The following is a 56931-nucleotide window of genomic DNA, read 5'->3' on the forward strand; positions in this document are numbered from 1 at the left end:
CAGAAGATCCGCGTCGGCAACGAACGCCACGACACCGTCGAGCAAAACAGCTACACAGAATTCAAGGCAGAAGAACACCACACCGTCTACGAAGACCGCAAAGTCGAAGCCCGCGCCAACGACCACCTGACCGTGGGCGTCAACCAGCACATCAAGATCGGCACCGGCCAGTTCATTGATGCCGGCCAGGAGATTCATCTTGATAGTGGCACCAAAATCGTAATGGAAGCCGGTAGCGAACTGACCCTGATTGGCGGCGGCAGCTTCATCAAGATCGACGCCAGTGGCGTTACACTGAGCGGCCCGGTGATAGACATGAACTCCGGCGGCAGTCCAGTTAGCGGGACGGGAGCTGCAGCGGCACTGCCAGTGCCACCCAAGCCAGCAGATACCGCACCGGTCGGGCAACTCCTGGGCAATGCACCGCTAAATAAACCCGCCACGAGAAATACCAGCGAAAAAGGTAAAGAGGCCCTCATCGTCGATGTGTGGGGCGATCCCGAATCAGGCAGCCAATTGCAATTGCTGGGGCCAGAGGACAAGGCATGAGTGAGTTCAAGGACAAGTCCATTAACGAAGGAACGCGTAAGAAGGTCGACTACGAGAATGATCAAAAATACCGGCTGGTGCTTAACGTAGAACGTATCGACGGCGGGCACCTGCAGATTCCCGTCATGGTGGACGCGAAAACCACTGAAGAACTGGACAGGTTCCAGAAAAATATTGTGCTTGCAGTCACACCTCTGGCCCGCCTGCCCGGCCACGACAAGCTCAATGAAACGCTGCAGGGCGGCGTGCCGCGGGTGGGTCGCGTCTATGTGTTCCAAAACAACAAGGTTTGGCGTGAACTCGTTACTGATGGTAAAGGGCAGTTGGCCGAAGTCGACCTGGTCCACTGGCGAAAAGTGGCGGATCAAAAAGGCAACGCCGATAAACGTGAGCCAGTAGGCGTCAATCAGCAGTTGATCCTGGTACCGATGATGCTCGACGGCCGCTTTTTGGGTCGACAATTCAGCATGGCTTTTAGTGAAGTTTCCTGGACGTGGGAATACATCACCTGGCTGGAAGAAGACCCGAGCCGAATAAGGGCCCGCAGCCAAAATATGGCCTCCGCCTGGGCAGCAACAGCGGGTGAGACGACGATCTGGAAACCCACATCAATTCACCCCGCGACACCGATCGCAAAACTGACCAAAGGCCTGCGTTCACGCGACTTCAGCATTGAAGCGGCTATGGAAGATCCTGCACAGTTCACGCCGGACTTCGCAGCCTTCAAACCCGATGCGCTAATCGTGAAGCTGCAAAAGCGCAAAGAAGAGCTCGCTCAAAAAATAAAACACGCGCCACCGCCGGCTCTACCGACCCTGGAGGCTGGAGAGGATTTGCTGACCCAAAACGGACTGCGTGGTTACCCGCATCTGATTGGGATGATTCTCGACGATCCGCTATACGAAGTGCGCCACGCGACGACGCAAATTCGCGAATGTGTTGATTATCTGCAGACTCTGAATGCTCTTGTTCCCCATCAGCAACATGGACAATATGCTCAGGTTTTGTACAGCACGCTCGAAGGGCCATTGGCCGACTTAAAAGACAAGGTCGATTTGCCCAAATTGCAGAGTGTCGTATTTGAAGAGGAGCGAAAAAAATGTCGAGAGCAATTGGCCGCAAGACTGGCTCGCCTTATTGAAATAACTGACAGAAAAGTGCACACAGTCCTTCTTGACTGGTGCTATAGAAATGATGAGGGCCTCTTAGAGCCTTACAGTTTAATGACCGAAATACTTGAGGCGCTCAATCAGTTACCTGATCGTTGCGATGCAATGTATACCGGTGAAGGATACAAAGAGATTACTGCGTCCGCAAATCGCATTTGCGAGGCCATATTGAAAGGTGAGCACCCGCTTGGCTCACTGTTATTAGCAAAAAACCAGGAACAGCTTCCAGAGACGATAAAACGAATTATCAAACTTCGAAAAACAGCCCAAGCGCCCGACCCAGCATTGACCGGGCTGAGTACTTTGATCCTGACATCCACGTTGACCGGAGCAGTGGATCAGCCAAGTGCGGGGAAGGGTTTCGTTTATTTTCTCGCTGACTTATTCGATAACTTTGGCGCAAGTGTAGTCGCGCAAATTGGCCGACTATCTCAAAACGCCTCAAAAATCCAGCTTGATCGTATATTCACGCCCGCATTTTCTACACTCTCAGTGCTACTGCCAAAAGTAGCAACTATAAAACTGATGCAACAAGGCCAAGCGCTCGCACAGGATTATGTTGTTATTGGTGTACAAGGCGCTGGTTTGCGCGGTGGAATCACTGAAGTCGAACGTCAGGCACTAACCAGAAAAAGTTATCGCTATGCGACGTTGCATAATCAATCAGGTGGAATCTTAGGTAGCACAAGTCCACGAATCGGCGCCTCCTCACGACCAAGCCTGCGTAACTTAACCGTAATTGCAATACCCAAGGATCACCCGGACCTGGCAAGTTACAGCGCCTTTCGCGTACAAATGAGTTCAGCTACGCAAGCTTTAGAGAAAAACAAAACAATACCAACACTCATGGTTGCGTTTGCAACATATAATATTTGGGCACAGATAAAAGCCTATAAAGACCTCAACAGTAGTGATGAGACCCTTCGAGGAAGCGCAGGGATAGCCAGCGCAACACTGGATTTATCTGCAGCACTGGGAAGCCACAGCAAGCTACTACTCGGTTCAACGATGGAGCAAAAGTTAACCAAGCCGCGATTTGACATAGCGAAAATCTCCACAAACTGGGCAAAGAATCTAAAAAACCAGACGGGCAGTTCAAAACTACCATTACTTCGTTCGGTAGGCGGTATCGCAACCCTTGGAGGTGCGGTACTGGGCGGATGGGACAGTTACCGATCCTTCAGTCAGGGCGATACTGATGCCGCCGCAGCGTATGGAGTTGTTGCAGTTGGCAGCGGCTTGTGGGGCGCTTATGGATTAGGTCTGGTTGTAAATCCATACATCTTGCTCGCTGGCGTGTTAATGACTGTCGGCGGCACAATTGCTGCGAATATATTCACTGACAGCGATACTGAAATAATCGTAAAAAAAGGCCCTTTTGGGATTCAATTTGCCGAGGCAGGAATGTTGGACAGCCTCATTGGCAAGAGTGATATTTTTACCCATTTAAAAGACCAGAAAATAGCTTATCAGCAACTTCTGGGCATCATCGGGAGACCCCAGATATTTGTTGAGCGCTTATCGCAATGGCGCAAAAAGGCGCCAGCGGCTCATCGAATCGCATTACAAAACGCAGATAACAATCGGTCAAAAAAGCCTGACTCGGCACTGGAATGCGTGCTTCCTGAAAAGCAACTGCTGAATGACAATGACTGGGCTGTAGTTTTGAGCTCGCCTCTACTCGCAATGTTTGAAAATGATAAAAAGTTCCGATTGATCGTACAAGAATTCCAAAGCAAATTAGAGAAGTCTGGATTATTAGCGGTCAAACGGTATCACCGTGTACCGGCGACGAATCCAAAGATCTCTGCCTTACCACTCGATGCGACCAGTGTACTGTACATTCTGTCACCTAGCCTTCCCGTCGTGCACCTTAATCCACTGCAACGCTATAGCTTCGACATGACGGAGGGGCTTAAAATCAGCGCGCAATTTGAACTCAGCGTTAACGAAACAGAAGATATTTTAGTGCTGCCTCAACCTAGCCCAAAAAAATGGAAAGCATTTACTTCTAAAGATCGCCAAACACCTTCGGATAAAATTCCAGCCGAGGACGCACCAGCTTATTGGCAGATTGAGATAATCGAGTCTAAAGTATGATTACAGAAAGAGATACGACTTATACGATTGGAGCATATCGAAGCGATAGCAAAAAACCTTTGCCACCACCTCGCTGGCCGGAAGATGCAAACCGGACCGGAATGTTTAACACTCATCTCGCATTTGGCAATTACGCCAATTTAGAACCGGAGGTGGAAGTCAGCTCTCAACTTGAAGCGATCAGACTCTCTGACTCGGATAAAAAAATCGATAACGTTATAGAATCCTATTGCAGTCATGAACGCTGGAAGTTTCAGAACGCCAGCAAAGCCACCCATTTTTTCTTCGTACTTAAGCTCATCAGCTATTCGTTCATCTGGGCGCCTTGGGTTTTGGGGGTCTTTGGTTCTATAGGCACAGAGTTAGGATATGGCAACCCTGGCACCGCAGGAGGAGCGATCATTGGTATTTCAACTGCCATTTTGATGCTCTCCTCTCTCGTGTTATTCATGACGGGAAATAAATTTCTTCACCACATGCAAATATTGGGATTTGTAGCCGGTGCAATTGCTACCTATTGGATAAAAGACTCATTATTCAGTGCAAACTCTATGTGTATCGCCCTATGGGCGGGCGCCTTTCTGTATTTCGTAGCGTCCCTTGGTACCGACGCACTGCTGTGGATTCATAGCAAAATCAGCACACACGATGGCAGCGAATTCAATCGAACTGACGGCATGCTCAGGTTCAAAAGGCGTTTCCGAAAGTTATTCGTTGCCCCGTTTGAAGAGTTCGACCCAGTGCTTCAGCTGCTTCCTAATGGCTTCGGCTCCCATGACTATGCGCTGTGGTTAAATCACCGCTATACGGATAATAAAATTTGCTTGGCCACCAAGGTTCACTCGCTCGGGCTGGATCAGGCCAACGCACTCGCTTTCTGGGACTGCCTGCAGCGCTACATGGATGTAACGCAGCCATTGCCCGACTTGCCTGTGCTTGAGCAAAGCCGCCATCTTGATCCCGTAACTGCAGCCTACGATGTGAAAACAGGCCGCAACCCAAGACGATGGAGGGATCAGTCGGAAAAGGGATGGATCACAGGTGGTCTGAAGACTCTGTCCAAGCAGTTACATGAGTATCCATGGCAAAAGGAAGCTTGCATTGTCAAAGCGCGTATCGATCCATTGTTGACGATTGAGGCGTATTACCGCGCTCAAGAAGCGAAAGGTATCGTTGCTACTCCGAAGGCCGATGATTTTGATGATGTTCATCGGCCTGGATGAGGTATCAATTCACAACTGTCGCACCTGCTTCTCCAACTCCACCTTCAACCCCGGCTCCAGCTTCAACTGCTTCGCCAGTTCATCCAGGTAGCTCTTCTCCATAAAGCTCTCCTCGTCCACCAGCATCACACTGGCGATGTACATCTCCGCCGCCATCTCCGGCGTACTCGCAGCACGGGCGACGTCGGTGGGGTCGAGGGGTTTGTTAAGTTCGGCGTGCAGCCAGTGTTGCAGTTCCTGATCGTTGTCGAGTTTGGTGAACTCGCCCTCGATCAACTGGCGTTCGCGATCATCGATGTGGCCGTCAGCCTTGGCGGCGGCGACCAGTGCTTTGAGAATCGCCTGGCTGTGCTGCTCGGCTTGCGCCGGTGGCAGACGATCCAGGGTTTGCGGTTCGGTTTGTGGGGCGGTGCCTTTCTGGGCGTTCCAGTTGCCGTACGCCTTATAGGCCAGCACACCAAGGGCAGCGAGGCCACCGTAGACCGCAACTTTGCCGCCGACCTTTCGCGCCTTTTTGCTGCCGAGCAGCAGGCCCATGGCCCCGGCCGCCAGAGCACCACCGCCTGCCCCCGAGAGCAGACCGCCCAGCGCACCGGAGCCTGAAGACCCACCCAGCAAACCGCCCAGCCCGCCAGCCGCGGGTTTGTTCTGCGCGCCACCGGCCTTGTTCTGCAACAGATCCTGGCCAGACTTGAGTAGTTGATCGAGCAATCCACGGGTGTTCATATTCCGCCTCCAAAACAGGGGTTATCCGGATCTATCAGGCCCTCAGCCTAGTTCGAAAGTGCCCCGCCCCTGCTTGCGAGTGTGCTTCCAGATGTTGCTCCGCCTGCAACAGCCCTTCGCGAAAATAGATATACACTCAGGCCAATCTATAAAAACCGCCCACCGGGTACCCTTCTCATGATGACCCTGCGTCAGATCCGTCACTTCATCGCGGTGGCCGAGACCGGCTCGATTTCCGCCGCCGCGCAAACCGCGTTTATTTCCCAATCGACCCTGACCCTCGCCATTCAGCAACTGGAAGAGGAAATCGGCGTCAGCCTGTTCAGCCGCCACGCCAAAGGCATGACGCTGACGCATCAGGGTCATCAATTCCTACGCCAGGCGCACCTGATTCTGGCCACGGTGGACAACGCCAAGCGCAGCCTGCAACAGAGCACCGATCAGGTCGCCGGTCAGTTGATCGTCGGCGTAACCAGCCTGGTCGCCGGTTATTACCTCGCCGATCTGCTCACCCGGTTCCAGCGTGCCTATCCCAACGTCGAGATCCGGGTGATGGAAGACGAGCGGCCGTACATCGAGCATTTGCTGGTCAGCGGCGAAATCGATGTCGGCGTGCTGATCCTGTCCAACCTCGAAGACCGCCACGCCCTGCAGACCGAAGTGCTGACCCACTCGCCGCACCGTCTGTGGCTGCCGGCCCAACATCCGCTGCTGGAACACGACAGCATCAACCTCGCCGACGTCGCTCGCGAGCCGCTGATTCAACTGAACGTCGACGAGATGGATCGCAATGCCCAGCGCTTGTGGCGCGGCGCCGGGCTGCAACCGAAGATCACTCTCAGAACCGCATCCACCGAGGCGGTGCGAAGTCTGGTGGCGGCAGGTCTGGGCGTATCGATTCAACCGGACATGACTTACCGCCCGTGGTCACTGGAGGGCGACATCATCGAAGCGCGGCCGATTGCCGACCTCAACCAGACCCTCGATGTCGGTCTGGCCTGGCGCCGTGGGACCGCGCGCCCTGCCCTGGTTGATCCATTTCTGACCGTAGCCCGCGAGCAGCCGCACGGCGGACGCAAGCCATCTATTTAATCGAATGCCACCTTCAGTATTTAGAATTTGTCGACCTCGGAGCCGCGCACTAGTCTTGCTGCATCTATAAGACGGTCGGCTCCCGGGCACGGGAGCCACAATGACCACACAAGAAAAGAGATCGCGGAAAATGGCTGGCGTGCAGACCCCGATGTGTACCGCGTTGTTGATCGACGGCGAACTGGTCGCCGGGCAGGGTTTTGTCGAACCGATCCTCAACCCGGCCAGCGGTGAAATCCTCACCCACATCGCCGAGGCCAGCACCGAGCAGGTCGAAACCGCGATCCTCGCCGCCCACCGTGCCTTTGCCGAATGGTCACGCACCACGCCGCAACAACGTTCCAGTCTGCTGCTGGACATCGCCAACGCCGTCGAAAAACACGCCGATTACCTCGCTCGCCTCGAAGCGCTGAACTGCGGCAAGCCGCTGCACTTGGCGCGGCAGGACGATCTGACCGCCACCGTCGACGTGTTCCGCTTCTTCGCTGGTGCCGTGCGCTGCCAGACCGGTCAGCTCAGTGGCGAGTACCTGCCGGGTTACACCAGCATGGTGCGTCGCGATCCGATTGGCGTGGTGGCGTCGATTGCGCCGTGGAACTACCCGATCATGATGGCCGCGTGGAAAATCGCCCCGGCCCTCGCCGCCGGCAATACGCTGGTGTTCAAGCCGTCGGAACACACACCGCTGTCGATCCTCGCACTGGCGCCAGCACTCGCCGAGATCCTGCCGCGCGGGGTGATCAACATCATCTGCGGCGGCGGTGAAGGCGTCGGCAGCCATCTGGTCGGTCACGCCAAGGTGCGCATGGTCTCGCTGACCGGCGATATCGTCACCGGGCAGAAAATCCTCCAGGCCGCGGCGAAAACCCTGAAACGCACACACCTGGAACTCGGCGGCAAAGCCCCAGTGATTGTCTGCAACGACGCGGATATTCAAGCGGTGGTCGACGGCGTGCGCACCTACGGTTACTACAACGCCGGGCAGGACTGCACCGCCGCGTGCCGGATCTACGCGCAAGCCGGCATTCACGACAAACTGGTCGCCGAGCTCGGCGCGGCGGTCAGCAGCCTGCGCTTCGCCGGCAAACGCGATGCCGACAACGAGATCGGCCCGCTGATCAGCACCCGCCAGCGCGACCGCGTCGCCAGTTTCGTGGAGCGTGCGCTCGGCCAGCCGCACATCGAGCGCGTGACCGGCGCGGCGGTGCATTCCGGCGCCGGGTTCTTCTACCAGCCGACGTTGCTGGCCGGTTGCAAGCAGACTGATGAAATCGTCCAGCGCGAAGTGTTCGGCCCGGTGGTCACCGTGACCCGCTTCGACGAACTCGCGCAAGCCGTGGACTGGGCCAACGACTCCGAATACGGCCTCGCCTCGTCGGTGTGGACGCAGAATCTGGACAAGGCAATGCAGGTAGCCGCCCGTTTGCAGTACGGCTGCACCTGGATCAACAGCCACTTCATGCTGGTCAGCGAAATGCCCCACGGCGGGCTGAAACGCTCCGGATACGGCAAAGACTTATCCAGTGACTCGCTGCAGGACTACAGCGTGGTGCGGCACATCATGGCCCGCCACGGCCAGCATCTCTGACTACGCTAATAACAAGCCGCCAACGGCATGCTTCACCGCGTTCACAACTGCCCCGACCATAATTTAAAGAAGAGGGTTCAACCATGTTCGTGCACAAGACCGCACTGCTCAGTGCAATCACCACAGCCCTGCTGGCCAGCGCCAGCCTGCAAGCTGCCGAGCCGCTGAAGGCGGTCGGCGCCGGCGAGGGTCAGCTGGATATCGTGGCCTGGCCGGGCTACATCGAACGTGGCGAGAGTGACAAGGCTTACGACTGGGTGAGCGGATTCGAGAAGGAAACCGGCTGCAAGGTCAACGTCAAGACCGCCGCGACCTCCGACGAGATGGTCAGCCTGATGGCCAAGGGTGGTTACGATCTGGTCACCGCTTCGGGCGATGCCTCGTTGCGCCTGATCGTCGGCAAGCGTGTGCAACCGATCAACACCGCGTTGATCCCGAACTGGAAAACCCTCGACCCACGGCTGAAAGATGCGCCGTGGTACGTGGTCAACAACCAGACCTACGGCACCCCGTATCAGTGGGGTCCGAACGTGCTGATGTACAACACCAACGTGTTCAAGACGCCGCCGACCAGCTGGAACGTACTGTTCGACGCGCAGAATTTCCCCGACGGCAAACCGAACAAGGGCCGCGTGCAGGCCTATGACGGCCCGATCTACATCGCCGACGCGGCGCTGTACCTGAAGACCGCCAAACCTGAGCTGGGGATCAAGGATCCGTATCAACTCACCGAAGCGCAGTACAAAGCCGTGCTCGATCTGCTGCGCGCGCAGCAGCCGTTGATTCACCGTTACTGGCACGACACCACCGTTCAGATGAGTGACTTCAAGAACGAAGGCGTGGTGGCGTCGAGCGCGTGGCCGTATCAGGTCAACGGCCTGATCAACGAGAAACAGCCGATCGCTTCGACCATCCCGAAAGAAGGTGCCACCGGTTGGGCCGACACCACCATGCTGCACGCCGAAGCCAAGCATCCGAACTGCGCGTACAAGTGGATGGACTGGTCGTTGCAGCCGAAAGTCCAGGGTGACGTGGCGGCGTGGTTTGGTTCGCTGCCAGCCGTGCCCGCGGCGTGCAAGGAGAGCGAACTGCTCGGCGCCGAGGGTTGCAAGACCAATGGCTTCGACCAGTTCGACAAGATCGCCTTCTGGAAAACCCCGCAGGCCGAGGGCGGCAAGTTCGTGCCTTATAGCCGCTGGACTCAGGACTACATTGCGATCATGGGCGGCAGGTAAGCCCGAGAGCAACTTGGTCTAACTCCCTTTCCGCCTCTCCCCCTGGGGGAGAGGGCTGGGGTGAGGGGGTGGCTTTTGGCTTTGCCCTTGATTTCAGAGCAATGGCCAATAAAGCCACCCTCACCCCCCGCCCTCTCCCGGAGGGAGAGGGAGCTAAAAGCAATTTCAGCGCCCTACACACTTCCTGTAGGAGCTGCCGCAGGCTGCGATCTTTTCGACGCAACACCCGATCATTCTTTGAAAGCCCGCTTTACCGGAGCACCGCACCATGACGCTTGCAGTCCAGTTCACCAACGTTTCCCGGCAGTTCGGCGAGGTGAAGGCCGTTGACCGGGTTTCCATCGATATCCAGGACGGCGAGTTCTTTTCCATGCTCGGCCCTTCCGGCTCGGGCAAGACCACCTGCCTGCGCCTGATCGCCGGATTCGAACAACCGAGCGCCGGCTCGATCCGCATTCACGGCGCCGAAGCCGCCGGTCTGCCGCCGTATCAACGTGATGTGAACACCGTCTTCCAGGATTACGCACTGTTCCCGCACATGAACGTGCTGGACAACGTTGCCTATGGCTTGAAGGTCAAAGGCGTGAGCAAAACCGAGCGCCACAAGCGCGCCGAAGAGGCGTTGGCCATGGTCGCCCTCGGTGGCTACGGCGCACGCAAACCGGTGCAGTTGTCCGGCGGTCAGCGCCAGCGTGTCGCCCTCGCCCGCGCCTTGGTCAATCGTCCGCGCGTGCTGTTGCTTGATGAGCCATTGGGTGCCCTCGACCTGAAATTGCGCGAGCAGATGCAGAGTGAACTGAAGAAGCTGCAACGCCAGCTCGGCATCACTTTCATCTTCGTCACTCACGATCAGACCGAAGCGCTGTCGATGTCCGACCGCGTGGCGGTGTTCAACAAGGGCTGCATCGAGCAGGTCGACACCCCGCGCAATCTGTACATGAAACCCACTACAACCTTCGTCGCCGAATTCGTCGGTACTTCGAACGTGATTCGTGGCGATCTGGCGCGCCAGCTCAGCGGCCATCCGCAGCCGTTTTCGATTCGCCCGGAACACGTGCGTTTTGCCGAAGGGCCGCTCGCCAGCCATGAAATCGAAGTCAGCGGTCTGCTCCACGACATCCAGTATCAGGGCAGCGCCACGCGCTATGAACTGACGCTGGAAAACGGCCAGACCCTGAGCATCAGCCACGCCAACAATCAGTGGATCGACAGCAGCGCGCAGCACCAGACCGGCCAACGCCTGAGCGCACGCTGGGCGCGGGAAGCGATGATCCCGCTGCATGACACCGTCGCGAGCGGGGTCTGAAATGAGCACGCTCGCAATGACCCAGGCACCGCCGTTGCGGCGGTTTTCCAACCTGCTCTATCGCAAGCCGAATCTTTATCTGTCGCTGCTGCTGGTGCCGCCGTTGCTGTGGTTCGGCGCGATCTACCTCGGCTCGTTGCTGGTGCTGTTGTGGCAGGGGTTCTACACCTTTGACGACTTCACCATGGCGGTCACCCCTGACCTGACCCTGGCGAATTTTGCCGCGCTGTTCCAGCCGTCGAACTTCGACATCATCCTGCGCACGCTGAGCATGGCCATCGTCGTGTCGATCGCCAGCGCCATCGTCGCGTTCCCGATTGCCTACTACATGGCGCGCTACACCACGGGCAAGACCAAGGCGTTTTTCTACATCGCGGTGATGCTGCCGATGTGGGCCAGTTACATCGTCAAGGCCTACGCCTGGACACTGCTGTTGGCCAAGGGCGGCGTCGCGCAATGGTTCGTGCAGCATCTGGGACTGGAGCCGGTGTTGCAGTTCATCCTCGGCATTCCCGGAGTGGGCGGCAGCACCCTGTCGACCTCGCACTTGGGGCGCTTCATGGTGTTCGTCTACATCTGGCTGCCGTTCATGATCCTGCCGATTCAGGCGTCGCTGGAACGTCTGCCGCCATCGCTGTTGCAGGCTTCCGCCGACCTTGGCGCCAAGCCGCGTCAGACCTTCATGCAGGTGATTCTGCCGCTGTCGATTCCGGGAATTGCTGCCGGCTCGATATTCACGTTTTCGCTGACGTTGGGCGACTTCATCGTGCCGCAACTGGTCGGGCCGCCCGGCTACTTCGTCGGCAGTATGGTGTACGCGCAGCAAGGTGCGATCGGCAACATGCCGATGGCCGCAGCGTTCACGTTGGTACCGATTGTGCTGATCGCGGTTTACCTGTCCATCGTCAAACGTCTGGGGGCCTTCGATGCACTCTGAGCGCGCTTCACTGGGTCTGCGCATCGCCGCCTGGGGCGGGTTGGTGTTCCTGCACTTCCCGATCCTGATCATCTTCCTTTACGCCTTCAACACCGAGGAAGCCGCGTTCAGCTTTCCGCCGAAGGGCTTCACCCTGCACTGGTTCAGCGTGGCGTTTTCACGGCCGGATGTGCTGGAGGCGATCAAGCTCTCATTGCAGATCGCCGCCATCGCCACGTTGATCGCGATGGTGCTCGGTACGCTGGCTTCGGCAGCGTTGTACCGCCGCGATTTCTTCGGCAAGCAGGGCATTTCACTGATGCTGATTTTGCCGATCGCGCTGCCGGGGATCATCACCGGGATCGCCTTGCTGGCGACGTTCAAGACACTGGGGATCGAGCCGGGGATGTTCACCATCATCGTCGGCCACGCGACCTTCTGTGTGGTGATTGTCTACAACAACGTCATCGCCCGTCTGCGCCGCACTTCGCACAGTTTGATCGAAGCCTCGATGGATCTGGGTGCCGATGGTTGGCAGACCTTCCGCTACATCATCCTGCCGAACCTCGGCTCGGCGCTGTTGGCCGGCGGCATGCTCGCCTTTGCGCTGTCGTTCGACGAAATCATCGTCACCACGTTCACCGCCGGGCATGAGCGCACGTTGCCGTTGTGGCTGCTCAATCAACTGAGCCGCCCACGGGATGTGCCGGTGACCAACGTCGTCGCCATGCTGGTGATGATGGTGACCATGCTGCCGATTCTCGGCGCGTATTACCTGACCCGGGGTGGCGAGAGTGTCGCGGGCAGTGGTGGGAAATAACCGAATAACTGAAGAAACTGGATCGAAATGTGGGAGCGGGCTTGCTCGCGAAGAGGCAATCAAATTCAGCATTGATGTCGGCTGACCCACCGCTTTCGCGAGCAAGCCCGCTCCCACAATGGAACCCGGTTTCTTCAGAAAAATAACAATTGCTTCGAAGAGGACAACAGACATGCAAACCAGACTCTTGATCAACGGCCACCTGGTCAACGGCGAAGGACCGGCCCAACCGGTGCTCAACCCGGCGCTCGGCAGCATACTGGTGGAGATCAACGAAGCCTCCGAGGCCCAGGTCGACGCCGCCGTGCGCGCCGCCGATAACGCCTTCGCCGAGTGGTCGCAAACCACGCCGAAAGACCGTTCGCTGCTGCTGCTCAAACTCGCCGACGCCATCGAAGCTCATGGCGAGGAACTGGCGAAACTCGAATCCGACAACTGCGGCAAACCCTACAGCGCCGCACTGAACGACGAGATCCCGGCGATTGCCGATGTGTTCCGTTTCTTCGCCGGCGCCAGCCGTTGCATGAGCGGTTCGGCCGGTGGCGAATACCTGCCCGGCCATACTTCGATGATCCGCCGCGACCCGGTGGGCGTAATTGCCTCCATCGCGCCGTGGAACTACCCGTTGATGATGGTCGCCTGGAAAATCGCCCCGGCCCTCGCTGCCGGTAATACCGTGGTGCTCAAGCCGTCGGAACAAACCCCGCTGACCGCGTTGCGTCTGGCCGAACTGGCGTCGGAAATCTTCCCGGCCGGTGTACTCAATTTGGTATTCGGTCGCGGTCCTAGCGTCGGCAGCCCGTTGGTCACGCATCCTAAAGTGCGCATGGTCTCGCTGACCGGCTCGATCGCTACTGGCTCGAACATCATTTCCAGCACCGCCGACAGCGTCAAACGCATGCACATGGAACTGGGTGGCAAGGCGCCGGTGATCATCTTCGACGACGCCGACATCGATGCGGCGGTTGAAGGTATCCGCACCTTCGGTTTCTACAACGCCGGACAGGACTGCACCGCCGCGTGCCGGATCTACGCGCAGCAGGGCATCTACGACAAGTTTGTCGAGAAGCTCGGCGCGGCGGTGAGCAGCATCAAATACGGCTTGCAGGATGATCCGACGACCGAGTTGGGGCCGCTGATCACCGCGCAGCATCGCGACCGCGTCGCCGCGTTCGTCGAACGCGCCGTGGCACAGTCGCACATTCGCTTGATCACCGGTGGCAAGGCTGTGGAAGGCGACGGTTTCTTCTTCGAGCCGACGGTGCTGGCCGACGCGCAACAGGATGACGAGATCGTCCGCCGCGAAGTGTTCGGCCCGGTGGTCTCGGTGACCAAATTCACCGATGAAGCGCAGGCGCTGGAGTGGGCCAACGATTCGGACTACGGCCTCGCCTCCTCGGTGTGGACGGCGGATGTCGGACGCGCGCATCGCTTGTCGGCGCGGCTGCAGTACGGCTGCACCTGGGTCAACACACACTTCATGCTGGTCAGCGAAATGCCCCATGGCGGTCAGAAATTGTCCGGTTACGGCAAGGACATGTCCATGTATGGGCTGGAGGACTACACCACGGTTCGGCATGTGATGTTCAAGCACTAAGCCTTTAAAAGCTTCGCGAGCAAGCCCGCTCCCACAGGGGGACGCATTCCAAGGTGGGAGCGGGCTTGCTCGCGAAGGCGTCACCTCGGTTTCAGGAAGAAAACCGGCATTACGCACCACCAGGATTCCAAAACAATAACTACCGACCCGGGCGGCGCCCACAAAGCCCCGCCACGGCTTCGGCCATCCGAAATCTGCCGATTTCCCGGAGCAAAACACATGAGTGCCTCACCCGAACTCTCGGCCGCCGTTGCCGACAGCGATGCCGAACAACTGCGCAAACTCGGCTACACCTCGAACTTCAACCGCAGCATGAGCCTGTGGGAAAACTTCGCTTTAGGGTTCACCTATCTGTCACCGGTCGTGGGGGTTTATACCCTGTTCGGCCTGTGCCTCGCGGCCGGTGGGCCACCGATGTTCTGGGCCTATCTACTGGTCGGTTGCGGCCAGTTGCTGGTGTGCCTGATCTTCGGCGAAGTGGTTTCGCAGTTCCCGATTTCCGGTGGCGTTTATCCATGGGCGCGGCGTCTGGTCGGCAAGAAATGGGCGTGGATGGTCGGCTGGATCTACTCCATCGCCCTGTGCGTGACCATCGCGGCGGTGGCCGTCGGTGCCGGCCCGTATCTGGCGGCGATGCTCGGGTTTGAGCCGAGCAACAACACCAACATCGTCATCGCGCTGGTGCTGACCTTGTTCGCCACGCTGGTCAATCTGAGCGGCACCAAAGTGCTGGCGCGTATCGCCATGTTCGGCTTCCTCTGCGAACTGGTCGGCGCGGTAATCGTCGGCGTGTACCTGCTGATCTTCGAGCGTCACCAGCCTCTGAGCGTGCTGTTCAACACCTTCGACATCCGCGTCGACGGCTCGTACCTGCCGGCGTTCCTCACCGCTTCGCTGGCCGGGATGTTCCTCTACTACGGCTTCGAGGCCTGCGGCGACGTTGCCGAAGAAACTCCGAACCCCAGCGCAAAAATCCCGGTGGCCATGCGCATGACCATCTACATCGGCGGCGTCGCGGCGATGTTCGCCTGCCTGGCGCTGATCCTCGCCGTGCCGGACATGCAAGCGGTGATCAACGGCACCGACAAGGACCCGGTCACCACCATCCTCAACAACGCCTTCGGCCCGATCGGCTCGAAAGTAGTGATGGGCGTGGTAATGATTTCCTTCATCTCCTGCGTCATCAGCCTGCAGGCTGCGGCGAGTCGTCTGCTGTACTCCTACGCTCGCGACGAAATGGTGATCGGCAGCCGACTGCTGAAAAAGATTTCTCCTACAACCCAGGTGCCAGTTGCCGCACTGTTCGTGTCCGGCGTCCTGCCCGCCCTGATCATCGCCCTCGGCTTCTTCCTGCAAGACGCCGTGGCCACCATCGTCAGCTTCGCCGCCATCGGCATCTACCTCGCGTTCCAGATGATCGTGCTGGCCGCTTTGTACGCGCGAATGAAAGGCTGGAAACCCAGCGGCAAATTCACCCTCGGCGCGTGGGGCTGGCCAGTGAACATCGGCGCGCTGGTGTATGGCGTCGGCGCAATCATCAACATGGCCTGGCCACGCACGCCGGATGCGGCGTGGTACGTGAACTATGCGATGGTGTTGAGCACGGTGATCGTGATTGGGCTGGGGCTGGTTTACATGTGGATTGGCAAGCCGTATGACCATGGGAAGGCGCCGGCTGGGGATGCGTGGAAGGTGAGTCGCTAAGCGCTTCTGACCCCGGCACCGACAAAGTGTCGGGGTTCAGCAAAGACGAGAAAAGTCATCAAAAAGAAAGCTCTGCCTGATCGTTCTTCAGTAACGAAATACGATCGAACAACCTGATTTTTTCATTGGCTTTTTGCTTGGCGTGATCGGACATGAATGCAATCAACTCTTCGAGCTGACTGACGTCTCCGACCACTTTGAATTCCTTTTCCTTGTTGACGAAGACAAGCGACTTCTTCTTTCTCGACAACAGTTCAATGACGTTGCTGAGCGTACCGGTGCTCTTTGCGTCCCAGATCATCAAACCGTAGTCAGCTGCTTCGGCCATGACGACGTCTTTCTCGGTGAAGAAGGCTCTCGACCCCTTGGAATGCTTGGAGTCGACTGTTCTGGCGGGCCACTGTCCAAGATTATTCCTAGGAGCAGAACCGCTGCAGAACACCGTGGTTTTGGATCGTTCGAGACTCAGCAGGTACTCCTGAATGGAGGTATCGGCGCCACCTGCATCCCCAACCACCACCTCAAAATCTGACGCGACGATATTATTGATGCGCTCTTTAACCTTCGGATCAAGGTTCTTGATGTTGATAGAGCCAGCAATAAATACAGTGGTCATTGAATTCACTTCCAAGTTAGCGCTGCGACATAAATTTTCCCTACTTTCGGATATTTACGCAGAACAGCGCAGGCCGCGTCCATCGACGCTCCGCTATCAAACAAATCATCTACAACCAAAACATTCCAGCATCCATCGGTGGTGATTTCATCATTGACAGTGAAACTGTCTCCAATCGCGGCAACCTTGTCGGCTTTGGAATGTAAATCCTTGAGCGACTTTCCCGTGGTCGCTTTTCGAAGCAAATCCGTGAAAACCGGCCGACCGATAATTCGTCCCAACGCCAGGGCAACTTCAGTCACCGGTTGTCGCTGACGAATATTTGAAGCGGGCATAGGCACTACAAACCCGACCTGGTTCAGTTTTGGGAACACATTTGTCGCTACTGCCTGGGCAAGTGGACTGACCTGAGTCCAATCCTTCTGGTATTTGAGCTGGTAGGTCGCCTCACCAATCTCAGTACGCTGATTATCGAAGCATGGGTGTCCGCGATCATCGTTGCCAAGAAAGGTACTACTTACCATGTGTTTGTCCAGCACCCAGCCCTGATCCCAAGGGCCGTTGATCTGCTTGAGAGATACCTTCATTGAATTCTCCTTTATTCGTCACAATCCTTTGAGCCCTGAAACGACGGGCCGGCATCTGCAACGATGCGCAAGATTCAAACAAATAACGGAAAAAACACTGGTGAGGGGCGGTCTCGCTGGCGCCAATGCAAAAACAGGCATTTCCTACAGATACGACCCTCAGCGATAAATCCTCTTTCCTACAGAAGGTATCGATAGAACCGACTTGGCGTCGTAGGTTGCTAGCCGATAGGCTTTCTCTCGGCGGCGAAATCAGCGGCCCGGTGTCGGAGCCGGAATAAATATCAAAACGGCGTGACCGCACTCATTTGAGTGGCGGCTCTATTCTCAATATTGGAGTCGAAAAATGCCTAACCACGTACAAATTCCTTCTGAAAGCTCCGCTTTCTTCACCCCCACCGCCTTCACCCGCCACAACCGCTTCCTCCACGCCTTCATGCAAGACCACGAAGCCTGGTTCTGCGTGCAAGATCTCGGTCGCTTGATGGGTTACCCCCTGAACGAACGCCTCACCCTGAAACTCGATCCCGACCAGCGTCGCCATGTCCTCCTGCGTCGGGACGGCGAAATCATCGATTGCGCGATGGTCAGCGAGTCCGGCCTGTTCGCCCTGCTCGTCCATCACTTCGTCCCGGAAAACCGACACCTGCGCCAATGGCTGAGCCATGAAGTCATCCCGATGCTGCGCGAAACTCAATCAAGCCCTGTGGAAAACCACCCGAGCTTGAGCTCAATGCATTGGGCAGGCGTTACCGTACCGCTGCTGCACTGGCAACAGCAGGCGTGGGTCAAATGGCGGGATGTGCCGGAGTTGATGCGCGGCCAGCGGCCGTATCCAGTCCTGGGAACGTGTAGCTGATCCAAATAAAAAAGGGCGGACCTTTCAGTCCGCCCCTTTTTATTTCCACTCAAAACCGCGAAACACTGCGCATCGCATCCACCAGATACCGCATCGCAATCCGGTCACTCTCCGACAACTCGCGATAACGCTCCACCAGCTTCAGCTCTTCAGGACTCAAACGACGCCTTCTACGGCCGCTGCCGAGGCAGGGGAAGATGCCGAGCATTTCGGCGATACCTTGTATTTTTGCCATGGACGACGTCCTTCAATACTTCAAAGAATTGCTAAACCACCACATCGCCCTGCCCCTTACAGCAGCGCCGTGTGCCCTACCGGTCAACACCGGTCATGCCCATAGAATAGAAATTAAATCGGCGCTGAAAAGCGGTTTTTAGAGTAATTAGTCGAAAAAAGCAGATATGCCGCATAAATCAGAACGCCCTGTCAGATTTTTAACCGACATGTCTTGTTTCATTGACACTCTGTCACTGTGAATCAACGAATTTTGCTCGGCGAGCGAACCGTTTAAGCTAGCCGGCATCTGTTAATAGTCCGTTGCGTTTGGCCGAAGGCTTGTCCGAACCGTTATTTCTGATCCAGCACGTGCCAGGAAAGGCGCGGGATTGCTCACGACAGGTTGTATTTATGCACCGCAGGAATTTGCTCAAAGCGTCGATGGCCATTGCGGCTTACACCGGTCTCTCGGCTTCCGGCCTGCTGGCCGCCCGTGCCTGGGCCGCCAATGGTGGCGCCGCCGATGGCGAGGCCCAGGCTTTCGACTTCGAAGCGCTCAAGCGCCAGGCCAAGCAACTGGCCGGCTCGGCTTATCAGGACAGCAAACAGGTGCTGCCGCCAACGCTGGCGACCATGACCCCGCAGAATTTCAACGCGATCCGCTACGACGGCGATCATTCGCTGTGGAAAGAGAACAAGGGTCAGCTGGACGTGCAGTTCTTCCACGTCGGCATGGGTTTCCGCCAGCCGGTGCGCATGTACAGCGTCGATCCGAAGACCCGCACCGCGCGCGAGGTGCATTTCCGCCCGACGCTGTTCAATTACGAGAACACCTCAGTCGACACCCAGCAGCTCAAGGGCGACTTGGGGTTTGCCGGTTTCAAGCTGTTCAAGGCGCCGGAGCTGGATCGCCATGACGTGGTGTCGTTCCTCGGCGCCAGTTATTTCCGCGCGGTGGATGCGACTGGCCAATATGGCCTCTCCGCTCGCGGCCTGGCCGTCGACACCTACGCGAAAAAGCGCGAAGAATTCCCGGACTTCACTAAATTCTGGTTCGAGACCCCGGATCAGAACGCCACGCGCTTCGTGGTCTACGCGCTGCTCGACTCGCCGAGCGCCACCGGTGCCTACCGCTTCGACATCGATTGCCAGGCCGAGCGCGTGGTGATGGAGATCGACGCCCACATCAACGCGCGTACCGCCATCGAACAACTGGGCATCGCGCCGATGACCAGCATGTTCAGCTGCGGCACCCACGAACGCCGTATGTGCGACACCATTCACCCGCAGATCCACGACTCCGATCGCCTGGCGATGTGGCGTGGCAATGGCGAGTGGATCTGCCGCCCGCTGAACAACCCGGCGACCCTGCAGTTCAACGCGTTCGCCGACACCGATCCGAAGGGCTTCGGACTGGTGCAGACCGACCACGAGTTCGCCAACTATCAGGACACCGTTGACTGGTACAGCAAACGCCCGAGCCTGTGGGTCGAGCCTACAACCGCGTGGGGCGAAGGCTCCATCGACCTGCTGGAAATTCCAACCACCGGCGAAACCCTCGACAACATCGTCGCGTTCTGGACGCCGAAGAAACCGGTGGCCGCTGGCGACTCGCTGAACTACGGCTACAAGCTCTACTGGAGCGCCCTGCCACCGGTCGGCACGCCGCTGGCGCGGGTGCATGCGACCCGGTCGGGCATGGGTGGTTTCGTCGAAGGCTGGGCACCAGGCGAGCATTACCCGCCGGTCTGGGCCCGTCGTTTTGCCGTGGACTTCACCGGTGGCGGTCTCGATCGCCTGCCGCAGGGCACCGGGATCGAACCGGTGGTCACCTGCTCCAACGGCAAAGTGCAGGACTTCAGCGTGCTGGTGCTCGATGACATCAAGGGTTACCGGATCCTGTTCGACTGGTACCCGACCAGCGACAGCGTCGACCCGGTGGAACTGCGCCTGTTCATCCGCACCAATGACCGCATACTGAGCGAGACCTGGCTGTACCAGTACTTCCCGCCGGCACTGGACAAGCGCAAGTATCCTTGATGATTTGAGGCGCCTGTAAGGGCCTCTTCGCGAGCAAGCCCGCTCCCACACTGGATCCCGGTCGATCACACAGTTTGCGACCGACACAAAACCAGGGTGGGAGCGGGCTTGCTCGCGAATGCGTCAGAACATTCAACATCGGATATTGAAGAAACTGCTTCAGGTCAGTGGGCAATACAGATGAATGTCTCTGGGTTCTTGATCAAACAACTCTGGATCCGCCTGATCAACCAACCGGCAACCCTGACGCTGATAAAACTCCACAGTGTTGCGCGATTCAGTCGCTGAAACATACAACGCCTGGGCACCGAATCGCCGCCCCTGCTCGCAGGCCAGCGCAAACAACTTCGCCCCCAGCCCTTGCCCGCGGTAATCACGGCTGATGTGCAGAAACTTCAACTGCCGCATGCTCAACCCCTGATTGTAAATAACCCGGTTATCCACAACCACCGCCGCAACCAGCGTCTGCCCATCGAAAATCCCGTAAAACCAACCACCGCGCCGCAAGCACTTTTCCAGCGCCAGCGCGTTTTCCTCAGCTTCGCCTTCCGGCCAGCCACGCATGTCGAAATGCACCGGATACAGAATCAGCTCACCTTTTTCCAGCCGATAACATTCCTCCACCAGCTCGCTGCGGTCGATCTGCGCCAGCAACGGCAAGTCGTGTTCGGTCAGTTCTCGCTCGATCAACATGCTCGACTTCCTTGGCAAATGGCAGGCAAGAAAAAACCCGCCGGTTCAATGGCGGGTTTTATAGACGTTGCGCCGGCTTGAAATCAATCGCGCAGGTCAGACTCGTGAATCGGCTGATCACGATGGGTCGCGCGCTGATACTGCGCCGGCCACACCGCTTTGCGCCCGCCCAGATCATCGTCGGCGTGCAGCGGCCAATAAGGGTCACGCAGCAGTTCGCGGGCGAGAAAGATGATGTCGGCCTGACAGGTGCGCAGAATGTGCTCGGCCTGCGCCGGCTCGGTAATCATGCCGACGGTGCCGGTGGCGATGCCTGACTCCTTGCGTACCCGTTCGGCGAAACGCGTCTGATAACCCGGCCCCACGGGAATCTCGGCGTTGGCGGCGGTACCACCGGAAGAGACGTCGATCAGATCCGCTCCCAGTGCCTTGAGGCGGCGCGCCAGCTCCACGGTTTCATCCGGGTTCCAGCCGTCTTCGACCCAGTCGGTGGCCGAAACCCGGACAAACACCGGCAACTCTTGTGGCCAGACCTCGCGCACGGCCTCGGTGACTTGCAACACCAGCCGAATACGGTTTTCGAACGAACCACCGTATTGATCGCGGCGCTGATTGCTCAATGGCGACAGAAACTGATGCAGCAGATAACCGTGGGCGGCATGCACCTCGACCACGCTGAAACCTGCGGTCAACGCACGTTTGGCCGCAGCGACGAAGGCCTGGATGACTTCGGCGATTTGCCCTTCATCCAGCTGCTTCGGTTGCGTGTGCTGCGGGTCGAAGGCAATCGGCGACGGCCCGACCGGGGTCCAGCCGCCATCCTCCGGCTTGACGCTGCCGTGTTTGCCGATCCATGGCCGATGGGTGCTGGCCTTGCGCCCGGCATGGGCCAGTTGAATGCCAGCAACCGCACCCTGAGCCGTGATGAAACGGGTGATGCGTTGCAGCGGTTCGATCTGTTCGTCGTTCCACAAACCGAGGTCTTCGGCGGTGATCCGCCCGTCGGCGGTGACCGCCGTGGCCTCGGTGAAAATCAGGCCGGCACCGCCCACTGCGCGGCTGCCCAGGTGCACCAGATGCCAGTCGTTGGCCAGACCGTCGACGCTGGAATACTGGCACATCGGCGACACGGCGATGCGGTTGGGCAGGGTCAGTTGGCGAAGGGTAAAGGGTTCGAGCAGCAGACTCATGGGGCACCTCTCAAATCAGTGGGCAGGCTCCAGGGTTCTGTTTGAAAAGTCGACGAGTGACAGGAAATGGTGCAGCACCCGCCCCCGCGGGCAAAAAATTCGACAAGACGTCACAAGGCCAATCAAGCAGTGCTTAGAGCCTAGTCGACAACCGGGGATGAGGGAGGGTTCAGAGTAATTCTGTGTGTGAAAGAACGCCTTCGCGAGCAAGCCCGCTCCCACAATGGCAACACTGTACCTGTGGGAGCGGGCTTGCTCGCGAATGGCATCAGCGTGGTTCGATGTGGGCGATCATCAGTTGCACCGTCTCGTTGCCCCGGAACTCGTTGACGTCGAGCTTGTAGGCCAGCTCGACCCACTGAATGGTCGGGTTCGGCCAGACATCACGGTCAATGCCGAAAGCGATGCCATCCAGCTTCACCGACCCGCACTCGCTCTTCAGCACCACTTTCAGGTGCCGCTCGCCGACCACCCGCTGCTCGACCAACTGGAACACGCCATGGAACAGCGGCTCCGGGAAGTGCTGGCCCCAAGGCCCGGCATGGCGCAGGGCGCGAGCCAGTTCCAGATGGAATTCCTCGACCGCCAGCGTGCCGTCCGAGAGCATGCGCCCGGTCAGGTCTTCTTCGCGAAGTTGCCGACGCACTTCAGCGTCAAAAGCCTCGGCGAACAGCGGAAAATTCTCTTGCGGCAAGGTCAGGCCGGCCGCCATCGCGTGGCCACCGTACTTGGCAATCAGGTTCGGATGCTGCGCCGCCACCACGCTCAGGGCATCGCGAATATGGAAACCCTGCACCGAACGCCCCGAGCCCTTGAGTAAACCGTCACCGGCATCGGCGAAGGCAATCGTCGGACGGAAATAACGTTCTTTCATCCGCGAAGCGAGAATGCCGATCACACCCTGGTGCCACTCGGGATCGAACAGGCACAGGCCGAACGGCATCGATTCCACCGGCAAGTCCTTGAGCTGGGCCAGCGCCTCGCGCTGCATGCCCTGCTCGATGGATTTGCGATCCTGATTCATGCCGTCCAGTTGCGCGGCCATTTCCCGCGCCAGATTGGCGTCGGCAGTGAGCAGGCATTCAATGCCGAGGCTCATGTCGTCCAGGCGCCCCGCCGCGTTCAGGCGCGGGCCGACGATAAATCCAAGGTCGGTGGAAGTGATTCGCGCGGCGTCACGCTTGGCCACTTCAAGAATCGCCTTGATCCCCGGACGGGCACGCCCGGCGCGAATCCGCTCGAGGCCCTGATGCACCAGAATCCGGTTGTTGGCGTCCAGCGGCACCACGTCGGCAACGCTGCCCAGCGCCACCAGATCCAGCAGTTCGCCGATGTTCGGCTGCGGCTTGCTCTCGTACCAGCCGAGACTGCGCAGGCGCGCGCGCAAGGCCATCAACACGTAGAAAATTACCCCGACCCCGGCCAGCGCCTTGCTCGGAAACTCACAGCCCGGCTGGTTCGGGTTGACCAGCGCATCGGCTTGCGGCAGTTCATCGCCGGGCAAGTGGTGGTCGGTGATCAACACCTTGAGCCCGGCCTTCTTCGCCGCCGCCACGCCCTCGACACTGGAGATGCCGTTGTCGACGGTGATCAGCAACTGCGGTTCGCGGGTCAGGGCGACTTCGACGATTTCCGGGGTCAGGCCATAGCCGTATTCGAAGCGGTTCGGCACCAGATAATCGACATGCGCCGCGCCCAGCAGACGCAAGCCGAGCACGCCGACCGTACTGGCCGTCGCGCCATCGGCGTCGAAGTCACCGACGATCAGAATCCGTTGACGCTGCTCCAGCGCCGTCACCAGCAGATCCACCGCCGCCTCGATGCCCTTGAGCTGCTGGAACGGAATCAGCCGCGCCAGACTTTTATCCAGCTCCGCCTCGGACTGCACACCCCGTGCCGCGTACAAACGGGTCAGCAAAGGTGGCAGGTCACCGAGAAACGGCAGCGTGGCAGGCAACGGTCGAGGATCAATACGCATGGGCTAACGGAAACTTCTCTTGAATACGTGGGATTAATCAGTAAGCGGCGCAGGATCAGCCGCGTTCACCGGCCAGCCATTCCAGCTGGACTTCGTGCTGACCACGGTCGTCAGTGACGAAGATCGTGCCTTCGCTGATCATCACGTCCCACTTGATGACGCGCGGCATGTCCTTGGCCAGGGTTTCCAGTACTTCCTGCGGCACGGCGGCGATGTTGACGTTTTTCAGGTTCTTCGCCACCGGCACCACTTTGCCTTCCCACACGCGCAGACTGCCATAGGCCAGCAGACTGGTGCGTTCGGTGCGACGCGAGCACCAGGTCAGGCGATCGGCGTCCGGCTGACCGACTTCGATCCAGTGCAGAACGCGGTCATCCAGGCTTTTTTCCCACAGCGCAGGTTCATCCACGTCCGACAGACCACGGCCAAACGACAGCAGTTCGTTGTACCAGAGGGCGTAGGCCAGCAGCCGCACGGTCATGCGCTCTTCGGTTTCCGAAGGGTGACGGGCGATGGTCTGCTTGACGCTCTCGTAGACGCTGCGGTCGAGGTCAGTGAGGTTCAGTTCGAATTTGTACGTGGTAGACGGCTGGGCCATGAACGGGCTTCTTGATACGAGGAAAGTCGGCAAGTCTAACCGATGCCGTAGGCAATCATCGAATTGATGGCGATCAACCTGCGGCGTCTGACAGCCGGCTATGTTAAAACGCTGTATCCGCTCAGCCTTGTCCTACAGGATTCAGTATGCCGTTCGCCAACAAACCGCTCAGCGGTGTGAAAGTCATTGAATTGGGTACGTTGATTGCCGGGCCGTTTGCCTCGCGCATTTGCGGCGAGTTCGGCGCCGAAGTGATCAAGATCGAATCGCCCGACGGCGGTGATCCGCTGCGCAAGTGGCGCAAATTGTATGAAGGCACCTCGCTGTGGTGGTTCGTCCAGGCGCGTAACAAGAAGTCGCTGACCCTGAACCTCAAGCACCCCGAGGGCCTGGCGATCCTGAAAAAACTGCTGGGCGAAGCCGACATCCTGATCGAAAACTTTCGCCCCGGCGTGCTGGAAAAACTCGGGCTGAGCTGGGAAACCCTGCACGCGCTGAATCCGAAACTGGTGATGGTGCGCCTCTCGGGTTTCGGTCAGACCGGGCCGATGAAGGATCAACCAGGCTTTGGCGCGGTCGGCGAATCCATGGGCGGTTTGCGCTACATCACCGGCTTCGAAGACCGGCCACCGGTGCGCACCGGGATTTCCATTGGCGATTCGATTGCCGCGTTGTGGGGCGTCATCGGCGCGCTGATGGCGCTGCGTCATCGCGAGGTCAACGGCGGTCTCGGCCAAGTGGTCGATGTCGCGTTGTACGAGGCTATTTTCGCCATGATGGAAAGCATGGTGCCGGAGTTCGACGTGTTCGGCTTCATCCGCGAGCGCACCGGCAACATCATGCCGGGCATCACGCCGTCATCGATCCACACCAGCGCCGACGGCAAGCATGTGCAGATCGGTGCCAATGGCGACGCAATCTTTAAGCGTTTCATGCTGATCATCGGCCGCGAGGATCTGGCCAACGACCCGACACTGGCGAGTAACGACGGGCGCGACAGTCGCCGCGACGAGTTGTATGGCGTGATCGACCGCTGGGTCAATTCGCTGCCGCTGCAAAGCGTGCTCGACCTGCTCAATCAGGCGGAAGTGCCGGCCAGCCGGATCTTCAGTGCCGAGGACATGTTCAGCGATCCGCAGTACCTCGCCCGGGAAATGTTCCTGCAGGCGAAGCTGCCGGACGGCAAGCCTTTCAAGATGCCGGGCATCGTGCCGAAACTCTCCGAGACACCGGGTACTTCCGAATGGGTCGGACCGCAACTCGGTGAACACAATGCGCAGGTACTGCACGATCTTGGCTACGACGAACAGCAGATCGCCCGGTTGCGCGCAGACGGAGCTATCTAAGCTGAAACATCGGCAGACATCGGACGCCAACCGCGCCCACCACTGGTGGACGTGGCGGCTGTTCGCCCTGTTGTTTCTGCTCGCCCTGCCCGCCTGGGCGCAAGCGAAACCCACGCTGGTCTGGTTGCTGCGCGACCTGCCGCCCCTGACCATCTTCGAAGGCCCGAAAAAGGGCCAGGGCGTCATCGATCAACTGATGCCGATGCTGATCGCCGGCATGCCGCAATACGAACACACGCTGATGCGGGTCAATCGCGCCCGCGGCATGCAGATGCTGCACGAGCCGTCCTTTACCTGCGATCCGTCGCTGATCTGGAGCAAGGAGCGCACGCAATGGATCACTTTCTCTATCCCGGCGTTTCGCGCTGTCAGTAATGGTCTGGTGGTGCGTCAGAAGGATCGCGACGTACTGGCGCCGTACCTGATCGACGGTGAAGTCGATCTGCCGGCATTTCTGGCCAATGGCGAGATCAAGGTCGGAGTCGTCGCGGAACGCAGTTACGGCGAGTATCTCGACAGTCTGCTCAAGCAGGCTCCCGGCGGTGCGTTGACGCAGCATTATGGCAACGACGCCCTGAGCAGCCTGCTGTCGATGCAGCGCCTGGGGCGTCTGCAAGTGGTGCTGGGTTACTGGCCGGAGATCCGCTATCAGGCGCAGCAGGCGCAAATTGCCGAAGACGAACTGGTGTTCTTTCCGATTCGCGGCACCGGCAAGTATCTGTCTGGCTTTGTCGGGTGTTCCGATACTCCTCAGGGCCGTCAGGCGATCAGTGAGATCAACCAACTGCTGCGTACCCTGCCCCACGAGCAACTGAACCAGTCGTATGCCGACTGGCTGGACCCCGAAATGCGCACGGATTATCTGCAACAGGCGCGGATTTTTTTCGAGCAACAGGCCACGCAGTAAAACCTGCGGGCAAAAAGAAACCCCGAGCAGTGGGGAGACAACTCGGGGTTAAACGCGGTCTGCTTAAAGACCCGTAGCAGCAAGCGACAAGCACCGGAGCACAATGCTTGATCCTGCTGTTATGGGGTCTGACTGACGGGGATGCAGGAAGGTTCCCACAAAAAATATTTCATCTTTACAGGGCCGCACGCTTATCCAGCGCCGCATTGCGCAAGGCCGCAATCACACAGGGCTCCAGCCGCCCTTCGGCGATCAGGACGTCACGGTGCAAACCGTCAACCACATCTGTCAGCAGGCGTTTGTCGCTCAACTGCGCCTGATTGAATTCGCGCTCCACCACGAGGGCGCCGTTGCTGTTCTTCAGCGTCACCAGGCATTCGCCATGGGCGCCACACGGAGTCAACGTCACCTGATACGGGCTCAGAGCCTCACCGAGCAATAGACTGATACTTTCCATCTCGATCTCCACTCAATAGTCCGAAAACATTGTGCCTGGGGCGTGTTCACAATAAATGACCACCGGCCCGAGAAGAAAGTTCTGAATACCGCGCTGCTCCCGGAGCAGTTAGCGGTCTGTCAGAGCATGCACGGTGAAGATGACAGAAACATAACCATCGGCTCAAGCCCCCGCCGGATGGGCTGCCGCTTGCAGGTAGCTGTCCAGCAGCCCGCGCATCAGCACCGCCGAGACCGGCGTTTGCAAACGCCCCAGGAGTTTCAGCTCCTGCTGGTGCAGCAGGCTTTCGAGATCACTCAGCAGGCCGGGTGCCACACGCCCCAGCAGGATAAGCGCCCGCGCTTCCCGCCCGGTCACCAGATGACGGATCAGCGCCAGGCCCTCTCCGCCGCGCAGTTGCGGATCGCAAATCGCTATGTCGACCCGGGTGCGGCGCTCCAGCGAGCACTTTGCGGACGCCAGCGACGGCGCTGTCAGCACGTCGTAGATACCGACCGCATTGAGCATCTGGTGCAACGCCATCATTCGATAAGGATCGGGTTCGAGAATCAGTACTTTGAGCGAGCGCATGGACGACCTCTGAAACGGCAATCGCGGACTCGTCCGCAGTTGCTGCCCACTTTAGGGCAGCCTCCTTCAGTCCCCCATCGGAAAAGGAAGCGCGTGATATAGGAAATTTCCCTATATCAATGCGGATGTCCCGTCGTTGCCGCATCACGCCGGGTGATGTCCGTCCACCCGCCGAGCAGGCCTCGCAACTCCCCACTGGCACAGTAAAACGGCACCGTCCATTGATAGATGTCGCGATTACCCTGCTTGAATTGCAGGCGACGTCTGCTGAAGCGGGTTCGGCGGGTTCTCAGCTGAATCATGAACTCCTCATGCAGCATGCCGGCGGTGGCACGCGGCAGGGCATCGACGTCGATCAAGCGACACCCCTGCACCTGCTCAAAGCGGATCGACAACGCCTCTTCGTAGCTTTTGTTACAGAGGATCAGACGCCCTTCCAGGTCGCGAACGAACACCGGGTCAGGCATGGCGTCTATCAGCGCGCGCTGGAAGACCAATTGATCACCGAGCTGGCTTTGCACGTCTCGATGCTGTTTGATCAGCGCCGCCATTCGCCGATGCCATAACAGCGACAACCCACAAAAAGCCCCCACCACAAACACACCCCAGTAGCCCAAACGGGACCAGTGTTGCCAGCCCGCAGCAGCTGGTTTCGGCCCGATGCCGCCCAGCCAGTTCAGGCGAATGGCCCGCAGTTCGGAAGCCGGGAACGCTTCAAGTGCCTTGTTCAGGATGCTCAGCAATTGCGGCTGACCCTTGCGCACGGCCAGAAGATCCGCCTCCCATTTTCCCTCCAGCAATTCGCCAACCTTCAGCAAGCCTGAGGGATAGAGCTGCGCACCGATTTCGTTTTCGATGGTGGCATAGGCCTCACCGCTTTCGACCAGCGCCCGTGCCTCGGCATAGGTTTTCACCGAACGTAATTCGATGGACGGATAATCGCGTCGGATCACCCCCTCCAGCGCGTGCCGCCCCGGCAACACCAGCACCCGTTTGGCCAACTGCTCCAGCGATTGCACTCCAGGCTCGCCGGCGCGGCCGACAAATACCCAACCGGCACCGCCAAAGGCATGACTGAAATCCAGGCTCAACCGGCGCTCATCATTCATCGCCAGGGTCGTGCTCATGTCTGCGGCACCGGTTTCCAGGCGCTCGAGCATCTGCGCGGTGGAAAACGACTCCCGGTAAACGAATTGCAACCCGGTCATGGCACTGATGCGTTTGAGCACGTCGTTGTTCAAGCCGCTCCAATGACCATGCTCATCCAGAAACAGGTACAACGGGTACTGCTCCGCCGCCACGATCACCGTCGGGTTATCGCGAACCCATTGCCGCTCTGCTTCACTCAGCACAACGGTGCCGATGTTCAACTGCTCTTCATCATGCGCCAGATGCGCCGCAACGCCCACGCGCCAGCCAACCAACAGGCACAACAGAAAAACCCGCTTCAGGGCGTGTTTCCATCCTCTTTCAAACAGCATTGCCACTTCCTTCGTGATCGACTCACCCGTCCTTCATGGGCGAAAACCCGAGCAGTGTGGCAGCAGAAACAAAAAAGCCCGTCAGGAGACGGGCTTCAAAATGTGACAGCTTTTTCGGCTTACAGCGGCTTGCCGCGGTTGCCGTGCTGGCTGACAAAGGCCTGTACGGCTTTCAGCTCGTTTGGCAGAACGGTGCAGCGCTCGTTTCGCTCAAACAAATCAGAAAGATGTGCAGGCAGTTCGAGAGCTTTTCCTACACCCGCTTTCTCCACGGCATCCGGGAATTTCACCGGATGTGCGGTACCCAGGATCACCATCGGGATGTCCAGGCTGCGGCGACATTCGCGCGCGGCCTTGACGCCGATGGCGGTGTGCGGGTCCAGCACTTCGCCGCACTGCGCGTAGACTTCGGCGATGGTTTCGCAGGTTTGCGCGTCATCCACGGCCAGCGAGTCGAACAGCTTGCGGGCTTCGGTCCAGCGCTCTTGCTCGACGCTGAAACCACCGCCCTGCTTGAACGAATCCATCAGCCCGGCAATCGCCGCGCCGTTACGACCGTGCAGGTCGAACAGCAGGCGTTCGAAGTTAGACGAAACCATGATGTCCATCGACGGCGACAGCGTGGCGTGCAGGGTTTCCTTGACGTACTGGTTGCCGCTCATGAAGCGGTGCAGGATGTCATTGCGGTTGGTCGCGACGATCAACTGGTTGATCGGCAGGCCCATGTTGCGCGCCAGGTAACCGGCGAAGATGTCGCCGAAGTTGCCGGTCGGTACCGAGAACGCCACCGAACGCGCCGGGCCGCCCAGCTGCAGGGCTGCGTGGAAGTAGTAGACGATCTGGGCCATGATCCGCGCCCAGTTGATCGAATTCACCGCTACCAGGCGCGTGCCCTTGAGGAAGCTCTGGTCGGCGAAGCTGTTCTTGACCATTTCCTGGCAGTCATCGAAGTTGCCTTCGATGGCGATGTTGTGGATGTTCTCGCCGACAATCGTCGTCATCTGCCGACGCTGCACTTCGGACACACGGTTGTGCGGGTGCAGGATGAAGATGTCGACGTTTTCGCAGTGCTTGCAGCCTTCGATGGCGGCCGAACCGGTGTCACCCGAGGTGGCACCGACGATGACCACGCGCTCGCCGCGCTTTTCCAGCACGTAATCGAGCAGACGACCGAGCAGTTGCAAGGCGAAGTCCTTGAACGCCAGGGTCGGGCCGTGGAACAGCTCGAGCACCCATTCGTTGCCGTTGAGCTGACGCAGCGGCGCAACGGCGCTGTGCGAGAACACACCGTAGGTTTCTTCGAGGATCTTTTTGAAATCGGCGTCCGGGATGCTGCCGGTGACAAACGGGCGCATCACGCGGAAGGCCAGCTCGTGATACGGCAGGCCGGCCCAGGAGGCGATTTCTTCCTGGGTGAAACGTGGCAGGTTTTCCGGGACGTACAGACCGCCGTCAGTGGCCAGACCGGCCAGCAGGACGTCTTCGAAATTCAGGGCCGGTGCCTGGCCGCGGGTACTGATGTAACGCATGACTGACTCCAATGGAGAGTGTGCACAACAGTGGCCCCTTTCACGGGGCCACTGCAGGACAACGACTTAGTTCAGGTGCTCGACGCGGATCCGTACAACCGGACCATTCACGCCGGCCAGGGCTTCGAGGGCAGCGATCGCATCGTTGATACGCTGCTCGACCACGCGGTGGGTCAGCAGGATCATCGGTACCAGACCGTCGTGTTCCTCGACTTCCTTCTGCATGATCGACTCGATGTTGATGCCGCGCTCCGAGAGGATGCTCGCCACCTGAGCCAGTACGCCCGGATGGTCCTTGGCCTGGATGCGCAGGTAGTAGGCGCTTTCGCAGGCTTCGATCGGCAGGATCGGGTGCGCCGACAGCGAGTCCGGCTGGAAGGCCAGGTGCGGCACGCGGTTTTCCGGATCGGACGTCATGGCGCGAACCACGTCCACCAGGTCGGCGATCACCGACGAAGCGGTTGGCTCCATGCCAGCACCAGCGCCGTAGAACAGCGTCGAACCGGCGGCGTCACCGTTGACCATCACGGCGTTCATCACGCCGTTGACGTTGGCGATCAGGCGATCGGCCGGGATCAGCGTCGGGTGTACGCGCAGCTCGATACCGGCGGCGGTGCTGCGCGCCACACCGAGGTGCTTGATGCGGTAGCCCAGCGCTTCGGCGTAGTTCACGTCAGCGGTGGTCAGCTTGGTGATGCCTTCGGTGTAGGCCTTGTCGAATTGCAGCGGAATGCCGAACGCGATGGAAGCCAGAATCGTCAGTTTGTGCGCGGCGTCGATGCCTTCGACGTCGAAGGTCGGATCGGCTTCGGCGTAGCCCAGCGCTTGCGCTTCGGCCAGCACGTCTTCGAAGGTGCGACCCTTCTCGCGCATTTCGGTGAGGATGAAGTTACCGGTGCCGTTGATGATCCCGGCGACCCAGTTGATGCGGTTGGCGGACAGGCCTTCACGGATCGCCTTGATCACCGGAATGCCACCGGCCACGGCCGCTTCGAATGCCACGATCACGCCTTTCTCGCGTGCCTTGGCGAAAATTTCATTACCGTGAACGGCGATCAGTGCCTTGTTCGCGGTGACCACATGCTTGCCATTCTCGATGGCCTTGAGTACCAGCTCGCGGGCAACGGTGTAGCCGCCCATCAGCTCTATGACGATGTCGATCTCAGGGTTCGTGGCCACTTCGAAGACATCGTTGGTAATCGCAATACCGGTCGTCTGGAACTGAGGCTTTGGCGTGCGCATGGCAATTTGTGCCACTTCGATCCCACGCCCGGCACGACGAGCAATTTCCTCGGCGTTGCGCTGAAGTACGTTGAAGGTACCGCCACCGACGGTCCCTAACCCACAGATGCCTACTTTGACCGGATTCACTGTGAACTCCCCATGAAACGGCCGACGCAAGGTCGGCCGGAAAACAACCGCGTGTTCGCGGCTCTCTATTAATGGCCCGGCGATGTTGCTGCCGGACCATGATCGTCAACGGCGGACCGTGACGATGCGAATTACTTGGCGCCCAGCGCCAGTTTGGCGACTTGTGGCGCCGGCTGGTAGCCCGGAATGACTTGTCCGTCAGCCAAAACGATGGCCGGTGTGCCGTTCACGCCAATCGACTGACCCAAAGCGAACTGTTTGGAAACCGGGTTCGCGCACTTGGCGGCCTTGATTTCCTTGCCATCGACCATTTTGTCCATGGCGGCTTTCTTGTCGGTCGAGCACCACACGGCTTGCAACTGCTCGTCACCCGGCGAGCCGAGGCCCTGACGCGGGAACGCCACGTAGCGCACTTCGATGCCGCGCTTGTTCAGCTCAGGCACTTCGGCGTGCAGCTTGTGGCAGTACGGGCAGGTGGTGTCGGTGAACACGGTGATGTGCGATTTGGTCTCGCCCACGGCTGGGTAAACCACGGTTTCGGCCACTGGAATGGCATTGATCAGTTTGGAGATGCCCAGGCGTTCGGTCTTCTCGGTCAGGTTGACCGGTTTGCCGTCCTTGAGCTGGAACAGGTAGCCCTGAACGATGTACTGGCCGTCGGCGCTGGCGTACAGCACGCGGCTGCCCTTGAGCTTGACTTCATACATGCCCGGCAACGGGCTGGCGCTGATGCTTTCTACCGGAACCTCGAGTTCGAGTTTTTCCAGGCTTTGACGAATGGCTTTGTCGGCCGCGTCATCGGCGACGGCAAAGGTGCTGACCAACGCAATGGCTGCGGCGGCGAAAATCTGGGTCAGACGCATGAGAACTCCTGAAGGCGGACAAATGAAACGGTCAGAACGCCCGTGCCGGAACACCGGGTCATAACCGTCCATCGTGCAAACCGGCAAAGCCTACCACATAAGGCTCGCATGGCCGAATGCGCCTGACACAAGACACTCAAGGCTGACTGGCACACATTATTGTGGTGAGGGGATTTATCCCCGATGCAGGCGCTGCGGTCGTAAATGGATACTTTGGAATTTTATTGAACGCAAAGTTTTTGGGGCTGCTGCGCAGCCCGTCGGGGATGAATCCCCTCGCCACAGGTAATGACTCCAACATTGAAGGTTGCATCAGCCTCTTGGGTGGTGTTTGGCATGGAGGTCCTGCAAGCGCGCGCGGGCCACATGGGTGTAAATCTGCGTGGTCGACAGATCACTGTGCCCGAGCAACATTTGCACCACCCGCAGATCGGCGCCGTGGTTGAGCAGGTGCGTGGCGAACGCATGACGCAGGGTGTGCGGCGACAGCGATTTGCCGATCCCGGCGACCTTGGCCCAATGCTTGATGCGGTGCCAGAAGGTCTGGCGGGTCATCTGCTCGCCGCGCTGACTGGGGAACAGCACATCGCTGGGGCGCCCGCCGAGCAGCTCGCTGCGGCCATCGCGCATATAGCGCTCGATCCAGACAATCGCCTCCTCGCCCATCGGCACCAGGCGCTCCTTGCTGCCCTTGCCCATCACCCGCAGCACGCCCTGACGCAGGTTGACCTGCTCCAGCGTCAGGCTGACCAGTTCGGTCACGCGCAGACCACAGGCGTACAGCACCTCAAGCATGGCGCGGTCACGCTGGCCGATGGCTTCGCTCAGATCCGGCGCCTTGAGCAGCGCTTCGACGTCGGCTTCCGACAATGATTTGGGTAAAGGCCGACCGAGTTGCGGCATGTCGACGCGCAAGGTCGGATCGACCGTAATCAGCTTTTCTCGCAGCAGATAGCGATAAAAACCACGCACACCGGAAAGAAATCTGGCGGTGGAACGCGGCTTGTAGTTCTGCTCCAGGCGCCAGGACAGGTGATCGAGGATCAACTCACGACCGGCATTGATCAGCTCGAGGTTTTTCTCTTGCAGCCAGCCGTTGAACAGCGCCAGATCGCTGCGGTAGGCGCCACGGGTGTTGTCGGACAGGCCTTTTTCCAGCCACAGGGCGTCGAGGAATTGGTCAATCAGTGGATGGTCGATGGCAGGCATGGGCGCTCAAGGCACACAACCTCCGGGGCTGTGCGCAAATGTAGAGTGAACTGTAGGAATGGCCGCTAGTCTTTCATAGCCCGCAATTTCAAGGAACAGGGAGCTTCAATGAACGAGCAGCAAATTCTCTTGGCATTTGGCGGGATCGGCGTCGCTGCGTTGGGTTGCCAGTGGCTGGCGTGGCGCCTGAAGCTGCCGGCGATTCTGTTTCTGTTGCTGACCGGGATTCTCGCCGGGCCGGTGCTGGGCTGGCTCGACCCGCAGGAAATGTTCGGCCCGTTGCTGATGCCGCTGGTGTCGCTGGCGGTAGCGTTGATCCTGTTTGAGGGCAGTCTGACCCTGCACCTGTCGGAATGGCGCGAGATCGGCAGCGTCGTGCATCGGCTGGTGACAATCGGCGCGTTCACGACCTGGGTGGTGATTGCCGTCGCCACCCATTTTTTGCTCGGCTTCGACTGGCTGCTGGCGATCCTGTTCGGCAGCCTGACGCTGGTGACCGGCCCGACGGTGATCGTGCCGATGCTGCGGGTGGTGCGGCCGAAAGCCTCGATCGCCAACATCCTGCGCTGGGAAGGCATCGTCATCGACCCGATCGGCGCCCTGCTCGCGGTGGTGGTCTACAGCTTCATCATCGCCCGCTCCGAGGGCAACGGCCTCGAACAGAGCCTGTTGACCTTCGGCGGCGTGATTGTCTGCGGCAGCGTATTCGGGGTGGTCGGCGGCTGGGTGCTGGGCACCATCATCCGGCGCCAGTGGTTGCCGGAATACCTGCATAACCTCGCCTCGCTGGCGGCGGTGTTGGGGATCTTCATTGCATCCAACCAGGTGATGCACGAGTCCGGCCTGCTCGCGGTGACGCTGATGGGCATGTGGCTGGCGAACATGAAGGGCGTGGATGTGCGGCACATCCTGCACTTCAAGGAAAACCTCAGCGTGCTGCTGATTTCCGGGTTGTTCATTCTGCTGGCGGCGCGGCTGGACCTGCATGCTTTGATCGGCCTCGGGCCGTTGGTGCTGATTCTGCTGCTGGTGATTCAACTGATCGCGCGCCCGCTGAACGTGCTGTTGAGCACTGCCGGCTCCAGCCTGAGCTGGCGTGAACGCGCCCTGCTGTGCTGGATCGCCCCGCGCGGGATCGTGGCGGCGGCGGTGTCGGCGATTTTCGCGATTCGTCTGGATCAAGCCGGGCACGAAGGTGCGCTGCTGCTGGTGCCGCTGACTTTCGCGGTGATCATCGGCACCGTGGTGCTGCAAAGCGCAACCGCTCGGCCACTTGCACGCTTGCTGAACGTCGCTGAACCGGCGCCGAGCGGCTTCCTGATCGTCGGCGCCAACGGCCCGGCGCGGTTGCTGGGCAAGTCATTGCAGCAACTGGGCAGCCGCGTACTGTTGACCGATTCGAGCTGGGAGAATATTCGTGCGGCGCGCATGGAGGGTTTGCCGACGTACTTTGGTAACCCGGCTTCGCAGCATGCCGATGCGCATCTGGATCTGGTCGGGCTGGGGCATCTGCTGGCGCTATCGCCGTCGGGCGAACTGAACACCCTGGCGGCGATGCGTTTTCGACACGACTTTGGTCATCAACGCCTGTTTGGTCTGGCCAGTGGTCAGGAAAGTCGTCGCAGTGACAAGCATCGGGCAAGCCTGGAACATCGCGGCAATCAGCTGGGGAGCGAGGCGCTGACCTACGCCAAGCTGGCCAGCCTGATCAGCAACGGCGCCGAGGTCTACAGCACGACGCTGACGGACGGTTTCGGTTGGGAGGATTACCAGGCATTGCATGGCAATCGGGCGACGCTGCTGTTCATGCGCGATGACAGTGGCTGGGTGCATGTGGTGACGCCGGAGACTGCTTTGAAACCGGGATCCGGGTGGACGTTGCTGGCGTTGATCCAGCCTGAGAGCAGCGGCGCCTGATCTGACGAATTCGCGAGCAAGCCCGCTCCCACAGTGTCCGTGTCGTACATAAACGTTGTAGACGACACAAAACCTGTGGGAGCGGGCTTGCTCGCGAAGGCCGCGACTCGGTTCCGGATCAGGCAGGAAATCCGGGCAGCACCGGCACCGGCCGCTTGTCATCGTCGATGGCCACAAAGCTGAATTGCCCATGGATCGCCTTCTCGCGGCCATCGCAACTCATGCTCTCAACAAATACTTCCACCTCGACCTTGAGGCTGGTGTTACCCACTTTGATCACCCTGCCCACCAGTTCGACGATGGAGCCGGCCGGGATCGCGTGATTGAAGTCGATGCGGTCGGTGGACACGGTCACCAGCGGCAAACGGCAGAAACGCGTAGCGGTGATGAACGACACTTCATCCATCCACGCCAGCGCGGTGCCGCCGAACAGGGTGTTGTGGTGGTTGGTGGTCGGCGGGAAGACGGCTTTGGTCACGCGGGTCACCGAGAGTTCGGTGCGGCGTTCGATTTCCTGGTCACGGGTGGTCATGGTTCTGGCCTGAAACAAAAATGCTGTGGATAAATTGCAGGCAACAAAAAAGCAGCCCGTAGGCTGCTTTTTTCTGCATCGGAAGCTGGACTTAAGCCAGTTTTTCCTTGATGCGAGCTGCTTTACCCGACAGGTCGCGCAGGTAGTACAGCTTGGCTTTACGTACGTCACCGCGACGTTTAACAGCCATGCTGTCGATCTGCGGGGAGTAGGTCTGGAAAGTACGTTCTACGCCAACACCGTTGGAGATTTTACGAACGGTGAACGCACTGTTCACGCCGCGGTTACGCTTGGCGATGACAACGCCTTCGAACGCTTGCAGACGGGAACGATCGCCTTCCTTCACTTTCACCTGAACGACAATGGTGTCGCCTGGGGCAAAGGTAGGGATTTCTTTGGTCATCTGCTCTGCTTCGAGTGCAAGGATGATTTTGTTGGTCATGCTGTGCTCCTAAGGTAAATCAACTGATCTACCATCGATACGTTGTTAACTATCGTCCCGCTCGCGGATGTATTCCTCGAGCAGCTTCTTCTCTTCTCCAGAAAGCGAGCGGCTTTCCAGAAGATCGGCGCGTCGTTCATAGGTCCTACCAAGGGACTGCTGTAAACGCCAACGCCGGATATGCGCGTGATTGCCACTTAGCAACACGTCGGGAACACGCTGATCCGCATACACCTCAGGTCGGGTGTAGTGCGGGCAATCCAGCAGACCATCCGTAAAGGAATCTTCCTCAGCGGAATCCGCATGCCCTAAAGCTCCGGGCAGCAGTCGTGTAACCGCATCGATCATGACCATGGCCGGCAGCTCGCCGCCAGACAGTACATAGTCACCAATCGACCACTCTTCATCGACATGAGCCTCAATAAAGCGCTCGTCAATGCCTTCATAGCGGCCGGCAATCAGGATCAATGCATCCGATTTTGCCAACTCGCGTACCGCCGACTGAGTCAGTTGACGGCCTTGGGGGGACAGGTAAATCACCTTCGCCGCCTCCCCGGCTGCTGCCTTGGCCTGAACCAGAGCATCTTCCAGGGGCTTGATCTTCATCACCATGCCCGGACCACCGCCAAACGGGCGATCGTCCACAGTGTGATGCCGATCCGTCGTGTAATCCCGCGGATTCCAACAGGTCAGCTGCAACAGCCCCTGTTTGACCGCACGACTGGTAATGCCGTACTCACTGATGGCCGAGAACATCTCGGGGAACAGCGTAATGACGTCTACGCGCAGGCTGGCCATTGCTTAGAAGTCCGCGTCCCATTCCACCCGCATCACGCCTGCATCCAGGTCGATTGCCAGCACGCATTGCTCCGTATAGGGCAACAACCGCTCGCGATCATCCAGGCTGCCCGCGCAGGGCTTGACCACCAATACATCGTTCGCGCCGGTCTCCAACAGGTGATCAACCTTGCCGAACAATTGCTCGTCCTGGTTGATGACGCTCAGACCCTGCAACTGGTACCAGTAGTACTCGTCGCCTGTCAGGTTGGGCAAAAGGCTTCGCGAGATGCAAATCTCATAACCGCTCAGAAGACGGGCTTCATCGCGATCGTCGAGGCCTTTGAGCTTGGCAACCAGATCCTTTTGAGTGGATCGGCCGCTGACCAGCTCGACCTGTTTCACCACGCCTTCGCGCCGAAGCGTCCAGTTGCGGTAGTCCAACAGGTTTTCAATCGGATCGGTAAAGGAAAAGACCTTCACCTCGCCGCGAACGCCGTGAACCGAAAAAATCTTGCCGACAACGATCAGGTCATCAGCTTTTTCTGGCGTCGCGCTCATACTGCTCAGGCTGCAGCCTTGGCAGATTCCTTCAGCAACTGAGCAACACGCTCAGATGGCTGTGCACCAACGCTCAGCCAGTAGGCTACGCGCTCTTGGTTCACGGACAGACGGATTTCCTGACCACGGGCAACAGGGTTGAAGAAACCAACCTGTTCTTTGTGGGAGCCGTCACGCGGGTTACGCGAGTCGGTTACGGTCAGGTGGTAAAACGGGCGCTTTTTGGAGCCGCCAAGGGCAAGACGGATTGTTAGCATGTGAACATCGTTCCTGTAGTCGGTGCTGCAAATCTAAATGCACAGCGGGCATGGGTGCCCGAAAGGCCGCATATTCTAAGGAATATCCGGACTTTTGCAAATGACTTTTTCCGGCGCCTATGGCATGCCGTGCGGATTTGCATATAGAGCCGTCGATGAAAACGGCCAGTCAGCTCCCGCCGAGTGCGGGTTTGCTGTTGATCCTGCGTCCTTGCAGGGTCTGCGCCGGTGCGACGACCGGCGAAGTCTTGGTGTCCTGAATCACATTTTCGGCATGCCGCCGCCGGGCAACATACCGCCCATGCCGCGCATCATTTTCGCCATGCCGCCTTTGGCGGTGAATTTCTTCATCATCTTCTGCATCTGCTTGTGCTGCTTGATCAAGCGACCGATGTCCTGCACCTGAGTGCCGGAACCCATGGCGATCCGGCGCTTGCGCGAACCGCTGATCAGCTCAGGGTCGCGGCGCTCGGCCGGGGTCATGGAGTTGATGATGGCTTCCATCTGCTTGAACTGCTTCTCTGCCGCGTTCTGGGCATTGCCCATTTGCGACAGGTTGACGCCGCCGATGCTCGGCAGCTTGTCCATGAGGCCGCCGAGGCCGCCCATGTTCTTCATCTGTTGCAGCTGATCGCGGAAGTCTTCGAGGTCGAAGCCCTTGCCCTTCTTCAGCTTCTTGGCCAGTTTGTCGGCCTTGTCCTTGTCGAGGGTCGCTTCAGCCTGTTCGATCAGGCTGAGCACGTCGCCCATGCCCAGGATCCGCGAAGCGATGCGCTCAGGGTGGAACGGATCGAGCGCTTCGCTCTTCTCGCCCATACCGATGAACTTGATCGGCTTGCCGGTGATCGCGCGTACCGACAGCGCGGCACCGCCACGGGCATCGCCGTCGACCTTGGTCAGTATCACACCGGTCAGCGGCAGCGCATCACCGAAGGCCTTGGCCGTGTTGGCCGCGTCCTGACCGGTCATGGCGTCAACCACGAACAGGGTTTCGACCGGGTTGATCGCGGCGTGCAGCGCCTTGATCTCGCCCATCATCTCTTCATCGATGTGCAGACGACCGGCGGTGTCGACGATGACCACGTCGATGAATTTCAGTTTTGCTTCTTTAATAGCCGCATTGGCGATGTCGACAGGCTTCTGGCTCAGGTCGGACGGGAAGAACGTCACGCCGATGTCGTTGGCCAGGGTTTCCAGCTGCTTGATAGCAGCCGGACGGTAAATGTCCGCCGACACGACCATCACCGACTTCTTCTTGCGTTCTTTAAGGAAGCGCGCGAGTTTGCCGGCGGTGGTGGTTTTACCGGCCCCCTGCAGACCGGCCATCAGAATGACGGCGGGCGGCACGGCGCTCAGGTTCAAGTCTTCGTTGGCCGCGCCCATCAGGCTTTCGAGTTCGGCCTGGACGATCTTCACGAAGGCCTGGCCCGGCGTCAGGCTGCGCGACACCTCGGTGCCGACAGCGCGCTCCTTGACCGAATTGACGAAGTCCTTGACCACCGGCAGGGCGACGTCGGCCTCGAGCAACGCCATGCGCACTTCGCGCAGGGTGTCTTTGATATTGTCTTCAGTCAGCTTCGCCTTGCCGGTGACATGGCGCAGCGTCTGCGAGAGACGGTCGGTTAAGTTTTCAAACATTGCGCGATCCTTTCAGGCCCTGTGTAGACCGGGATAATGGCGGCCCAGACCGGATTCAACATGTGCTCGGCGAGCCTGCGGCGTGGGCAGGTCGCGGATTATAGCGAAGACTGCGTCGGGCGGACACCTCGCACTTTCGTGGTGTGGCGGTTCTATGCCAAACTCAGCGCCTTTCGGGCCTGCCTAACAGGATTTATGCTCCCCTTGTCACCCAGTTTGCTGACTACCATCGCCGCCGCGCTTCTTTATGCCGCTGCGACCCTTTATCAGGGCACCCGCCTGGCCTCCGGCGCCAAGGCGAACAAGCGCCTGCTGGTTACGCTCGGCATCCTCGCCGTGCTCGCCCACAGCGCCAGCCTGCTCACTCACCTGCTGACGCCGATCGGCCTGGGCCTGGACTTCTTCAGCGCCGCCAGCCTGATCGCCGCGGCTGTCATCGCCCTGACGCTACTGGCCTGCTCGCGGATCCCGGTTGAAAACCTGCTGGTGCTGCTATTCCCGCTGGGCGCGGCCACCGTGCTGCTGGCGCAATTCGCCCCGGCGGGCACCGTGCAGATCATCGACGAAGAACCGGGCATCCTCGCCCACATCCTGCTGTCGATCCTCGCCTACGGCATGTTCACCATCGCGGTGTTCCAGGCCTTGTTGCTGCTGGTGCAGGATCACCAGCTCAAGCACAAGCACCCGTCGGGCCTGATCAAGAACTTCCCGCCGCTGCAAACCATGGAAAGCCTGTTGTTCGGCTTCCTCTGGGCCGGCTGGACGCTGCTGTCGCTGTCGCTGATCTCCGGCTGGCTGTTCGTCGAGAACCTGTTCGCCCAGCATCTGGTGCACAAGACCTTGCTGGCGTGCCTGGCCTGGATCGTGTTCAGCGTGCTGCTGTGGGGCCGCAATCGCCTCGGCTGGCGTGGCCACAAGGCGATTCGCTGGACCCTCGCCGGTTTCTGCCTGCTGATGTTGGCGTATTTCGGCAGCAAACTGGTTCGTGAATACATCCTGCACATCTGACGGGCGGCATAAATGGACGGTTTGCCCATAGGGCCGATGCTCGCGGTATTTGTCCTGCTGATTTTATGGTCGGGGCTGTTTACCGCCGTCGAAATCGCGCAGCAGCACTTGCTCGCGCAACGCACCGCCTCGCGCGCCAGCGATAAACCGCTGGCGAAGCTGAGCTTCCCGCTCGACAGTCTGATCCTGTGCAACACCCTGTGCCGCGCCCTCGCGGTAATCATTGCCACGCTGCTGGCGATCTTCCTCTGCGAAGAGAACGGCCCGTGGGCCGCCTGCCTCGGTGCGGGTGCCGTATTGCTGGTGTTTGCCGACTACTTTCCGCGCAGCGTGGCCCAGCGCTATCCGGATGCAGTGCTGTCGTTCGGCAATACCCTGCTGGCCGTTCCGCTGAAAATCCTTTACCCGCTGGCCTGGCTGCTGAGCCGCATCAGCGGTCTGCTGCTGCGTCCCTTCGCGCGCAAACCCCAGGTGGTGCAGCAAAGTGAAGACGAAGAACCTGCCGACCCTGATAACGATCCGGAACACCCGTCTCGCACCCACCCGGTCTCAGGCATCCATGCGCTGGACAACATCACGGTCAACGACATTCTGGTGCCACGCAGCGATGTCGACGGCATCAACCTCGACGACTCGATCGAAGAGATCATCGAACAACTGCGCCACAACAAGCGCACGCGCCTGCCGGTGTTCCACAGCGACATCAACCAGGTCGAAGCGGTGCTCAACACCCGGCAGATCCGCCATCTGCTCAACGACGGCCAACTGACCCGCGAAGCGCTGCTGGCCGCCAGCTACGAACCGTACTTCGTCCCGGAAAGCACGCCGCTGCAACTGCAATTGCTGAATTTCCACAAGCAGCAACGCCGCTTGGGCATGGTGGTGGACGAGTACGGCGAAGTGCTGGGCATCGTCACTCTGGAAGACATTCTCGAAGAAATCGTCGGCGAATTCGAAAGCGAGCACAGCCTCGACAACCCGCACATCCATCCGCAGCCCGACGGGCGCATGGTGATCGATGGTACCGCGTCGATCCGCGAGTTGAACAAATGCCTCGGCTGGCATTTGCCGAGCGACGGCCCGAAAACCCTCAACGGTCTGGTGACCGAAGCGCTGGAGACCATTCCGGACAGCGCGGTGTGTCTGAAGATCGGGCGTTATCGGCTGGAGATTCTCGAGACCGAGGACAACCGGGTGAGCAAGGTGCTGATCTGGCATACGAGCGCGGTGCCTGCAAAAGTTTAAGCGCTTTTGTGGCGAGGGAGCTTGCTCCCGCTCGGGCGCGCAGCGGCCATAAATGTGTTGGGGTCGCTTCGCAACCCAGCGGGAGCAAGCTCCCTCGCCACAGGAAGATCAATCGACGTCAATCCGCTGCGATCTTTTGCTCTTGTTTGATCGTTAGCCCCCTTCCTATAATCGAGCCGCTTACCCAAGCGCCGCCGAGCCCTGTGCTTACCCCGCACGCCAACGGTTTCGGTAATTTTCCGCACCACCCCGACGACTGTTCCTACTCGAAACAGCGCTCGCGCCTCATCCCACATCCCTGGGTGTTCAACCATAATAATTCGCTCCAACGGAGCTCATGACTGTCAGGGATCACCGCATGACGACCAGTACCGCTTACAGCGCCACCGCGCCTGCCCAGCCGACCAACTCCGCCACCCGCGTGGCGACAGCGAGTTTCATCGGCACCGCCATCGAGTTCTACGACTTCTACGTTTACGCCACGGCCGCCGCGCTGGTTATCGGGCCGGTGTTCTTTCCGCAGACGTCCGGCACCGCGCAAATGCTGTCGGCGTTTCTCACCTTCGGCATCGCCTTCCTCGCCCGTCCTCTGGGTTCGGCACTGTTCGGCCACTTCGGTGATCGCATCGGACGCAAATCGACACTGGTCGCCTCGCTCTTGCTGATGGGCGTGTGCACCACGCTGATCGGCGTGCTGCCGGGTTACGCCAGCATTGGCGCCTGGGCACCGATTTTGTTGTGTGTGCTGCGTTTCGGTCAGGGTTTGGGATTGGGTGGCGAATGGGGTGGCGCGGCATTGCTGGCCACGGAGAATGCGCCCAAGGGCAAACGGGCGTGGTTCGGCATGTTCCCGCAGCTTGGCCCGTCAATCGGCTTTCTTGCAGCCAATGGCCTGTTCCTGACCCTGGCCATGACCCTCGACGACGAGCAGTTCCGCAGTTGGGGCTGGCGGATTCCGTTTCTGCTCAGCGCGGCACTGGTGATGGTCGGCCTGTACGTGCGCCTCAAGCTCCATGAAACGCCAGTATTCGCCAACGCCATTGCTCGTCAGGAACGGGTGAAAGTGCCGCTGGTCGAGCTGTTCAGCCAATACTGGGCGCCAACCCTGCTTGGCGCAGCGGCCATGGTGGTGTGCTATGCGCTGTTTTATATCTCGACGGTGTTTTCCCTGAGCTACGGCGTGTCCACCCTCGGCTATAGCCGTGAAACGTTTCTTGGACTGCTGTGTTTTGCCGTGCTGTTCATGGCCGCCGCAACGCCGTTGTCCGCCTGGGCCAGCGACCGTTACGGGCGCAAACCGGTGCTGATCGTTGGCGGCGTGCTGGCGATTCTTTCCGGGTTTCTGATGGAGCCGTTGCTGACGCAAGGTTCGATCTGGGGTGTGGCGCTGTTCCTGTGCATCGAGCTGTTCCTGATGGGCGTGACGTTTGCCCCGATGGGCGCGCTGCTGCCGGAACTGTTTCCGACCCACGTGCGCTATACCGGCGCATCGGCCGCTTACAACCTCGGCGGGATCGTCGGCGCCTCGGCGGCTCCGTTCTTCGCGCAGAAACTGGTGGCAATGGGTGGTTTGAGTTATGTCGGCGGCTATGTGTCGGCGGCAGCGGTGCTCAGCCTGATTGCTGTGCTGTGCCTGAAGGAAACGCGCAATAACGATCTGAATCAGGTTGCCTGACAGAAGATCAAAAGCTTCGCGAGCAAGCCCGCTCCCACAATTGGTTTTGTGTACGCCACAGATCCAATGTGGGAGCGAGCTTACTCGCGAATGCCGCGCCTGGGTTTACAGCTCTACAACAACAGCCTGAGCAGCACGAGTCGCCTTGGCACGCGCAGCTTCGATCGACTCATCCCGCGCCAACGCCACGCCCATCCGGCGCTGACCATTGACTTCAGGCTTGCCGAACAGACGCAATGCCGTATCCGGCTCGCTCAACGCTGCCCCAAGGTTGGCGAACGCGGTCTGGGTCGACTGCCCTTCCACCAGAATCACTGCCGAAGCCGAAGGGCCGAACTGACGGATCAGCGGCACCGGCAGACCGAGAATGGCGCGCGCGTGCAGGGCGAACTGCGACAGATCCTGAGAAATCAGGGTCACCAGACCGGTGTCATGCGGGCGCGGCGAAACTTCGCTGAACCACACCTGATCGCCCTTGATGAACAGTTCGACGCCGAACAGCCCGCGACCACCCAAGGCCTCGGTCACGGCTTTGGCCACGCGCTCGGACTCAGCCAGAGCAATCGGGCTCATGGCCTGCGGCTGCCAGGATTCCTGATAGTCGCCCTTCTCCTGACGGTGACCGACCGGTGCGCAGAACGTGGTGCCGCCGATGTGGCGCACGGTCAGCAGGGTGATTTCGTAGTCGAAATCGATGAAGCCTTCGATGATCACCCGACCTTTGCCGGCGCGACCGCCCTCTTGCGCGTAATCCCAGGCCTTCTGCACATCCTCGGCGCTGCGCAGCAGGCTCTGGCCTTTACCCGACGAGCTCATGACTGGCTTGACCACGCACGGGAAGCCCAGATCCTGAACGGCTTTGCTGTAGTCCTCGAAGGTGTCGGCAAAGTGGTACGGCGAGGTTGGCAGGTCCAGCTCTTCAGCGGCCAGACGGCGGATGCCTTCGCGGTTCATGGTCAGTTGCGCGGCGCGGGCGGTCGGGATCACGGTGAAGCCTTCGGCTTCCAGCTCGACCAGCGTGGCGGTGGCGATGGCTTCGATTTCCGGCACGATGAAGTGCGGTTTCTCGGCTTCGATGACTGCACGCAGCGCGGCGCCGTCGAGCATGTTGATCACGTGGCTGCGGTGCGCCACCTGCATGGCCGGCGCGTTGGCGTAACGGTCGACGGCAATCACTTCAACGCCCAGGCGTTGCAGCTCGATCACCACTTCCTTGCCCAACTCACCACAGCCACACAGCAATACGCGGGTCGCGGTCGGCGACAATGGAGTTCCGATACGGGTCATCTCAGGTCCTCAAAGAAGCGGATCATCGAGGAAAGCAACGCCAGACGCGCTTTCCATGGGGAGAAAGCGCGGCATTTTACATGAACCGCAGGGTTTGGCTTAGCTGGCGACAGCCTGTTTGCGCTCGCGCCAGGCCATGATCAGCCAGACGGCAGTGACGCCAGCGAACTTCGAGACCAGTGCAGTGATGATCACCGGTGGCGTCATCAGGTCGATCATGCCGAAAAAGATGAAGGTATCGAGCGGAATGCTCAGCGCCGAGCTGATCCACAGGCGGTCGCGCAACGGCCGTTTGGTGACGCTGAACACCAGCCAGTCGATGATTTCCGACACCGCGAACGCTGTGGCGCTGGCCAAGGCGATGGATGGATCAGAAGTGACGTAAGACAGTACCAGCGCCGCCAGCATCGCCACGAGCGCACCGTGGCCGAAACGGGTTTGCACCATGTCGCGCAACACGAACACCAACCCGCCCCAGGCCGACCAGATGATGTCCAGGTGCGGCGCGGTGGAGAAAGCGAAGTTGATCAGCACGACGCTGCTGATGTAGGCGATGAGGAAAATCATGGGGGCGACCTGTCAAATTGGCGCACAGGTTACTTCAGGCTTTGAGTTGGGCCAATAAGAAGTAGCGGCTGTTCTGGCCTCTTCGCGAGCAAGCCCGCTCCCACAGTTGATCGAAGGTGAACACAAATCCAATGTGGGAGCGGGCTTGCTCGCGAAGGCGGCCTGTCAGGCGCCTGATTTTCCGGGAACCATCCACACCAACCCACTCGCCTTCGCACGCTCATGACACAACCCCAGCACCACCCGCCGCTCGTCATTGGTCATGCGTCCCCAGCGTGTGATCTCCGCGACCGTGCGCTGGCAACCGGTACAAATATCGTCTTCATCCAGTGCGCAGATATTCACGCACGGCGAGGCAACGGGTCTTTCGGGAGTACTCATTCTTCCTGCTCTACCAGGTCACGCGCATAGCGCTGCGAGTTGTGCACATAGTGCGCGGCGCTGGCTTCGAGCATTTTTTTCTGCGGCTCGGTGAGTTCACGCACGACCTTGCCCGGCGAGCCCATCACCAGCGAGCCATCGGGAATTTCCTTGCCTTCGCCGATCAGCGAATTGGCGCCGATGATGCAGTTCTTGCCGATTTTCGCGCCGTTGAGGATCACCGCGTTGATCCCAATCAGGCTGTAATCGCCGACGGTGCAACCATGCAGCATGGCGTTGTGACCGATGGTCACGCCGGTGCCGATGGTCAGCGGATAGCCCATGTCGGTGTGCATCACCGTGCCGTCCTGGACGTTGCTGTTCTTGCCGATCAGGATCAGTTCGTTGTCGCCGCGCAATACGGCGTTGAACCAGACGTTGGCGCCCTCTTCCAGTCTGACCTTGCCCACCAGCACGGCATTGGGCGCGACCCAGCTCTGTGGATGGGTTTCGACGCGGGCGTCGCCCAGGCGGTATTTCATCTTGTTTTCCTCAGGGCTCACGATGACGGGCCATTCGAGCGATGGCTTCAGGTGTTGATATAGCTTTTGGGCGGATGATGCAGGCTGATCTGTTCGTCATAGAGCAGATTGATCAGTTCGACGATCATGATAGCGGTCAAACCCCAGATTTTGAATTCGCCGTAGCGATAACTCGGCACATACCAACTGCGGCCCTGGTAATCGATACGGTGCGTGTGTTCGCGCGGGTCTTTGCGGAAGAACTCCAGCGGCACATTGAATACCGCTGCGATCTCGGCATCGTTGGCCTGGTATTCGACGAAGTCCGGGATCACCCCGACATACGGCGTGACCTTGATGCCGTGCAGGGAGATCAGCGGGCTGAGCGGGCCGATGACCTCGACCAACCCCGGTGGCAGGCCGATTTCTTCCTCGGCTTCGCGCAGGGCGGTAAAAATAAGGTCGGGGTCTTCCGGGTCACGGCGCCCGCCGGGGAAGGCCACTTCGCCGCCATGGGTCGAGAGGCCGCTGGCGCGCAGGGTCAGCACCAGCTCGGGTTCGTCACTGCGGGTGATCGGCACCAGAACAGCGGCCTCGGGGAAACGTTTATCGGTCTCCAGCGTGCGCGGTGTGTGGTTGCTTACCCTATGCAGTAGCTCGTCCAGCATGAGTGTTCTCGATCTGTGCCTTACCCTGCATCATGCACCAATCATGGCAGCCGCCCAAGCCCCTCGCCGGGCCATGTCGCGAAACGACAACTTGCCGACCGGCACCGCTGCACGCCAAGATAGGCGCAGCATTCAGGAACCCCAGCATGAAATTTTGCAGCCAGTGCGGCAACCCGGTGACCCAGCGCATTCCCGAAGGCGATTCGCGGCTGCGATTTGTCTGTGACAGCTGTCAGACCATTCACTATCAAAACCCCAATATCGTCGCCGGTTGCGTCGCGACCTGGGGCAGCCAAGTGTTGCTCTGCCGCCGCGCCATCGAGCCCCGTCTCGGCTACTGGACGCTGCCCGCCGGTTTCATGGAAAACGGCGAGACCATCGAGCAAGCCGCGATCCGCGAAACCGCCGAGGAAGCCTGCGCCCGAGTGCGTAATCTGAGCATCTACACGCTGATCGACGTGCCGCACATCAGTCAGGTGCATGTGTTCTTCCGCGCCGAGCTGGCCGATCTGGACTTTGCTGCCGGGCCCGAAAGCCTCGAAGTACAACTATTCGACGAAGCCGACATCCCGTGGGACGAGCTGGCTTTCCGCACCGTGGGGCGTACCTTAGAATGCTTCTTCGCTGATCGCCGCGCCGAAAGCTACCCGGTTCGCTCCGAATCGATTCCGCCGTTGACGCAGCCTGCCATCACCTAAAAGCTTCTATAAATAAAATATCTGCGTCACTCCCTGGGGAATCGTTTCAATGCGCTGGTTGCTTGCCCTGTTTTGCCTGTCGTTCGTCACCGTGTCTCAAGCGTCATTCGTGACCACCGTGACGCCGTCGAATACCCCGATGATCGAAAAAATCCTGGTGCTCAAATCGGCTCATCAACTGCAATTGATCGCCGACGGCAAGCCGATCAAGACCTATCGCATTTCCCTGGGCAAGGGCGCGAAAAAAGGTCCGAAACTGATTGAAGGCGACAAACGCACGCCCGAAGGTTTCTACTGGATCGACTGGCGCAAGGTCAGTGAAAAATTCAACCTGGCGATGCACATCTCCTACCCGAACATCAGCGATTCGGCCCGCGCCCGCCGCGAAGGCGTCGAGCCTGGCGGGATGATCATGATCCACGGCACCCCGGATTCGGAAGAAACCCCGGAAGACCTGTTCCACACCCTGGACTGGACCGACGGCTGCATCGCCATGCGCAACATGGACATGCGCGAAGTCTGGGGTCTGGTGCCGGACGGCACGATGATCGAGATCCGTCCTTAACCAGCGACCACTGGTCACCTGAAAAAAATAAATCAAAAGATCGCAGCCTGCGGCAGCTCCTACAGGGTTGATACCACTTCCCACTGTAGGAGCTGCCGCAGGCTGCGATCTTTTGCTTTTTACAGCCAACCCCTAATACCACTTCAAACCACAACCCTCGAAAACCGCCATTTCATTGGGCTACACGCCAATTCCCTGCGTTGACATGGTATTCAAGTGGTATTAATTTCCGCCCCACAAGCGAGCAACAACAATCCTATACTCGCGTCGGAAATGACCTACATGAACGACCTCCAGGCCCTACGCCCAGATGACTCCCAGCCGACGCCGCTGTACCTGCAGCTGGCGCGCAATCTGGAATCGGCGATCCATTCCGGGCAGTGGAAGGCCGAGCAGGCGATGCCGTCCGAGCGCAACCTCAGCGAGCAACTGGGTATCTCCCGGGTCACCGCACGCAAAGCGCTGGAAGTGCTGCTCGATCAAGGTCTGATCCGCCGCCTGCAAGGTTCCGGCACGTTCATCACACCCCGTCTGGAACAACCGCTGTCACGCCTCTCGGGCTTCAGCGAAATGCTCCGCCTCAAGGGCTTTGTCCCCAGCTCGCAGTGGCTGGAACGCGAAATCACCCTGCCGACTCACGAAGAACTGATCCGCCTGAGCCTGTCGCCGAACGACAAGGTCGCGCGCATGAAACGCCTGCGCAAGGCCGACGACACGGTGATGGCCATCGAGATGAGCACCCTGCCCGCCTCGATCATGCCCAAGCCGCAATTGGTCGGCGATTCACTCTACGAATACCTCGACGGCATCGGCAAACCGATCGTCCGCGCCTTGCAGCACATCCAGGCGATCAATGCCTCGGACGAGTTCGCCGCGCTGGTCGGCATCGCCCCCGGCACCGCCATGCTGCTGATGACCCGGGTCGGCTATCTGGAAGACAACACGCCGATCGAAGTCACCGACACCTATTGCCGCAACGACTACTACGACTTTGTTGCAGAGCTTCGCCGCTGATCAGCAGCCAGGCCAAACGAGAGAAGCAAAATGTCCGAAGACAACATCCTCACCGCCAGCGGCTGGGTTCGCGGCCGGCTGATCCACGAACACGGCAAAGTCGTGTCGATCGAAGGCGTGCCCTGCGATCCGGCCGACAATGATCTGCCCTACCTGCTGCCGGGTTTCATCGACCTGCACGTCCACGGCGGTGGCGGCAAAGACATCATGGAAGGTGCCAGTGCCTTCGAGACCATCACCCGCACCCACGTGCGCTTCGGCACCACTTCGCTGCTGGCCACCACCATGACCGCACCGAGTGCCGAGATCTCCAGCGTGCTGAAAGAGGTCGGCGAGTTCTGCGAACAGCGTCCGCAAGGTGCCGCCCGCGTCCTTGGTGTGCATCTGGAAGGCCCGTACATCAACCCCGGCAAACTAGGCGCGCAACCGAATTTCGCCCACACCGCGTTGATGGCCGAGGTCGAGGAATACCTCGCGCTGGCGCCGATCCGGGTGATCACCATCGCTCCGGAAATCGCCGGCCACGACGGGTTGATCCGCGAACTCAGCAGCCGGGGCATCCGCATGCAGATCGGCCATACCCTCGGCAGCTACGAGGAAGGCGTCGCCGCTCTGGAGGCTGGCGCGACCAGTTTCACCCATTTGTACAACGCCATGAGCCCGCTGCATCACCGCGAACCGGGGATCGTCGGCGCCGCGCTGGCCCACGCCAAATTCGCCGAACTGATCCCGGACTTGCTGCACGTGCATCCCGGTGCGATCCGCGTGGCCCTGCGTTCGATCCCATGCCTGTATTGCGTCACCGATTCGACCGCGGCCGCCGGCATGCCCGACGGTGAATATAAGCTCGGCAGCCACACCGTGACCAAATGCCTGGGCGGCGTGCGCCTGCCCGACGGCACGCTGGCCGGCAGCACCCTGACCATGGATCAGGCCCTGCGCAATCTGGTGAAGATCGGATTGCCGATCGCCGAGGCCTCGCAACGTCTTTCGCAATTCCCCGCCGACTACCTCGGCATCAACGAACGCGGGCGCCTCGAACCGGGTGCCTGGGCCGACTGCGTGCGGCTGGATCGCTCACTCACACTGACCGCCGTCATGGTCGAAGGAGAAGACATTGACTTCAAAAATGCTTGAAGAGGCGCTGTCCTCGTTCGAGGCCGTGCAAGCCCAACTGCAACAGCTCGACCCGCAGATGATCGAAATCGCCGGGCGCCTGCGCCGTCAGCCGCCACAAGTGGCGATGACCGTCGCGCGTGGCAGTTCCGACCATGCAGCGAGCTACTTCGCCTACCTGACCATGCAGCAACTGGGCGTACCGGTGGCGTCGCTGCCGATGTCGGTGGTGACCATGCAGCAGGCGCCGCTGAAGGTCAGCGGTCAGGTGGCGTTCGCGTTCTCGCAATCGGGTCAGAGCCCGGATCTGGTCAACAGTCTGCGGCTGCTGCGCAAGCGCGGCGCACTGAGCGTATCGATGGTCAATGCCGCCGATTCGCCACTGGAAGCGGCGTGTGAATTCAGCCTGCCGTTGCTCGCCGGCACCGAAAGCAGCGTCGCCGCGACCAAGAGTTTCATCGCCACCCTCAGCGCCAGCGCCCGCCTGATCGCGCACTGGAAAGAAGACAGCGAACTGCTGGAAGCGCACAACGCCCTGCCCGAAGGCCTGCGCGAAGCGGCGCAGCAGGACTGGAGCGCGGCCATCGACGCCTTGCGAGATTGCGAACGGCTGATGGTCATTGGCCGTGGTGCCGGTTTCGCCATCGCTCAGGAAGCCGCGCTGAAATTCAAGGAAACCTCGGCGATCCAGGCCGAAGCCTTCAGCAGCGCCGAAGTCCGTCACGGCCCGATGGCGCTGATCGACGAGCATTACCCGTTGCTGGTGTTCGCCCCGCGCGGTGCCGAACAGGCCGGTCTGATCAGCCTTGCGGCAGAGATGCGTCAACGCGGCGCCCGTGTGCTGCTGGCCGCGCCGGACGACATCCTCGAACGCGACCTGACCCTGAGCCGCGCCGAACACCCGGCCCTCGATCCGATCCTGGCGATCCAGAGCTTCTACGTGATGGCCGCAGGTCTCGCCGTGGCCCGCGGCATGGACCCGGATCAGCCGCGCCACCTGAGCAAAGTGACCCGTACGCACTAAGCCCGAATGACTGCACACCTGATGAGACCGAGCCATGCACAACAACAATAAAGAGCTGACCCTCAGCGCCCCGCTCAGCGGCCCGGTGCTCACGCTCGCCAAAGTCCCGGACGCGGTGTTCGCCAGCGGCGCGATGGGTGACGGCATCGCCATCGACCCGCTGAATGACACTCTGTATTCGCCCTGCGCCGGGGAGATCATCCACGTCGCCCGTACCGGCCACGCCCTGACCGTGCGCGCTGACAACGGCGCAGAAATCCTCCTGCACCTGGGCCTCGACACCGTTGAACTGAACGGCGAAGGCTTCTCGATGCTGGTCAAGGAAGGTACGCGGGTCAGCAACGGTCAGCCATTGTTGCGCTACGACCTGGACCAGGTCGGCCAGCAGTGCAAAAGCCTGGTCAGCCTGTTGATCCTGACCAACAGCCAGGATTTCCAGGTGCGCCCGATCACGCTCAAACCGGTAAAGGTCGGCGAGCCGTTGCTGCACATCGTTGCGCGCAACAGTTCGGTGGCAAATGCTGAAACGCTGGACGGACCCGAGGTTCACGGTCATGTGCTGGTGGCGCATCGCGGCGGCCTGCATGCACGCCCGGCCGCACTGATTCGCCAGACCGCGCAAGGCTTCAAGAGCCAGTCGCAGCTGCACTTCGCCGGCAAATCGGCGCCGTGCAACAGCCTGATCGGCTTGATGGGACTGGCCATCGGCGAGCAGGATGAAGTGCACGTCAGCTGTCAGGGGCCGGACGCCGAAGCCGCGCTGCAAGCCTTGCTCAATGCGTTGGCGACTGCCCTGCCCGACGATCATCACGCCGCTGCACCGGTCAGCGCCGCACCGCGCAAGCGCCCGGCCGAAGCTGGCGTGCTGCAGGGTGTGTGCGCCGCGCCGGGACTGGTCGGCGGGCCGCTGTTTCGCCTGAACGCGATCAGCCTGCCGGCAGATGCGGGCAATCATGCTCCGCTTGAGCAACTGCAGAAACTTGAAGCAGCGCTGAATCAGGTTCGCGGCGAAATCAACGCTACCCTCGCCCAAGCGAAAAAGCACAAAAGCACCGACGAAGAAGCGATCTTCGCCGCGCACCTGGCCCTGCTCGAAGACCCGGCCCTGCTCGACGCCGCGCAGCATTCCATCGACCAAGGCACGGCGGCGACCCACGCGTGGAGCCAGTCGATCGACGTGCAGTGCGAAGTGCTGCAACACACCGGCAGTGCGCTGCTGGCCGAACGCGCCAACGACCTGCGCGACCTCAAGCAACGTGTCCTGCGCGCCCTGCTCGGCGAAGCCTGGCATTACGACGTGCCGGCCGGCGCCATCGTCGCTGCGCATGAACTGACGCCGTCGGATCTGCTGCAACTCAGCGCCCAAGGTGTCGCCGGGTTGTGCATGGCCGAGGGCGGCGCGACTTCGCACGTGGCGATTCTGGCGCGCGGCAAAGGTCTGCCGTGCCTGGTTGCACTGGGCGCCGCATTACTCGATCAAGCACAAGGTCAGTCAGTGGTGCTGGATGCCGATGGCGGTCGCCTCGAACTGACGCCGAACGCCGAACGCCTGGCCGAAGTACAACAGGCGCAAATCGAGCGTCAGCAACGCCGCGATGCGCAACAGGCCAAGGCACATCTGCCCGCCGAAACCCGCAATGGCGTGGCGATCGAAGTGGTCGCCAATGTCGCTTCCAGCCATGAAGCGGCAGACGCCTTTGCCAACGGTGCCGATGGCGTCGGCCTGCTGCGCACCGAATTTCTGTTCGTCGACCGGCAGACCGCGCCGGACATCGAAGAGCAGCGTGCCGCCTATCAAGCCGTGCTCGATGCCATGGGCGAGCACTCGGTGATCATCCGCACCATCGACGTCGGCGGCGACAAGCAACTCGACTACCTGCCGCTGCCCGCCGAAGCCAACCCGGTGCTCGGCCTGCGCGGCATTCGTCTGGCTCAGGCCCGTCCGGAAATCCTCGATCAGCAACTGCGCGCACTGCTGCAAGTCAGCCCGCTGCGCCGTTGCCGGATCCTGTTGCCGATGGTCACCGAAGTCGACGAACTGCTGCACATCCGCCAGCGGGTCGATGCGCTGTGCTTGGAACTGGGCATCAATCAGCGCCCGGAAATCGGCGTGATGATCGAAGTCCCCGCCGCTGCGTTGCAAGCCGAACAACTGGCCGAGCATGCCGACTTCCTGTCGATCGGCACCAACGATCTGTCGCAATACACCCTGGCGATGGACCGCGACCACGCAGGTTTGGCCGCTCGGGTCGATGCCCTGCACCCGGCGCTGCTGCGACTGATCGCCATGACCTGCGCAGGTGCGGCAGTGCACAAGCGCTGGGTCGGCGTCTGCGGTGCCCTCGCCTCCGACCCACTGGCGACGCCGGTGCTGATCGGCCTCGGTGTGACCGAACTATCGGTGAGCCCGGTGCAGATCGGTGAAATCAAGGATCGCGTGCGCCAGTTGCACGAGGCCGAATGCCAACGCCTCAGCCGCGACCTGTTGAAACTCAACAGCGCCGCTGCGGTACGTCACGCCTGCCACCAGCATTGGCCTCTGCACTAACAACAAGCTCTCTATAAAGAGCAGGGAGAACCACCATGTACCAACTCTTCATCGAAGGCCTGCAACGCCTCGGCCGTGCGCTGATGCTGCCAATCGCGATCCTGCCGATTGCCGGCCTGCTGCTGCGTCTGGGTGACACCGACCTGCTGAACATCGCGATCATCCACGATGCCGGGCAAGTGATCTTCGCCAACCTGGCAATGATCTTCGCCATCGGCATCGCTGTCGGTTTCGCCAAGGACAACAACGGCACCGCAGGCCTGGCCGGGGTGATCGGTTACCTGGTGATGATCTCCACGCTCAAGGTGCTCGACCCGAGCATCAACATGGGCATGCTCGCCGGGATCGTCAGCGGCCTGATGGCCGGCGCGCTGTACAACCGCTTCAAGGACATCAAGCTGCCGGAGTACCTGGCATTCTTCGGCGGCCGCCGGTTCGTGCCGATCGTCACCGGTTTCGCCGCCGTCGCGCTGGGCGTGGTGTTCGGCTACATCTGGCCGCCGATCCAGCACGGCATCAACAGCTTCGGCAGCCTGATGATGGAAAGCGGCAGCTTCGGCGCCTTCGTGTTCGGCGTGTTCAACCGCCTGCTGATCGTCACTGGCCTGCACCACATCCTCAACAACATGGCGTGGTTCGTATTCGGCAACTTCACCGACCCGACCACCGGCGCACTGGTCACCGGCGACCTGTCACGCTACTTCGCTGGCGATCCAAAGGGCGGCCAGTTCATGACCGGCATGTTCCCGATGATGATCTTCGGCCTGCCCGCCGCATGCCTGGCGATGTACCGCAATGCGTTGCCGGAGCGCCGTAAGGTCATGGGCGGGATCTTCCTGTCGATGGCCCTGACCTCGTTTTTGACCGGCGTGACCGAGCCAATCGAATTCGCCTTCATGTTCCTCGCCCCGCTGCTGTATCTGCTGCATGCGTTGCTGACCGGCCTGTCGATGGCGATCACCAATGCGCTGAACATCCACCTCGGTTTCACCTTCTCCGGCGGCTTCATCGACATGGTGCTGGGTTGGGGGCGCTCGACCAATGGCTGGCTGGTGATCCCGGTCGGGCTGGCGTACGCCGTGGTGTATTACGCAGTGTTTGATTTCTGTATCCGCCGCTTCAATTTGAAAACGCCGGGGCGTGAGGACGTGGCCGCCACCGAGAAGTCGGTGCTTACGGAAAACGAACGTGCCGCTGCGTACATCAAGGCCTTGGGCGGTGCCGAGAACCTGCTCACCGTTGGCGCCTGCACGACTCGTCTGCGCCTGGAAATGGTCGATCGCAACAAGGCTTCCGACGCTGACTTGAAGGCTCTGGGTGCGATGGCCGTGGTACGCCCGGGCAAGGGCGGCAGCTTGCAGGTGGTGGTCGGGCCATTGGCCGACAGCATCGCCGACGAGATCCGCCTCGCCATGCCGACGCTGGGGCATGCGTTGGTGGCTGCGCCTGCGGTGGTGGTCGAGGAACCGAAAGCTGCAATGGTCGCTGCACCGGAAGCCCAACAATGGCTGACGGCGTTGGGCGGTAGCGAGAATGTGCTGCAGCTGGACTGCATCGCCCTGACCCGCATTCGCCTGCAACTGGTCGATGGTAAAGCGTTGTCCGAGGCTCAGTTGAAAGAGCTGGGTTGCCAGGGTGTCAGCCCGCTGGAGGGTGGGGTCTGGCATTTGTTGATTGGCGAGAAAGCGGCGAGTTTGAGTGGGGCGATTGAGGCGTTGGTTAATCGGAGTGAGGTCAGCGCCAAGGTTTAATCAACACAAAAAAACCGGCTCAGGCCGGTTTTTTTTATCGCTGACACGTTCAGCTCAGGGTAAATGCTGTTCTGCCTGGTAATGGCGAGTCTGGAATGGCATCAGCGTTTGAACCTTCAATCCAAGGCTTTCTGCTAACCCCCAAGAGACGGCTAATTGATCCTTGCGATTGCGTAACGAAACCATCTTTGGAGGTGCAACATCCTGCTTCGGCGTCGAGTGCGC

The 56931-nt window shown here is 59.8% G+C and carries 53 protein-coding genes (1 of these 53 only partly in view); 26 read left to right on the plus strand and 27 right to left on the minus strand.

The genetic code is table 11. From position 1 onward, the window contains the following. The 3 genes from J1G18_RS21330 to J1G18_RS21340 form a co-directional block, all read left to right on the plus strand. The coding region (locus tag J1G18_RS21330; protein ID WP_262415645.1) for a DUF2345 domain-containing protein at positions 1–549 on the plus strand (549 nt) is incomplete at its 5' end. Beyond that, on the plus strand, positions 546–3818 hold the full coding sequence (locus J1G18_RS21335) for a hypothetical protein (protein ID WP_223008411.1): 3273 nt from the start codon (positions 546–548) through the stop codon (positions 3816–3818). The genes J1G18_RS21330 and J1G18_RS21335, both read left to right, overlap by 4 nt. Positions 3819–4369: 551 nt before the next feature. Beyond that, positions 4370–5041, plus strand: a complete 672-nt coding sequence (locus J1G18_RS21340) for a hypothetical protein (protein WP_134787553.1) — start codon at positions 4370–4372, stop codon at positions 5039–5041. A 9-nt stretch (positions 5042–5050) separates the two neighbouring features. Here J1G18_RS21340 and J1G18_RS21345 read toward each other — a convergent pair whose 3' ends face one another. Then, entirely contained in the window at positions 5051–5767 is a 717-nt protein-coding gene (locus J1G18_RS21345) for a tellurite resistance TerB family protein (RefSeq protein WP_098967404.1), read from the minus strand. 177 nt (positions 5768–5944) lie between these two features. Between J1G18_RS21345 and J1G18_RS21350 the strand changes: the two genes are divergently transcribed. The 8 genes from J1G18_RS21350 (at position 5945) to J1G18_RS21385 (ending at position 16025) form a co-directional block, all read left to right on the plus strand. Next, positions 5945–6859 (plus strand): LysR family transcriptional regulator, encoded by a 915-nt coding sequence (locus tag J1G18_RS21350; protein WP_007967749.1) that lies wholly within the window; start codon positions 5945–5947, stop codon positions 6857–6859. A 130-nt stretch (positions 6860–6989) separates the two neighbouring features. Beyond that, positions 6990–8447 carry a gamma-aminobutyraldehyde dehydrogenase gene (locus J1G18_RS21355; protein WP_210558957.1) on the plus strand — a complete coding sequence of 486 codons (1458 nt, stop codon included), beginning with the start codon at positions 6990–6992 and terminating at the stop codon, positions 8445–8447. 83 nt (positions 8448–8530) lie between these two features. Further along, positions 8531–9682: a putative ABC transporter substrate-binding protein YdcS gene (gene ydcS / locus J1G18_RS21360; RefSeq protein ID WP_096795797.1), complete on the plus strand. Its 1152-nt coding sequence runs from the start codon at positions 8531–8533 to the stop codon at positions 9680–9682. 268 nt (positions 9683–9950) lie between these two features. Continuing rightward, the gene (locus J1G18_RS21365) at positions 9951–10988 is read left to right on the plus strand and encodes an ABC transporter ATP-binding protein (RefSeq protein WP_223008412.1); all 1038 of its coding nucleotides are present in this window, start codon (positions 9951–9953) and stop codon (positions 10986–10988) included. A gap of 1 nt (position 10989) precedes the next feature. Continuing rightward, the gene (locus J1G18_RS21370) at positions 10990–11925 is read left to right on the plus strand and encodes an ABC transporter permease (protein WP_097086391.1); all 936 of its coding nucleotides are present in this window, start codon (positions 10990–10992) and stop codon (positions 11923–11925) included. Beyond that, positions 11915–12724, plus strand: a complete 810-nt coding sequence (locus J1G18_RS21375; protein WP_003222021.1) for an ABC transporter permease — start codon at positions 11915–11917, stop codon at positions 12722–12724. The genes J1G18_RS21370 and J1G18_RS21375 overlap by 11 nt, the downstream gene beginning before the upstream one ends. 172 nt (positions 12725–12896) lie before the next feature. After that, positions 12897–14321, plus strand: coding sequence for a gamma-aminobutyraldehyde dehydrogenase (locus J1G18_RS21380; protein WP_223008413.1), 1425 nt, complete (start codon positions 12897–12899; stop codon positions 14319–14321). A gap of 219 nt (positions 14322–14540) precedes the next feature. Then, complete coding sequence (locus tag J1G18_RS21385) at positions 14541–16025, plus strand: APC family permease (protein WP_223008414.1); 1485 nt, start codon at positions 14541–14543, stop codon at positions 16023–16025. A gap of 58 nt (positions 16026–16083) precedes the next feature. Here the strand turns inward: J1G18_RS21385 and J1G18_RS21390 are convergent, their stop codons facing one another. Both J1G18_RS21390 and J1G18_RS21395 read right to left on the minus strand, forming a co-directional pair. Next, on the minus strand, positions 16084–16641 hold the full coding sequence (locus tag J1G18_RS21390; protein ID WP_223008415.1) for a hypothetical protein: 558 nt from the start codon (positions 16639–16641) through the stop codon (positions 16084–16086). 5 nt (positions 16642–16646) lie between these two features. Beyond that, complete coding sequence (locus J1G18_RS21395; RefSeq protein ID WP_064120575.1) at positions 16647–17228, minus strand: ComF family protein; 582 nt, start codon at positions 17226–17228, stop codon at positions 16647–16649. A gap of 346 nt (positions 17229–17574) precedes the next feature. On the opposite strand from J1G18_RS21395, the gene J1G18_RS21400 reads away from it, so the two are divergent. Further along, entirely contained in the window at positions 17575–18087 is a 513-nt protein-coding gene (locus J1G18_RS21400; protein WP_134785513.1) for a Bro-N domain-containing protein, read from the plus strand. A 49-nt stretch (positions 18088–18136) separates the two neighbouring features. On the opposite strand, the gene J1G18_RS21405 is transcribed toward J1G18_RS21400, so the two are convergent. Then, on the minus strand, positions 18137–18322 hold the full coding sequence (locus J1G18_RS21405) for a hypothetical protein (RefSeq protein WP_223008416.1): 186 nt from the start codon (positions 18320–18322) through the stop codon (positions 18137–18139). Between the two features lie 392 nt (positions 18323–18714). Here J1G18_RS21405 and J1G18_RS21410 point away from each other — a divergent pair, with 392 nt between their 5' ends. Next, the gene (locus J1G18_RS21410) at positions 18715–20343 is read left to right on the plus strand and encodes a glucan biosynthesis protein D (RefSeq protein WP_223008417.1); all 1629 of its coding nucleotides are present in this window, start codon (positions 18715–18717) and stop codon (positions 20341–20343) included. Positions 20344–20502: 159 nt separating this feature from the next. Here the strand turns inward: J1G18_RS21410 and J1G18_RS21415 are convergent, their stop codons facing one another. From J1G18_RS21415 to J1G18_RS21430, 4 genes are all read right to left on the minus strand, one after another. Next, positions 20503–21036 (minus strand): GNAT family N-acetyltransferase, encoded by a 534-nt coding sequence (locus J1G18_RS21415; protein ID WP_223008418.1) that lies wholly within the window; start codon positions 21034–21036, stop codon positions 20503–20505. Positions 21037–21119: 83 nt separating this feature from the next. Further along, positions 21120–22226, minus strand: a complete 1107-nt coding sequence (locus J1G18_RS21420; protein ID WP_134785512.1) for an NADH:flavin oxidoreductase/NADH oxidase — start codon at positions 22224–22226, stop codon at positions 21120–21122. A 268-nt stretch (positions 22227–22494) separates the two neighbouring features. Further along, the gene (gene recJ / locus J1G18_RS21425) at positions 22495–24204 is read right to left on the minus strand and encodes a single-stranded-DNA-specific exonuclease RecJ (RefSeq protein ID WP_223008419.1); all 1710 of its coding nucleotides are present in this window, start codon (positions 24202–24204) and stop codon (positions 22495–22497) included. Positions 24205–24259: 55 nt separating this feature from the next. Next, entirely contained in the window at positions 24260–24802 is a 543-nt protein-coding gene (locus tag J1G18_RS21430) for a YaeQ family protein (RefSeq protein WP_003222001.1), read from the minus strand. Between the two features lie 146 nt (positions 24803–24948). Here J1G18_RS21430 and J1G18_RS21435 point away from each other — a divergent pair, with 146 nt between their 5' ends. Then, positions 24949–26148: a CaiB/BaiF CoA transferase family protein gene (locus tag J1G18_RS21435; protein WP_095138297.1), complete on the plus strand. Its 1200-nt coding sequence runs from the start codon at positions 24949–24951 to the stop codon at positions 26146–26148. Then, positions 26075–27055 (plus strand): TIGR02285 family protein, encoded by a 981-nt coding sequence (locus J1G18_RS21440; RefSeq protein ID WP_223008420.1) that lies wholly within the window; start codon positions 26075–26077, stop codon positions 27053–27055. The genes J1G18_RS21435 and J1G18_RS21440 overlap by 74 nt, the downstream gene beginning before the upstream one ends. 175 nt (positions 27056–27230) lie before the next feature. Here J1G18_RS21440 and J1G18_RS21445 read toward each other — a convergent pair whose 3' ends face one another. The 7 genes from J1G18_RS21445 to xerD form a co-directional block, all read right to left on the minus strand. Beyond that, positions 27231–27512: a DUF3509 domain-containing protein gene (locus J1G18_RS21445; RefSeq protein WP_027610974.1), complete on the minus strand. Its 282-nt coding sequence runs from the start codon at positions 27510–27512 to the stop codon at positions 27231–27233. Positions 27513–27674: 162 nt separating this feature from the next. Then, a complete protein-coding gene (locus J1G18_RS21450; RefSeq protein WP_223008421.1) occupies positions 27675–28082 on the minus strand; it encodes a DNA-binding protein in 408 nt (135 codons plus the stop codon). Between the two features lie 116 nt (positions 28083–28198). Next, positions 28199–29563, minus strand: coding sequence for a transporter substrate-binding domain-containing protein (locus J1G18_RS21455; RefSeq protein ID WP_103368453.1), 1365 nt, complete (start codon positions 29561–29563; stop codon positions 28199–28201). A gap of 119 nt (positions 29564–29682) precedes the next feature. Further along, positions 29683–31092: a threonine synthase gene (gene thrC, locus J1G18_RS21460; protein ID WP_027610971.1), complete on the minus strand. Its 1410-nt coding sequence runs from the start codon at positions 31090–31092 to the stop codon at positions 29683–29685. A 66-nt stretch (positions 31093–31158) separates the two neighbouring features. Then, the gene (locus J1G18_RS21465; RefSeq protein ID WP_007908972.1) at positions 31159–32463 is read right to left on the minus strand and encodes a homoserine dehydrogenase; all 1305 of its coding nucleotides are present in this window, start codon (positions 32461–32463) and stop codon (positions 31159–31161) included. Between the two features lie 131 nt (positions 32464–32594). After that, the gene (gene dsbC, locus J1G18_RS21470; protein WP_007967782.1) at positions 32595–33326 is read right to left on the minus strand and encodes a bifunctional protein-disulfide isomerase/oxidoreductase DsbC; all 732 of its coding nucleotides are present in this window, start codon (positions 33324–33326) and stop codon (positions 32595–32597) included. Positions 33327–33638: 312 nt separating this feature from the next. Then, positions 33639–34535: a site-specific tyrosine recombinase XerD gene (xerD, locus tag J1G18_RS21475; RefSeq protein WP_003221987.1), complete on the minus strand. Its 897-nt coding sequence runs from the start codon at positions 34533–34535 to the stop codon at positions 33639–33641. Between the two features lie 108 nt (positions 34536–34643). On the opposite strand from xerD, the gene J1G18_RS21480 reads away from it, so the two are divergent. Continuing rightward, positions 34644–36452: a cation:proton antiporter gene (locus J1G18_RS21480; RefSeq protein ID WP_098967382.1), complete on the plus strand. Its 1809-nt coding sequence runs from the start codon at positions 34644–34646 to the stop codon at positions 36450–36452. Between the two features lie 118 nt (positions 36453–36570). On the opposite strand, the gene J1G18_RS21485 is transcribed toward J1G18_RS21480, so the two are convergent. The 6 genes from J1G18_RS21485 to ffh form a co-directional block, all read right to left on the minus strand. Further along, entirely contained in the window at positions 36571–36984 is a 414-nt protein-coding gene (locus J1G18_RS21485) for an acyl-CoA thioesterase (RefSeq protein ID WP_098967381.1), read from the minus strand. A 91-nt stretch (positions 36985–37075) separates the two neighbouring features. Next, positions 37076–37426 carry a 50S ribosomal protein L19 gene (gene rplS, locus J1G18_RS21490; protein ID WP_003175895.1) on the minus strand — a complete coding sequence of 117 codons (351 nt, stop codon included), beginning with the start codon at positions 37424–37426 and terminating at the stop codon, positions 37076–37078. A gap of 45 nt (positions 37427–37471) precedes the next feature. Further along, entirely contained in the window at positions 37472–38224 is a 753-nt protein-coding gene (gene trmD, locus J1G18_RS21495; protein ID WP_003221981.1) for a tRNA (guanosine(37)-N1)-methyltransferase TrmD, read from the minus strand. A gap of 3 nt (positions 38225–38227) precedes the next feature. After that, complete coding sequence (gene rimM, locus J1G18_RS21500; protein ID WP_003221979.1) at positions 38228–38764, minus strand: ribosome maturation factor RimM; 537 nt, start codon at positions 38762–38764, stop codon at positions 38228–38230. A gap of 5 nt (positions 38765–38769) precedes the next feature. Next, on the minus strand, positions 38770–39021 hold the full coding sequence (rpsP, locus tag J1G18_RS21505) for a 30S ribosomal protein S16 (RefSeq protein WP_003185073.1): 252 nt from the start codon (positions 39019–39021) through the stop codon (positions 38770–38772). Positions 39022–39282: 261 nt separating this feature from the next. Then, the gene (gene ffh / locus J1G18_RS21510) at positions 39283–40659 is read right to left on the minus strand and encodes a signal recognition particle protein (RefSeq protein WP_007967791.1); all 1377 of its coding nucleotides are present in this window, start codon (positions 40657–40659) and stop codon (positions 39283–39285) included. A 195-nt stretch (positions 40660–40854) separates the two neighbouring features. On the opposite strand from ffh, the gene J1G18_RS21515 reads away from it, so the two are divergent. The 3 genes from J1G18_RS21515 (at position 40855) to J1G18_RS21525 (ending at position 44587) form a co-directional block, all read left to right on the plus strand. Further along, a complete protein-coding gene (locus J1G18_RS21515) occupies positions 40855–41667 on the plus strand; it encodes an inner membrane protein YpjD (protein ID WP_027610969.1) in 813 nt (270 codons plus the stop codon). Positions 41668–41679: 12 nt separating this feature from the next. Then, positions 41680–42912, plus strand: coding sequence for a transporter associated domain-containing protein (locus tag J1G18_RS21520; RefSeq protein WP_134785508.1), 1233 nt, complete (start codon positions 41680–41682; stop codon positions 42910–42912). 358 nt (positions 42913–43270) lie between these two features. Beyond that, positions 43271–44587, plus strand: a complete 1317-nt coding sequence (locus J1G18_RS21525; RefSeq protein ID WP_223008422.1) for an MFS transporter — start codon at positions 43271–43273, stop codon at positions 44585–44587. Positions 44588–44692: 105 nt separating this feature from the next. On the opposite strand, the gene purT is transcribed toward J1G18_RS21525, so the two are convergent. The 5 genes from purT to J1G18_RS21550 form a co-directional block, all read right to left on the minus strand. Continuing rightward, positions 44693–45874 (minus strand): formate-dependent phosphoribosylglycinamide formyltransferase, encoded by a 1182-nt coding sequence (gene purT / locus J1G18_RS21530; protein WP_115986555.1) that lies wholly within the window; start codon positions 45872–45874, stop codon positions 44693–44695. Between the two features lie 99 nt (positions 45875–45973). After that, the gene (locus tag J1G18_RS21535) at positions 45974–46441 is read right to left on the minus strand and encodes a VUT family protein (RefSeq protein ID WP_007967799.1); all 468 of its coding nucleotides are present in this window, start codon (positions 46439–46441) and stop codon (positions 45974–45976) included. Between the two features lie 165 nt (positions 46442–46606). Further along, entirely contained in the window at positions 46607–46822 is a 216-nt protein-coding gene (locus tag J1G18_RS21540; RefSeq protein ID WP_223008423.1) for a DUF1289 domain-containing protein, read from the minus strand. Beyond that, a complete protein-coding gene (locus J1G18_RS21545; RefSeq protein ID WP_042606912.1) occupies positions 46819–47343 on the minus strand; it encodes a gamma carbonic anhydrase family protein in 525 nt (174 codons plus the stop codon). The genes J1G18_RS21540 and J1G18_RS21545 overlap by 4 nt, the downstream gene beginning before the upstream one ends. A gap of 47 nt (positions 47344–47390) precedes the next feature. Beyond that, positions 47391–47990 (minus strand): CoA pyrophosphatase, encoded by a 600-nt coding sequence (locus J1G18_RS21550; RefSeq protein WP_007967803.1) that lies wholly within the window; start codon positions 47988–47990, stop codon positions 47391–47393. 146 nt (positions 47991–48136) lie between these two features. Here J1G18_RS21550 and J1G18_RS21555 point away from each other — a divergent pair, with 146 nt between their 5' ends. The 7 genes from J1G18_RS21555 (at position 48137) to nagE (ending at position 56706) form a co-directional block, all read left to right on the plus strand. Then, on the plus strand, positions 48137–48688 hold the full coding sequence (locus tag J1G18_RS21555) for an NUDIX hydrolase (protein ID WP_210558950.1): 552 nt from the start codon (positions 48137–48139) through the stop codon (positions 48686–48688). Positions 48689–48737: 49 nt separating this feature from the next. Next, the gene (locus J1G18_RS21560; protein ID WP_027610965.1) at positions 48738–49253 is read left to right on the plus strand and encodes a murein L,D-transpeptidase family protein; all 516 of its coding nucleotides are present in this window, start codon (positions 48738–48740) and stop codon (positions 49251–49253) included. 282 nt (positions 49254–49535) lie between these two features. Continuing rightward, on the plus strand, positions 49536–50267 hold the full coding sequence (locus tag J1G18_RS21565) for a GntR family transcriptional regulator (protein ID WP_045122308.1): 732 nt from the start codon (positions 49536–49538) through the stop codon (positions 50265–50267). Positions 50268–50297: 30 nt separating this feature from the next. Further along, entirely contained in the window at positions 50298–51404 is a 1107-nt protein-coding gene (nagA, locus tag J1G18_RS21570; protein ID WP_134785506.1) for an N-acetylglucosamine-6-phosphate deacetylase, read from the plus strand. After that, complete coding sequence (locus J1G18_RS21575) at positions 51385–52407, plus strand: SIS domain-containing protein (RefSeq protein WP_223008424.1); 1023 nt, start codon at positions 51385–51387, stop codon at positions 52405–52407. The genes nagA and J1G18_RS21575 overlap by 20 nt, the downstream gene beginning before the upstream one ends. Before the next feature lie 34 nt (positions 52408–52441). Continuing rightward, a complete protein-coding gene (gene ptsP / locus J1G18_RS21580) occupies positions 52442–54955 on the plus strand; it encodes a phosphoenolpyruvate--protein phosphotransferase (protein ID WP_223008425.1) in 2514 nt (837 codons plus the stop codon). A gap of 35 nt (positions 54956–54990) precedes the next feature. Then, the gene (gene nagE, locus J1G18_RS21585; RefSeq protein ID WP_223008426.1) at positions 54991–56706 is read left to right on the plus strand and encodes an N-acetylglucosamine-specific PTS transporter subunit IIBC; all 1716 of its coding nucleotides are present in this window, start codon (positions 54991–54993) and stop codon (positions 56704–56706) included. Positions 56707–56760: 54 nt separating this feature from the next. Here the strand turns inward: nagE and J1G18_RS21590 are convergent, their stop codons facing one another. Further along, positions 56761–56931, minus strand: the end of a protein-coding gene (locus tag J1G18_RS21590) for a hypothetical protein (protein ID WP_007967820.1). The gene runs 276 nt beyond the window's last position; 171 of the gene's 447 nt are visible here — the last part of the coding sequence; the start codon falls outside the window, past its right edge — the gene reads right to left on this strand; its stop codon occupies positions 56761–56763.

The sequence above is a fragment of the Pseudomonas sp. MIS38 genome, from assembly GCF_019891575.1.
GTDB lineage: Bacteria > Pseudomonadota > Gammaproteobacteria > Pseudomonadales > Pseudomonadaceae > Aquipseudomonas > Aquipseudomonas putida_A.

What these genes read in the sequence shown, in the direction of transcription:
- J1G18_RS21520 (WP_134785508.1), top strand. Translation starts at nt 41,680, where the DNA reads ATGGACGGTTTGCCCATAGGGCCGATGCTCGCGGTATTTGTCCTGCTG.
- ptsP (WP_223008425.1), top strand. Translation starts at nt 52,442, where the DNA reads ATGCACAACAACAATAAAGAGCTGACCCTCAGCGCCCCGCTCAGCGGC.
- J1G18_RS21515 (WP_027610969.1), top strand. Translation starts at nt 40,855, where the DNA reads ATGCTCCCCTTGTCACCCAGTTTGCTGACTACCATCGCCGCCGCGCTT.
- trmD (WP_003221981.1), bottom strand. Translation starts at nt 38,224, where the DNA reads ATGGCCAGCCTGCGCGTAGACGTCATTACGCTGTTCCCCGAGATGTTC.
- J1G18_RS21345 (WP_098967404.1), bottom strand. Translation starts at nt 5,767, where the DNA reads ATGAACACCCGTGGATTGCTCGATCAACTACTCAAGTCTGGCCAGGAT.
- J1G18_RS21450 (WP_223008421.1), bottom strand. Translation starts at nt 28,082, where the DNA reads ATGCGCTCGCTCAAAGTACTGATTCTCGAACCCGATCCTTATCGAATG.
- J1G18_RS21555 (WP_210558950.1), top strand. Translation starts at nt 48,137, where the DNA reads ATGAAATTTTGCAGCCAGTGCGGCAACCCGGTGACCCAGCGCATTCCC.
- J1G18_RS21420 (WP_134785512.1), bottom strand. Translation starts at nt 22,226, where the DNA reads ATGAGTCTGCTGCTCGAACCCTTTACCCTTCGCCAACTGACCCTGCCC.
- J1G18_RS21355 (WP_210558957.1), top strand. Translation starts at nt 6,990, where the DNA reads ATGGCTGGCGTGCAGACCCCGATGTGTACCGCGTTGTTGATCGACGGC.
- J1G18_RS21400 (WP_134785513.1), top strand. Translation starts at nt 17,575, where the DNA reads ATGCCTAACCACGTACAAATTCCTTCTGAAAGCTCCGCTTTCTTCACC.
- J1G18_RS21405 (WP_223008416.1), bottom strand. Translation starts at nt 18,322, where the DNA reads ATGGCAAAAATACAAGGTATCGCCGAAATGCTCGGCATCTTCCCCTGC.
- J1G18_RS21560 (WP_027610965.1), top strand. Translation starts at nt 48,738, where the DNA reads ATGCGCTGGTTGCTTGCCCTGTTTTGCCTGTCGTTCGTCACCGTGTCT.
- J1G18_RS21375 (WP_003222021.1), top strand. Translation starts at nt 11,915, where the DNA reads ATGCACTCTGAGCGCGCTTCACTGGGTCTGCGCATCGCCGCCTGGGGC.
- J1G18_RS21350 (WP_007967749.1), top strand. Translation starts at nt 5,945, where the DNA reads ATGATGACCCTGCGTCAGATCCGTCACTTCATCGCGGTGGCCGAGACC.
- J1G18_RS21540 (WP_223008423.1), bottom strand. Translation starts at nt 46,822, where the DNA reads ATGAGTACTCCCGAAAGACCCGTTGCCTCGCCGTGCGTGAATATCTGC.
- J1G18_RS21365 (WP_223008412.1), top strand. Translation starts at nt 9,951, where the DNA reads ATGACGCTTGCAGTCCAGTTCACCAACGTTTCCCGGCAGTTCGGCGAG.
- J1G18_RS21370 (WP_097086391.1), top strand. Translation starts at nt 10,990, where the DNA reads ATGAGCACGCTCGCAATGACCCAGGCACCGCCGTTGCGGCGGTTTTCC.
- dsbC (WP_007967782.1), bottom strand. Translation starts at nt 33,326, where the DNA reads ATGCGTCTGACCCAGATTTTCGCCGCCGCAGCCATTGCGTTGGTCAGC.
- J1G18_RS21550 (WP_007967803.1), bottom strand. Translation starts at nt 47,990, where the DNA reads ATGCTGGACGAGCTACTGCATAGGGTAAGCAACCACACACCGCGCACG.
- J1G18_RS21410 (WP_223008417.1), top strand. Translation starts at nt 18,715, where the DNA reads ATGCACCGCAGGAATTTGCTCAAAGCGTCGATGGCCATTGCGGCTTAC.
- J1G18_RS21390 (WP_223008415.1), bottom strand. Translation starts at nt 16,641, where the DNA reads ATGACCACTGTATTTATTGCTGGCTCTATCAACATCAAGAACCTTGAT.
- ydcS (WP_096795797.1), top strand. Translation starts at nt 8,531, where the DNA reads ATGTTCGTGCACAAGACCGCACTGCTCAGTGCAATCACCACAGCCCTG.
- rimM (WP_003221979.1), bottom strand. Translation starts at nt 38,764, where the DNA reads ATGAGCGCGACGCCAGAAAAAGCTGATGACCTGATCGTTGTCGGCAAG.
- purT (WP_115986555.1), bottom strand. Translation starts at nt 45,874, where the DNA reads ATGACCCGTATCGGAACTCCATTGTCGCCGACCGCGACCCGCGTATTG.
- rplS (WP_003175895.1), bottom strand. Translation starts at nt 37,426, where the DNA reads ATGACCAACAAAATCATCCTTGCACTCGAAGCAGAGCAGATGACCAAA.
- J1G18_RS21385 (WP_223008414.1), top strand. Translation starts at nt 14,541, where the DNA reads ATGAGTGCCTCACCCGAACTCTCGGCCGCCGTTGCCGACAGCGATGCC.
- J1G18_RS21445 (WP_027610974.1), bottom strand. Translation starts at nt 27,512, where the DNA reads ATGGAAAGTATCAGTCTATTGCTCGGTGAGGCTCTGAGCCCGTATCAG.
- J1G18_RS21485 (WP_098967381.1), bottom strand. Translation starts at nt 36,984, where the DNA reads ATGACCACCCGTGACCAGGAAATCGAACGCCGCACCGAACTCTCGGTG.
- J1G18_RS21545 (WP_042606912.1), bottom strand. Translation starts at nt 47,343, where the DNA reads ATGAAATACCGCCTGGGCGACGCCCGCGTCGAAACCCATCCACAGAGC.
- J1G18_RS21335 (WP_223008411.1), top strand. Translation starts at nt 546, where the DNA reads ATGAGTGAGTTCAAGGACAAGTCCATTAACGAAGGAACGCGTAAGAAG.
- J1G18_RS21395 (WP_064120575.1), bottom strand. Translation starts at nt 17,228, where the DNA reads ATGAAGGTATCTCTCAAGCAGATCAACGGCCCTTGGGATCAGGGCTGG.
- ffh (WP_007967791.1), bottom strand. Translation starts at nt 40,659, where the DNA reads ATGTTTGAAAACTTAACCGACCGTCTCTCGCAGACGCTGCGCCATGTC.
- J1G18_RS21440 (WP_223008420.1), top strand. Translation starts at nt 26,075, where the DNA reads ATGCGCAGGTACTGCACGATCTTGGCTACGACGAACAGCAGATCGCCC.
- J1G18_RS21535 (WP_007967799.1), bottom strand. Translation starts at nt 46,441, where the DNA reads ATGATTTTCCTCATCGCCTACATCAGCAGCGTCGTGCTGATCAACTTC.
- rpsP (WP_003185073.1), bottom strand. Translation starts at nt 39,021, where the DNA reads ATGCTAACAATCCGTCTTGCCCTTGGCGGCTCCAAAAAGCGCCCGTTT.
- nagA (WP_134785506.1), top strand. Translation starts at nt 50,298, where the DNA reads ATGTCCGAAGACAACATCCTCACCGCCAGCGGCTGGGTTCGCGGCCGG.
- J1G18_RS21525 (WP_223008422.1), top strand. Translation starts at nt 43,271, where the DNA reads ATGACGACCAGTACCGCTTACAGCGCCACCGCGCCTGCCCAGCCGACC.
- J1G18_RS21380 (WP_223008413.1), top strand. Translation starts at nt 12,897, where the DNA reads ATGCAAACCAGACTCTTGATCAACGGCCACCTGGTCAACGGCGAAGGA.
- thrC (WP_027610971.1), bottom strand. Translation starts at nt 31,092, where the DNA reads ATGCGTTACATCAGTACCCGCGGCCAGGCACCGGCCCTGAATTTCGAA.
- nagE (WP_223008426.1), top strand. Translation starts at nt 54,991, where the DNA reads ATGTACCAACTCTTCATCGAAGGCCTGCAACGCCTCGGCCGTGCGCTG.
- J1G18_RS21565 (WP_045122308.1), top strand. Translation starts at nt 49,536, where the DNA reads ATGAACGACCTCCAGGCCCTACGCCCAGATGACTCCCAGCCGACGCCG.
- J1G18_RS21430 (WP_003222001.1), bottom strand. Translation starts at nt 24,802, where the DNA reads ATGGCCCAGCCGTCTACCACGTACAAATTCGAACTGAACCTCACTGAC.
- J1G18_RS21480 (WP_098967382.1), top strand. Translation starts at nt 34,644, where the DNA reads ATGAACGAGCAGCAAATTCTCTTGGCATTTGGCGGGATCGGCGTCGCT.
- J1G18_RS21415 (WP_223008418.1), bottom strand. Translation starts at nt 21,036, where the DNA reads ATGTTGATCGAGCGAGAACTGACCGAACACGACTTGCCGTTGCTGGCG.
- J1G18_RS21435 (WP_095138297.1), top strand. Translation starts at nt 24,949, where the DNA reads ATGCCGTTCGCCAACAAACCGCTCAGCGGTGTGAAAGTCATTGAATTG.
- J1G18_RS21340 (WP_134787553.1), top strand. Translation starts at nt 4,370, where the DNA reads ATGTGTATCGCCCTATGGGCGGGCGCCTTTCTGTATTTCGTAGCGTCC.
- J1G18_RS21455 (WP_103368453.1), bottom strand. Translation starts at nt 29,563, where the DNA reads ATGCTGTTTGAAAGAGGATGGAAACACGCCCTGAAGCGGGTTTTTCTG.
- xerD (WP_003221987.1), bottom strand. Translation starts at nt 34,535, where the DNA reads ATGCCTGCCATCGACCATCCACTGATTGACCAATTCCTCGACGCCCTG.
- recJ (WP_223008419.1), bottom strand. Translation starts at nt 24,204, where the DNA reads ATGCGTATTGATCCTCGACCGTTGCCTGCCACGCTGCCGTTTCTCGGT.